Annotated in this window: 49 protein-coding genes (1 of these 49 running past the window's edge); 33 read left to right on the top strand and 16 right to left on the bottom strand. The window is 31.8% G+C overall.

Annotated elements, in window-relative coordinates; all coding sequences use genetic code 11:
- From EAH69_RS08540 to EAH69_RS08525, 3 genes are all read left to right on the top strand, one after another.
- On the top strand, positions 1-734 hold the 3' portion of the coding sequence (locus EAH69_RS08540) for a TolC family protein (RefSeq protein ID WP_121934778.1). Its footprint begins 580 nt before the window's first position; 734 of the gene's 1314 nt are visible here — the last part of the coding sequence; its start codon lies off the left edge, out of view; it ends in the stop codon at positions 732-734.
- Positions 735-1035: 301 nt separating this feature from the next.
- Complete coding sequence (tsaB, locus tag EAH69_RS08530; protein ID WP_121934776.1) at positions 1036-1710, top strand: tRNA (adenosine(37)-N6)-threonylcarbamoyltransferase complex dimerization subunit type 1 TsaB; 675 nt, start codon at positions 1036-1038, stop codon at positions 1708-1710.
- A gap of 1 nt (position 1711) precedes the next feature.
- Positions 1712-2101 carry a DUF423 domain-containing protein gene (locus EAH69_RS08525; protein WP_121934775.1) on the top strand — a complete coding sequence of 130 codons (390 nt, stop codon included), beginning with the start codon at positions 1712-1714 and terminating at the stop codon, positions 2099-2101.
- Positions 2102-2171: 70 nt separating this feature from the next.
- On the opposite strand, the gene EAH69_RS08520 is transcribed toward EAH69_RS08525, so the two are convergent.
- Both EAH69_RS08520 and EAH69_RS08515 read right to left on the bottom strand, forming a co-directional pair.
- On the bottom strand, positions 2172-2672 hold the full coding sequence (locus tag EAH69_RS08520) for a hypothetical protein (protein ID WP_121934774.1): 501 nt from the start codon (positions 2670-2672) through the stop codon (positions 2172-2174).
- Positions 2673-2854: 182 nt separating this feature from the next.
- Complete coding sequence (locus EAH69_RS08515; RefSeq protein WP_121934773.1) at positions 2855-3514, bottom strand: YceI family protein; 660 nt, start codon at positions 3512-3514, stop codon at positions 2855-2857.
- 141 nt (positions 3515-3655) lie between these two features.
- Here EAH69_RS08515 and EAH69_RS08510 point away from each other — a divergent pair, with 141 nt between their 5' ends.
- Positions 3656-4642 (top strand): ABC transporter ATP-binding protein, encoded by a 987-nt coding sequence (locus tag EAH69_RS08510; protein ID WP_121934772.1) that lies wholly within the window; start codon positions 3656-3658, stop codon positions 4640-4642.
- 34 nt (positions 4643-4676) lie between these two features.
- Here EAH69_RS08510 and EAH69_RS08505 read toward each other — a convergent pair whose 3' ends face one another.
- Genes EAH69_RS08505 through EAH69_RS08495 form a run of 3 tightly spaced genes read right to left on the bottom strand, consistent with a single transcriptional unit; the run spans position 4677 to position 7513 of the window.
- A complete protein-coding gene (locus EAH69_RS08505; RefSeq protein ID WP_121934771.1) occupies positions 4677-5453 on the bottom strand; it encodes an alpha/beta fold hydrolase in 777 nt (258 codons plus the stop codon).
- 1 nt (position 5454) lies between these two features.
- Positions 5455-6183, bottom strand: coding sequence for a pyridoxine 5'-phosphate synthase (locus EAH69_RS08500; RefSeq protein WP_121934770.1), 729 nt, complete (start codon positions 6181-6183; stop codon positions 5455-5457).
- Between the two features lie 4 nt (positions 6184-6187).
- Complete coding sequence (locus tag EAH69_RS08495; RefSeq protein WP_230466757.1) at positions 6188-7513, bottom strand: mechanosensitive ion channel family protein; 1326 nt, start codon at positions 7511-7513, stop codon at positions 6188-6190.
- Positions 7514-7541: 28 nt separating this feature from the next.
- On the opposite strand from EAH69_RS08495, the gene EAH69_RS08490 reads away from it, so the two are divergent.
- From EAH69_RS08490 to EAH69_RS08465, 6 genes are all read left to right on the top strand, one after another.
- A complete protein-coding gene (locus EAH69_RS08490; RefSeq protein WP_121934768.1) occupies positions 7542-8030 on the top strand; it encodes a DUF456 domain-containing protein in 489 nt (162 codons plus the stop codon).
- Positions 8031-8169: 139 nt separating this feature from the next.
- Positions 8170-8634, top strand: coding sequence for a ribosome assembly cofactor RimP (gene rimP / locus EAH69_RS08485; protein ID WP_121934767.1), 465 nt, complete (start codon positions 8170-8172; stop codon positions 8632-8634).
- Between the two features lie 15 nt (positions 8635-8649).
- On the top strand, positions 8650-9885 hold the full coding sequence (gene nusA / locus EAH69_RS08480) for a transcription termination factor NusA (protein ID WP_121934766.1): 1236 nt from the start codon (positions 8650-8652) through the stop codon (positions 9883-9885).
- Between the two features lie 60 nt (positions 9886-9945).
- On the top strand, positions 9946-13023 hold the full coding sequence (gene infB / locus EAH69_RS08475; RefSeq protein ID WP_121934765.1) for a translation initiation factor IF-2: 3078 nt from the start codon (positions 9946-9948) through the stop codon (positions 13021-13023).
- A 165-nt stretch (positions 13024-13188) separates the two neighbouring features.
- Positions 13189-13926: a GLPGLI family protein gene (locus EAH69_RS08470; RefSeq protein WP_121934764.1), complete on the top strand. Its 738-nt coding sequence runs from the start codon at positions 13189-13191 to the stop codon at positions 13924-13926.
- Positions 13927-13936: 10 nt separating this feature from the next.
- Entirely contained in the window at positions 13937-16564 is a 2628-nt protein-coding gene (locus tag EAH69_RS08465; protein ID WP_121934763.1) for a TonB-dependent receptor, read from the top strand.
- 70 nt (positions 16565-16634) lie between these two features.
- Here the strand turns inward: EAH69_RS08465 and ygiD are convergent, their stop codons facing one another.
- The gene (gene ygiD, locus EAH69_RS08460) at positions 16635-17468 is read right to left on the bottom strand and encodes a 4,5-DOPA-extradiol-dioxygenase (RefSeq protein WP_121934817.1); all 834 of its coding nucleotides are present in this window, start codon (positions 17466-17468) and stop codon (positions 16635-16637) included.
- Between the two features lie 327 nt (positions 17469-17795).
- Here ygiD and EAH69_RS08455 point away from each other — a divergent pair, with 327 nt between their 5' ends.
- Positions 17796-19757 carry a GEVED domain-containing protein gene (locus EAH69_RS08455; protein ID WP_230466756.1) on the top strand — a complete coding sequence of 654 codons (1962 nt, stop codon included), beginning with the start codon at positions 17796-17798 and terminating at the stop codon, positions 19755-19757.
- A gap of 52 nt (positions 19758-19809) precedes the next feature.
- Here the strand turns inward: EAH69_RS08455 and EAH69_RS08450 are convergent, their stop codons facing one another.
- Together EAH69_RS08450 and EAH69_RS08445 are read right to left on the bottom strand one after the other, a co-directional pair.
- Complete coding sequence (locus tag EAH69_RS08450; RefSeq protein WP_121934761.1) at positions 19810-20091, bottom strand: GNAT family N-acetyltransferase; 282 nt, start codon at positions 20089-20091, stop codon at positions 19810-19812.
- 23 nt (positions 20092-20114) lie between these two features.
- A complete protein-coding gene (locus EAH69_RS08445; RefSeq protein WP_121934760.1) occupies positions 20115-20990 on the bottom strand; it encodes a pirin family protein in 876 nt (291 codons plus the stop codon).
- Between the two features lie 411 nt (positions 20991-21401).
- Here EAH69_RS08445 and EAH69_RS14125 point away from each other — a divergent pair, with 411 nt between their 5' ends.
- Positions 21402-21560, top strand: a complete 159-nt coding sequence (locus EAH69_RS14125; protein ID WP_121934759.1) for an IS3 family transposase — start codon at positions 21402-21404, stop codon at positions 21558-21560.
- Positions 21561-21612: 52 nt separating this feature from the next.
- On the opposite strand, the gene EAH69_RS08435 is transcribed toward EAH69_RS14125, so the two are convergent.
- The 5 genes from EAH69_RS08435 to hutH all read right to left on the bottom strand — a co-directional run bounded on the left by EAH69_RS08435 (position 21613) and on the right by hutH (position 26819).
- Positions 21613-21984, bottom strand: coding sequence for a hypothetical protein (locus EAH69_RS08435; protein ID WP_121934758.1), 372 nt, complete (start codon positions 21982-21984; stop codon positions 21613-21615).
- A gap of 2 nt (positions 21985-21986) precedes the next feature.
- Entirely contained in the window at positions 21987-23966 is a 1980-nt protein-coding gene (locus tag EAH69_RS08430) for a urocanate hydratase (protein ID WP_121934757.1), read from the bottom strand.
- Positions 23967-24297: 331 nt separating this feature from the next.
- Positions 24298-24669, bottom strand: a complete 372-nt coding sequence (locus tag EAH69_RS08425; protein WP_121934756.1) for a ribosomal maturation YjgA family protein — start codon at positions 24667-24669, stop codon at positions 24298-24300.
- Between the two features lie 261 nt (positions 24670-24930).
- On the bottom strand, positions 24931-25281 hold the full coding sequence (locus EAH69_RS08420; protein WP_121934755.1) for a hypothetical protein: 351 nt from the start codon (positions 25279-25281) through the stop codon (positions 24931-24933).
- Between the two features lie 29 nt (positions 25282-25310).
- Positions 25311-26819, bottom strand: coding sequence for a histidine ammonia-lyase (gene hutH, locus EAH69_RS08415; RefSeq protein WP_121934754.1), 1509 nt, complete (start codon positions 26817-26819; stop codon positions 25311-25313).
- A gap of 137 nt (positions 26820-26956) precedes the next feature.
- On the opposite strand from hutH, the gene folE reads away from it, so the two are divergent.
- The 8 genes from folE to EAH69_RS08375 all read left to right on the top strand — a co-directional run bounded on the left by folE (position 26957) and on the right by EAH69_RS08375 (position 38706).
- Positions 26957-27634 (top strand): GTP cyclohydrolase I FolE, encoded by a 678-nt coding sequence (gene folE / locus EAH69_RS08410; RefSeq protein WP_121934753.1) that lies wholly within the window; start codon positions 26957-26959, stop codon positions 27632-27634.
- An 18-nt stretch (positions 27635-27652) separates the two neighbouring features.
- Positions 27653-29128: a cysteine--tRNA ligase gene (cysS, locus tag EAH69_RS08405; RefSeq protein ID WP_121934752.1), complete on the top strand. Its 1476-nt coding sequence runs from the start codon at positions 27653-27655 to the stop codon at positions 29126-29128.
- Between the two features lie 164 nt (positions 29129-29292).
- On the top strand, positions 29293-32349 hold the full coding sequence (locus EAH69_RS08400; protein WP_121934751.1) for a SusC/RagA family TonB-linked outer membrane protein: 3057 nt from the start codon (positions 29293-29295) through the stop codon (positions 32347-32349).
- Positions 32350-32370: 21 nt separating this feature from the next.
- A complete protein-coding gene (locus EAH69_RS08395; protein WP_121934816.1) occupies positions 32371-33831 on the top strand; it encodes a RagB/SusD family nutrient uptake outer membrane protein in 1461 nt (486 codons plus the stop codon).
- 100 nt (positions 33832-33931) lie between these two features.
- Positions 33932-35887 carry a putative porin gene (locus EAH69_RS08390; protein ID WP_121934750.1) on the top strand — a complete coding sequence of 652 codons (1956 nt, stop codon included), beginning with the start codon at positions 33932-33934 and terminating at the stop codon, positions 35885-35887.
- A 195-nt stretch (positions 35888-36082) separates the two neighbouring features.
- Complete coding sequence (locus EAH69_RS08385) at positions 36083-37105, top strand: alpha/beta hydrolase (protein ID WP_121934749.1); 1023 nt, start codon at positions 36083-36085, stop codon at positions 37103-37105.
- A 153-nt stretch (positions 37106-37258) separates the two neighbouring features.
- A complete protein-coding gene (locus tag EAH69_RS08380; protein ID WP_121934748.1) occupies positions 37259-38323 on the top strand; it encodes a DUF2891 domain-containing protein in 1065 nt (354 codons plus the stop codon).
- Complete coding sequence (locus EAH69_RS08375) at positions 38323-38706, top strand: hypothetical protein (RefSeq protein ID WP_121934747.1); 384 nt, start codon at positions 38323-38325, stop codon at positions 38704-38706. Before EAH69_RS08380 ends, EAH69_RS08375 begins: the two co-directional genes overlap by 1 nt.
- 36 nt (positions 38707-38742) lie before the next feature.
- Here the strand turns inward: EAH69_RS08375 and EAH69_RS08370 are convergent, their stop codons facing one another.
- On the bottom strand, positions 38743-39921 hold the full coding sequence (locus EAH69_RS08370) for a DcaP family trimeric outer membrane transporter (RefSeq protein ID WP_121934746.1): 1179 nt from the start codon (positions 39919-39921) through the stop codon (positions 38743-38745).
- A 265-nt stretch (positions 39922-40186) separates the two neighbouring features.
- Positions 40187-41185: a tRNA dihydrouridine synthase DusB gene (gene dusB, locus EAH69_RS08365; RefSeq protein WP_121934745.1), complete on the bottom strand. Its 999-nt coding sequence runs from the start codon at positions 41183-41185 to the stop codon at positions 40187-40189.
- Between the two features lie 34 nt (positions 41186-41219).
- Between dusB and EAH69_RS08360 the strand changes: the two genes are divergently transcribed.
- The 8 genes from EAH69_RS08360 (at position 41220) to atpG (ending at position 46985) form a co-directional block, all read left to right on the top strand.
- Positions 41220-41435, top strand: coding sequence for an AtpZ/AtpI family protein (locus EAH69_RS08360; protein WP_121934744.1), 216 nt, complete (start codon positions 41220-41222; stop codon positions 41433-41435).
- Positions 41436-41437: 2 nt separating this feature from the next.
- Positions 41438-41818 carry a hypothetical protein gene (locus EAH69_RS08355; RefSeq protein WP_121934743.1) on the top strand — a complete coding sequence of 127 codons (381 nt, stop codon included), beginning with the start codon at positions 41438-41440 and terminating at the stop codon, positions 41816-41818.
- Between the two features lie 78 nt (positions 41819-41896).
- Positions 41897-43027, top strand: a complete 1131-nt coding sequence (gene atpB, locus EAH69_RS08350; RefSeq protein ID WP_121934742.1) for a F0F1 ATP synthase subunit A — start codon at positions 41897-41899, stop codon at positions 43025-43027.
- 69 nt (positions 43028-43096) lie between these two features.
- Positions 43097-43306 (top strand): ATP synthase F0 subunit C, encoded by a 210-nt coding sequence (atpE, locus tag EAH69_RS08345; RefSeq protein WP_121934815.1) that lies wholly within the window; start codon positions 43097-43099, stop codon positions 43304-43306.
- Positions 43307-43403: 97 nt separating this feature from the next.
- Positions 43404-43898 (top strand): F0F1 ATP synthase subunit B, encoded by a 495-nt coding sequence (locus EAH69_RS08340; protein WP_121934741.1) that lies wholly within the window; start codon positions 43404-43406, stop codon positions 43896-43898.
- Positions 43899-43900: 2 nt separating this feature from the next.
- Entirely contained in the window at positions 43901-44461 is a 561-nt protein-coding gene (atpH, locus tag EAH69_RS08335; protein WP_121934740.1) for an ATP synthase F1 subunit delta, read from the top strand.
- A gap of 11 nt (positions 44462-44472) precedes the next feature.
- Positions 44473-46047, top strand: coding sequence for a F0F1 ATP synthase subunit alpha (gene atpA, locus EAH69_RS08330; protein ID WP_121934739.1), 1575 nt, complete (start codon positions 44473-44475; stop codon positions 46045-46047).
- A 71-nt stretch (positions 46048-46118) separates the two neighbouring features.
- Entirely contained in the window at positions 46119-46985 is an 867-nt protein-coding gene (gene atpG, locus EAH69_RS08325) for an ATP synthase F1 subunit gamma (RefSeq protein WP_121934738.1), read from the top strand.
- 149 nt (positions 46986-47134) lie between these two features.
- On the opposite strand, the gene glyA is transcribed toward atpG, so the two are convergent.
- Positions 47135-48409, bottom strand: a complete 1275-nt coding sequence (gene glyA, locus EAH69_RS08320; protein ID WP_121934737.1) for a serine hydroxymethyltransferase — start codon at positions 48407-48409, stop codon at positions 47135-47137.
- 546 nt (positions 48410-48955) lie between these two features.
- On the opposite strand from glyA, the gene EAH69_RS08315 reads away from it, so the two are divergent.
- The 5 genes from EAH69_RS08315 to EAH69_RS08295 all read left to right on the top strand — a co-directional run bounded on the left by EAH69_RS08315 (position 48956) and on the right by EAH69_RS08295 (position 57326).
- Positions 48956-50014: an anhydro-N-acetylmuramic acid kinase gene (locus tag EAH69_RS08315; protein ID WP_230466755.1), complete on the top strand. Its 1059-nt coding sequence runs from the start codon at positions 48956-48958 to the stop codon at positions 50012-50014.
- 138 nt (positions 50015-50152) lie between these two features.
- A complete protein-coding gene (nhaA, locus tag EAH69_RS08310; RefSeq protein ID WP_121934735.1) occupies positions 50153-51310 on the top strand; it encodes a Na+/H+ antiporter NhaA in 1158 nt (385 codons plus the stop codon).
- Positions 51311-51407: 97 nt separating this feature from the next.
- A complete protein-coding gene (locus EAH69_RS08305; protein WP_121934734.1) occupies positions 51408-52628 on the top strand; it encodes a bifunctional folylpolyglutamate synthase/dihydrofolate synthase in 1221 nt (406 codons plus the stop codon).
- Positions 52629-52866: 238 nt separating this feature from the next.
- Positions 52867-53613 (top strand): hypothetical protein, encoded by a 747-nt coding sequence (locus tag EAH69_RS08300; protein WP_121934733.1) that lies wholly within the window; start codon positions 52867-52869, stop codon positions 53611-53613.
- A gap of 35 nt (positions 53614-53648) precedes the next feature.
- Complete coding sequence (locus tag EAH69_RS08295) at positions 53649-57326, top strand: hypothetical protein (RefSeq protein WP_121934732.1); 3678 nt, start codon at positions 53649-53651, stop codon at positions 57324-57326.
- Positions 57327-57671 lie beyond the last annotated feature (345 nt).

Below are 57671 nucleotides of genomic sequence, written 5' to 3'. Positions count from 1 at the left end.
CCGATGCACAAATAGAGATAGATCGTGCATTGTTTAATTTAGCAATGTTATTGCAATTACAAGATTACAGAGATTTTAATGTAGAAAATGTAACCTTACCAAACTCAATTCAGAATGAATTATATAATTTAGAAGAGGTACTTCAAACAGCTTATGAATCTCAGCCTGCGGTTAAATTAGCTGAGAAAAATATTGAATCAGCTAAAAAAGCAACCGAAATCTCTGAAACTTACCTAAAACCTCGTGTTACAGGAAATTATAGTTTAGGAACTAATTACATGGATTATTTTAATAAAGGTCTTAATCAGCAAGCGTGGTTAAGCCAATGGAGAGAAAATGTAGTTAATGTAATTGGAGTTGGAGTTTCATTTCCGATTTGGAATCAATATTCAAATAGAATCAATATTCAGAAATCATTAATCAACGAAGATATTGCTCAGAATACTTTACAGCGAGAAAAGCAAACCGTTTTGCAAAATGTACAATCTGCGTATTTTGAAGTTAATTCTTCTTTTGCATCATTTGAATCTGCTCGTGAAGCAGTTCGTTATGCCGAAATTTCTTTCGATTTTGCTGATAAGTCGTACAAAGCAGGTGTTATTAACTTGTATGATTTTAATCGATCAAGAAATGATTTAATGGTTGCTAAATCACAAATGCTACAAGCAAAATATAATTATATCTTTAAACAAAAAGTATTGGATTTCTACGCAGGAAAACCAATTACATTGTAATAATAATTTAACATTAAATATGAAATATCTATCACTTATTTTAGGAATCTTATTCCTAATTAGTTTTGGTTATACATTTTTTGAAAATTCTGAAACAAAAGAATTTTTGTCGTTTACTGTTGATATTTGGATGTATCAACTAATTTATTTTTTAATAGCGATAAGTCAATTTTACTTTTTTTATAAGAGAAGTAATGAGCAAAAAAAAAATATTGAAATCTAATTATATTTAATACTTTTTTGATACTAAGTCTTTCATAATTCAGAAAAGACATCAAATATTTTGAATTATCTTTGTGGCATGGCAACGATTTTAAATTTAGAAACTTCAACAAAAAATTGTTCAGTTTCGATTGCTAAAGATGATGAGCTTCTTTGTTTAGTAGAAGAGGCGGATGAGGGTTATGCACATGGTGAAAAATTGCATCAATTTATTGATTGGTGTGCCGAAGGTGCTGGTGTTAGTTTAAAAGATTTAGACGCAATTTGTGTATCTAAAGGACCTGGTTCATATACCGGATTACGTATTGGTGTTTCTTCTGCAAAAGGATTAGCATACGGATTAGATATCAAATTACTATCTATAAATTCATTAGATATTTTAGTACAATCGCAAATTAATCAAGGATATGATTTAATTATTCCGATGATTGATGCACGTCGTATGGAAGTGTATACAGCGTTGTATGATGGTGAAGGAAATCCTTTAACAGAAACAGAAGCAAAGGTGATTGATGAAACTTCTTTTGAAGATTTAAAAGGAAAGAAAATTGTTTTTGTAGGTGATGGTGCAGAAAAATGTAAAGAAGTTTTAGCACATTTGGATGCGACTTTTGTTCAGATTTTTCCATCAGCAAAATATATGGGACAAGTAGCGAATACAAAATTTAATACGAATGATTTTGAAGATGTCGCTTACTTTGAACCTTTTTACCTGAAAAATTTTATTGCTTTAAAAAAGAAAACAGATAAATAGAATGAAAAATATAGTTTTAACAATTGCTGCATTCTACGGAATGACTGCGGTTATTTTAGGTGCTTTTGGTGCACACGCTTTCAAAAAGATTTTACATGTAGATAAATTAGCAAGTTTTGAAGTTGGTGTTCGTTACCAAATGTATCATGCAATTGCTTTATTAGCTATCGGATTCTTTTTAAATTTTAATACAGGAATCGAGCGTTCAGCAGCATGGTGTATAATTGCCGGAACTTTCATTTTTTCTGTAAGTATTTACTTTTTGTCGTTTGCAGATTACTGGGGAGCTAACTTAAAATTCTTAGGCCCAATTACGCCATTAGGAGGTTTATTGATGGTTGCAGGATGGGGAATGTTAGTTTACCATTTTTCTAAAATGAAATTCAGTTAAGAATTCAATTTTAATAGATATAAAAAAAGCTCGATTCAATGAATCGAGCTTTTTATTTGTTCTATGATGATTAATCGTAATCTTCTTCTTTAAATTCAAATTCTTCGAAAGTACAATTAATTTCAAACGGAATATCATCAGAAGTTTCTTCAGTAAAATCTTGAACTTGTCCCTTCCAATTAAGAGATAAAACACCTTTTTCGTTGATAGAAAAAGTTAATTTATTACCTACAACTTCGTAATCTTCTTCAGATACATTAAGACTAGTGTAGTAAACTTCGTGTAATTCCCCATCTTCGTCTTCCTCTTCAGCAAATCCGTAAGGAATTTCGATAGTTTTACCGTTTAATTCTTCTGCAGATTCAACATCTAAAGGAAAGTCATCAATAAATAAAGATAACTGAGGGAACTCATTTTGTATTGAATCGTCTTCAACATGCTCTAATTCATCTGTTGAATGGATTTCAATTAAAAGTACTTGCTTATCTCCTTGATAAACGACCTTACAAAGGCTTTTTTCGATTTTGTAATTAAATGTTTCTTCTGGATGGAAGAATTTAATTGTTTTCATTGGTTTATTTCTGTAAATAATTTTATACTACGAATATAATTAAGATGAATTAAATTTCATAAAAAAATTATCAACTAATTTAGATTTTAATTAATTGACTATTAATTCTTGAAATAAAAAAAAGCTACCTCTTTGTAGAAGTAGCTTTTATATTAAGATATAATTTATTTTTTTAAAACAAATTATTGAGCTTTTGCAGTTAAATCAACTTGTAATAAAACTTCATCTTTGATGATAGATCCACCACCACCAGCGAAAGTGATTCCGAAATCTTTACGGTTGATACCAAATTCTTCAGATTTTACTGTAACTACATTACCTTCTACAGTAACGTTTGCTTTAAAAGTTACGTTTTTAGGAGTTCCACGGAATTCGAAGTTTCCAGAAATTTCTGAATTGTAATCTCCTCCTTCAATTGCTTTAACACCTGTAATTTCAAAAGAAGCAGTTGGGTATTTTTCAACATCTAAGAAATCAGCAGCTTTTAAGTGACCGTCTAATTTTGCTTTAGTTTCAGGATCTGAGTCTAAATCTTTAGATTCGAAAGTTGTAAAATCAGCAACAAATTTACCTGATTCTAATACTCCATTATTTACAGTAGCTGTACCTTCTTTTAATTTAACAATTCCCCAGTGTCCTTCTTCTGGTTTGTTGATATCGTCAAATGTTTTTCCACCTTTCCAGTTAACTGTAGATGTTGAGTCTGCAATGTAAGTTACAGCTCCTTCAGAAGCAGTAGCAGATTCTTGAGCTTCAGTAGCATTTACAGTTTCAGTATTTCCTCCACAAGAAGTTAACGCAACTGCAGAAATCATCGCAAGGCTTAAAAATAATTTTTTCATATGTCTTTAATTTATTTGAAAACGAAATTATAAGTTTTGATTGGTCTTTACATTGATGTATATCAATACTAATTATAAATTTTTTGTTAAATTTAATAAATCTAAATTAATTCATCAAATTTGTACAATAAATAGGACCTAATGTTATCAATCCAAAACCTAGATTTTAGCTATAATTCAGCCCAACAAAAAGCCATTGATTCTATTTCTTTTGATGTAAATAAAGGAGAAGTAATAAGTATTATTGGAGAAAGTGGAAGTGGAAAATCAACACTTTTACGATTAATATACGGTTTAGAAGATTTTACACAAGGAGAAATTTCTTGGAATGATGTAAAACTAAAAGGACCAGCTTTTAATATTTTGCCAGGTCATAAAATGATGAAACACGTGGCGCAAGATTATGAATTGTTAGATTTTGTAACGGTAGGCGAAAACGTGGGTAAATTTTTAAGCAATTTTGATTTAGATCATAAACAAAAACAAATAGACGAAGCATTACGCGTCGTTGAGATGCTTGATTTAAAGGATCAGTTTCCTAATAAATTAAGTGGAGGTCAGCGTCAGCGAGTTTCTATTGCAAGAGCTTTGGCTCAGAAACCAGAAGTATTATTGTTAGATGAACCTTTTTCAAACTTAGATCAATCATTAAAGTTAACAATCAGAGAAAAGTTAATAGATTGGTGTAAAGCAAATCAAATTACTGTGATTTTTACAACTCACGATTTGCAAGATGCCTTTTACACATCAGATCGTATTTTAGTCTTACAAAAAGGTAGAAAATTGCAATACGACGAGGTAGAAAAGGTTCGTGAAAAACCATATAATAGTTACGTAGCAAAGTTATTTGGTTACGTTAATTTGTTAGATGTTGGTAAATATAATAAGCTAAAATTAAGCGATATTGATATGTTTAATTATTATCAATTAGTTTATCCAGATGAAGTTTGGATACATGTTGATGGTGATTATTACGGAGAAGTTATCGATTCTAAATTTCAAGGTAGAGATTACTTAATTCGTTTCAAGCATGATGAATCTAATTTTGTTGCTTATTTTCCATTTATCTTGAATAAAGGTGCGAAAATTAAATTTTCTATACCAAATAACAGAATTGTAAAAGCATAAATAAAACGAGCAAATAGCTCGTTTTATTGTTTTATTATTTTTCTAAAAATGTTAGAATAGCTTCAATAAAATCTTTCGGATTTTCAGCATGTAGCCAATGTCCTGCATTTGCAATTGCAACAACTTCTGCTTTCGGAAAACGTTGTTTGATGATAAATTCATCTTCTTGCAAGATGTAATTTGATTTTGCTCCTTTTAAAAATAGAGTTGGTCCATCAAAAATTCCATTCAATAAATCTTTACCTACTAAATCTTCGTAATGATTTTGTAAAACAGGAAGATTAAAACGGAAATCATAACCTCCATTTTCAGCATGGTAAACATTTTTCAATAAAAATTGACGCACACCAGCTTCAGGAATATATTGGCTTAATGTTTCTTCCACATCTTTACGAGATGTTACCGTAGAAAAATCAACAGAACATAAGGCTTTAAAAATTGCATTATGATGAGGTTGATACGCTTTAGGAGCCATATCAGCAACAATTAAATGATCAACTTTATCTGGATAAGTCATTGCAAAGTCCATCACAACTCGTCCGCCTAAAGAATGTCCTAAAATATGAGCTTTTTCAATTTGATGGAAATCCATGTAACGTGCAACATCTTCTACCATTTCAGCGATTGTAGCATCATCTGAATGAAAACTACGCCCATGATTTCTTAAATCAATTAAATGTGTCGTGTATATTTCTCCGAACTGACGACCATGTGTATTCCAATTGTCTAATTGTCCAAACAATCCATGGAAAACAAGTAGGTGTTTTTCTCCAGTTCCGATTATTTTACTATGTAAAATTGGTTGTTCCATTTTATTTTAAGTTAGCAACTTCAATTTTTCTTAAATAAGATTGAATAGTATTTTCTAATCCCATATATAAAGCTTCAGAAATTAAAGCATGTCCAATTGAAACTTCAGCAATCTGTGGAATTTGCTCAATAAAATACTGAATGTTATCTAAACTTAAATCGTGTCCTGCATTTACTGCTAATCCATTTTCTATAGCTAATAAAGCAGTTTCTTTGTAAGGTTTAATTGCGTCTAAATTTCCTAAACCATATTGTGTAGCAAATTCTTCAGTGTATAATTCGATACGATCTGCACCAGTTTTTGCAGCAGCTTCAACCAATGCTGGATTTGGATCTAAAAAGATTGAAGTACGAATTCCAGCTTCTTTAAAAGTTTTGATGACATCCGTTAAATAATCTTGGTATTTAATCGTGTCCCAACCCGAGTTTGAAGTGATTGCATCATCAGCATCTGGAACCAAAGTAACTTGTTCTGGTTTGCTTGCTAAAACCAATTCCATAAAACTATCGATTGGTTTCCCTTCGATGTTAAATTCAGTTGTAACAACTGGTTTTAAATCGTAAACGTCTTGGTAACGAATGTGGCGTTCATCTGGACGTGGGTGAATTGTAATTCCTTGTCCACCGAATTCTTGTATTTTTATTGCAGCTTCAACTAAATTTGGTGTATTTCCACCACGTGCATTACGAATCGTTGCAATTTTATTTATGTTAACACTAAGTTTTGTCATTATCTTAATTTGTTTGTTTAATATCTGTCGCAGAAATAGACTGCATAACTTGTAAATCAAATTTTCTACAAGCGGTTAATAAATGATCGAAAATATCAGATTGTATTCTTTCAAATTCAAAGTTAGTTGAAGATTTTGCAAAACATGCAATTTCTAACGGCATTCCTTCCATTGATACAGGAAGCTGACGGATGATAATTGGATCGTATTTAGAAACTGTTTGTATGTTTTTTAAATAACTTTCTACATAGATTCTAAAAACACCAATATTAGTTAATTGTAATCCGTTAATATCTAAATTAGAATTTTCAATTCCTTTGTTGTGCGAATTAATTTCTTCACGTTTTTTAATGATATAATCTTTGATTAAATCATAAGTTTCAAAAGTATCTAACATTTCGTTGGAGCAGAATTTAAATGAATTTACATTAAAAGCAATAGCACGTTTAATTTGTCTTGTTCCACTTGCCATCATCGGCATGTGATTGGTTACTTGAGAGGTAACGACATCAACAGTTGGAATCGTAGCAATTGTTTTATCAAATTTTTCGATTCTCACTAAATTAATATTGATTTCTCGTACAATACCTTCAACATTTCCTTTTGATAATGTAACCCAATCGCCAACCTTTATAATACGTGAATAGGCAATTTGTAAACCAGAGACAAACCCGAAAATAGCATCACGAAATATTAATAAGACGGCGGCAGTCATTGCTCCTAATACCGTAATTATGGTTGAAGATTCAACTTTGAAAAGAATCATAATTCCAGAAATGATGGCAAAGAATGAAACAACAAATTTCATCATTTGACCAAAAGTTCTTACGCCGACAGTTGTATAACTATCATCTTCATTGTATAAATCGATAACAGAATTTATTATTCGGAAAATTAATATTGCAAATACGATTAATAATATTAATTCTGTCATTCGTTGTATAACGTATAGAATTGGACCATCATCTTTAAATAACAGCACATTCATACTCGATGCAAAAGTTAACGGTATTAAATGAATGATAGAAGAGAAACATTTATTTCTGTATGCAATTTCTAACCACTTAATTTTTGTTTTCTGTGCTAATCTTTTGATTAATGGTAATAATAATATACGAAATGTATAATCAATCAAACATAAAATCCCAATCCAAGTGGTAAGTTCAAAGAAATTAAAAAGATTTTCAGACATGTCAATTTGTAACTTATCATTGAAGTAAATTTTAACGCTTTCTGAAAATTCTTGATAAAATGATTTATGTTCTTCTTGTTGAGCCATTATGATATTATAAACTAAAATTTTAGTAATACAAAGGTACATTTTGTACATTAGTGTAAAGTTAAAATAATTTATAAATATGGACGATTCTATAATTAACCTGATTTCGGGACTTTTAATCCTTTTAGGATTTGTTGGTGTTGTATTGCCAGCAATTCCGGGAGCACCTTTAGCACTAATTGGATTATTAATTTTTAAACTATTTAGTGGGGATTGTGGTTTCGGTTGGGAAGTAGTAATTATTGCCGGAATTTTTGTAGCTATTGGTTCTGTCCTGGATTATATTTTGCCAGTGGCTTTAACCAAGAAATTTGGCGGAACTAAATACGGAGTCTGGGGATCGATTATAGGATTAATCGTCGGTTTGTTTTTTCCTCCAGTTGGTTTTATTATAGGACCTTTTGTTGGAGCTTTCGCAGGAGAATTAGCCTTTGCATCAAAAGATGTAAACGGAGCTTTGAAATCAGCATTTGGCTCATTCGTTGGTTTTTTAGTTACAACAGGATACGATTTAATCTTGTGTTTAATTCTATTTGGGATACTTATTTACGATATTTTTATCAACTAAAAAACATTGATTCTCAAATATTTTATTTAATATAAATAGGATTCAATTAGGGATTTCAAAAAATAATTTCTAAATTTGCATAGAATTTTAGAGAAACTAAATGGAGGAGGGCTGGTTATAGCTCTCTTTTTCGTTGTATATGGATTCAGACAAAGTAAAACAATTAGTAGAAGAAGCAATCGCTGCAAATCCAGCATTGTTTTTAATCGACTGGAAAATTTCTCCAGACGATAAAATATCAATTCTTGTGGATGGTGATGAAGGTCTACCAATCGAAGAAATTGTAAGAATTAGCCGCTTTATAGAAAACAATCTTGATAGAGAAGAATGTGATTTTGTATTAGAGGTATCTTCTCCAGGTGTTGGAACTCCATTAGTTTTACCACGTCAATATAAGAAAAACATCGGAAGAACTTTAGAAGCAACTTTAAACGACGAAACTAAATTAGAAGGTGAAATCGTAGCTGCTGATGAGGAAGGTGTTACCTTATGGTGGGAAACTCGTGAGCCAAAAGCTTTGGGGAAAGGAAAAGTAACTGTAGAAAAAGAAGAAAAAGTAAATTACACTGAGATCAAAAAAGCGATCATCAAAGTAACCTTTTAAAAAAATAGATGTAAAATGGACAATCTTGCATTAATCGAATCTTTCGTAGATTTCAAAGACGAAAAAAGTATCGATCGTATTACACTTATGAAGATCTTAGAAGAAACTCTTCAAAGTGTATTAAGAAAAAAATACGGTTCTGATGATAACTTCGATATTATTGTAAATCCTGATAAAGGAGATTTAGAGATTTGGCACAACCGTATCGTTGTTGCTGATGGTTTCTCTGAAGATGATGCATTAGAAATCGAATTAGCTGAAGCTCGTTTAATTGAGCCAGATTTCGAAATCGGTGAAGAAGTATCAGAAAGAATTCCAATCGAATCTTTAGGACGTCGCGCAATTTTAACTTTACGCCAAACTTTAGTGGCTAAAGTAATGGAGCACGATAACTCTAACTTATACGAGAAATTCAAAGGAATTATCGGAGAAATTGTAACAGGAGAAATTCACCATATCCGTCATAAACATGTGATTATTATGGATGAAGAGCAAAACGAAATGATTTTACCAAAAGAGAATCAAATCCCTTCAGATTTCTTCCGTAAAGGTGAAACTTTACGTGCAATCGTAGATGATGTTAAATTAAGAGGATCTAAACCTCAAATTATTTTATCTCGTACTTCTCCAAAATTCTTAGAGAAATTATTCGAGCAAGAAATTCCAGAAATTTACGACGGATTAATTACAATCAAAAATGTAGTTCGTATCCCAGGAGATAAAGCAAAAGTAGCAGTAGAATCTTACGACGATCGTATTGATCCAGTAGGAGCATGTGTTGGTATGAAAGGATCTCGTATCCACTCAATTGTACGTGAATTACGTAACGAAAATATCGACGTAATTAACTACACTAATAACATGAGCTTATTTATTACTCGTGCTTTAAACCCAGCGAAAATTTCAAACATCGAAATTAACGAAGAAGAAAACAAAGCTTTAGTTCACGTTGCTGCAGATGAAGTTTCAAAAGCAATTGGTAAAGGAGGTTATAACGTACGTTTAGCTTCTAAATTAGTTGGAATGGAAATTGATATTTTCAGAGAAGGTGCACAAGATGAAGATGTAGAGTTAACTGAATTCGTAGATGAGATCGACGATTGGGTTATCGAAGCATTCAAAGCAATTGGATTAGATACTGCGAAGAGTATTTTAGAGCAAGATGTTGACGATTTAGTAAAACGTACAGACCTTGAAGAGGAGACAATTCAAGACGTTATCAACATCTTAAAATCAGAGTTTGAAGATTAATTGTCTTTAAATCATAAACTATTCGTAAATTTGCAAACATTATAAAAAAGATTAGCATATATGTCGGAAACAACCAGATTAAGTAAAGTATTAAAGGAGTTAAACATATCTATAGATCGTGCTGTTGATTTTTTAGAAGGTAAGGGGACTACTGTAGAAAGATCGCCTAACTCAAAAATTGATATGCCTACTTATGATATTTTAGTTAATGAGTTCCGTTCAGATGCTAAACAAAAGCAAGCTTCCGGAGAAATAGTCATTAACAAATTATCAGAGATAAAAGCTGCTGAAAAGAAAGAAGCTGAAGCGAAAGCAGAAGCTGCTAAACCTAAAGTAGTTGAAACGACTAAAGTAGTATTAGGAGGACCTAAAACAATTGGTAAAATTGATTTAGATGCGACTAAGCCTGCAAAAAAGGAAGAAAAAATTGTTGAGAAACAAGAAGTGAAGAATATCGAGGCAGAAGCTCCTAAAACTCAACCTGTGAAGGAAGAGTCTAAAAAAGAAGTTGAAGCTCCAAAACAAGAGGAGAATACACATCCAAAAGTTATTGGTAAAATCGATTTAGATAAATTAAATAATACAGGTAAAACTAAGAAAGAGGAAACTCCTAAACCTAAAAAAGAGGTAAAGGAGAAACCTGCTGCCGCAGCACCAAAGGCCGAAGTGAAGAAAGAAAAGCCGAAACAAGAAGCAGTGGTTAGTACACCTGAAGTAAAATCGGAAGCGAAGCCTGAAGTGAAGAAAGAAGAAAAAGAAGTAGCAGCAGAACAACCTCAGAAGATTGAGACTGTATATACTAAATTAGATGGACCAAACTTTACAGGAGCTAAAATCGACTTATCAAAGTTCGAGAAAGCACCTAAAAAAGATGATAAAAAAGGTTCAAACAATCCAGCAGATAAAAAGAAGCGTAAACGTATTCAAAAAGGTGTTAAACCTGAAGATGTAAAATCTACAGATAACAACAATAACCGTCAAGGTGGACAAGGTCAAGGAAACCGTCAAGGTGGACAAGGACAAGGAAACCGTCAAGGTGGACAAGGTCAAGTACAAAACCGTCAAGGTGGTCAAGGACAAGGAAACCGTCAAGGTGGTCAAGGTGGAAACCGTCCAGGAGGACAAGGTGGAAACCGTCCAGGAGGACAAGGTGGAAATCGTCCAGGAGGACAAGGTGGAAACCGTTTTGGTAACAACCGCCCAGGACAAGGACACCGCGCACCACAAGCTGAATTAAGCGACGAGGATGTTAAAAAACAAATTAAAGATACTTTAGATAAGTTAACTTCTAAAGGTCAAAATAAGAAATCTGCTAAACACAGAAAAGATAAACGTAATGAACGTCGTTTCCAAGCCGAAATGGAGCAAGAAGCGATGGACAAAGACAAAACGTTACAAGTAACAGAATTCGTTACAGTTAATGAATTAGCTTCATTAATGGATGTTTCTGTTATGGACGTTATCTCTGCATGTATGTCTTTAGGTATCATGGTAACAATGAACCAACGTTTAGAAGCAGATACAATTCAATTAGTAGCGGATGATTTCGGTTTCGAAGTTCAATTTGCATCAGCAGAGGCAGATAACGAAGAAGAAGAAATTGTTGATAACGAAGAAGATTTACAAGAAAGAGCTCCAATCGTTACGGTGATGGGACACGTAGATCACGGTAAAACTTCGTTATTAGATTATGTTCGTAAAGCGAATGTAATTGCAGGAGAATCTGGAGGTATTACACAGCACATTGGTGCATACAACGTTACTTTAGCTAACGGAAAACGTGTAGCATTCTTAGATACACCAGGTCACGAGGCCTTTACAGCGATGCGTGCTCGTGGTGCTCAGGTAACAGATATTGCAATTATTGTGATTGCAGCGGATGACCAGATCATGCCACAAACACGTGAGGCAATTTCTCACGCGCAAGCAGCTGGAGTTCCTATGGTTTTCGCTATCAACAAAATTGATAGACCTGCAGCTAATCCAGAAAAAGTAAAAGAGCAATTAGCTCAGATGAACTTATTAGTTGAGGATTGGGGTGGTACTTACCAATCTCAAGAAATCTCTGCTAAATCTGGTTTAGGAGTTGATGAATTATTAGACAAAGTTTTATTAGAAGCTGAAGTTTTAGAATTAAAAGCTAATCCAAACCGTAAAGCTTTAGGTACAGTAGTTGAGGCAGCATTAGATAAAGGACGTGGTTACGTTTCTACAATGATTGTTCAAAACGGTACTTTAGAAGTAGGAGATTATATCTTAGCAGGATCTAACCACGGTAAAGTTCGTGCAATGTTAGATGAGCGTGGTAACCAAGTGAAAAAAGCTGGACCATCAACTCCTGTTACAATCTTAGGTTTAGATGGTGCACCTACAGCTGGTGACAAGTTTAAAGTTTACGAAGACGAGCGTGAAGCAAAACAAATTGCATCTCGTAGAGAGCAGTTACAACGTGAGCAAACGATCCGTACACAGAAACACATCACATTAGACGAGATTGGTCGTCGTTTAGCTTTAGGAGATTTCAAACAGTTAAATATTATCTTAAAAGGAGATGTGGATGGTTCAGTAGAAGCATTAACAGACTCTTTACAGAAATTATCTACAGACGAAATCATTGTTAATATCTTACATAAAGGTGTTGGACAGATTACAGAATCTGATGTATTATTAGCTTCTGCTTCTGATGCAGTTATCTTAGGATTTAACGTTCGTCCTGGAACTAACGCTCGTGATTTAGCGGAAAGAGAAGAAATCGAAATCCGTGCTTACTCTATCATCTATGATGCAATTAACGACATCAAAGAAGCGATGGAAGGTATGTTATCACCAGAGTTAAAAGAGCAAGTTACAGGTAATATCGAAATCCGTGAAACTTTCAAAGTAACTAAAGTTGGTACTATTGCAGGTTGTATGGTATTAGATGGTAAAGTTTACAGAACTTCTAAAATTCGTATTATCCGTGATGGTGTTGTAGTTCACGAAGGTGAATTAGCTTCATTAAAACGTTTCAAAGACGATGTGAAAGAAGTTTCTAAAGGATACGAATGTGGTTTAAATATTAAAAACTACAACGATATTCAAATCAACGATATCATCGAAGCTTACGAAACTATCGAGGTTAAAAAGAAATTAAAATAATTTCAAACTATAAATATTAAAGGCGATTCTTAATTGAATCGTCTTTTTTTTTGGTTTGTTAATTTGAAAAGGGAGTTAATATATTATGTCTTTATTTAATAAAATAATTGTTTATTTGTTTATTTATTTATTTGAAATATTAATTAACATTTTAAAAATTAAAAGATGAAGAAAATCTTATCTATTTTCTTTATTACTGTTGCAACTACTCTGTTTTCACAGAGTAGTCTTAGTATTAAATATAATTATGAATATAATTGGAAAAATGCACCCAATTATACAATACCTTCTCTATTAAAAATGGGTGATGATAAATCTTTATTTATTATAGATCATAGTAAAAATGGATTTAATGATGACGAACTAGAAGCTAATAATATTATACAAGTAAAGTTAAAAAATAATTTTGTGGCATATTATAAAGACTATAATAAAGATTCGATCTACTATGATAATACAATCATTTTTAAACATTTTCCTACAAAAGATCCTATTCAAATTTTTAAATGGGAGTTAACGAAGCAAACAAAAACTATTTTAGGTTTCAATTGTCAGCGAGCTGTAATGAGGCATTACGGACGAACGTATCATGCCTTTTTTACGACAGAACTAGGTTTTACACATGGTGGACCTTGGAAATTTGACGGCTTACCAGGTGTAATTTTAGAAGTTTATTCCTTGGATAATGAATTTAAAATTACTGCGACAGAAATCCAGTTAAAGAACGAAGACATAACAATTGATAATCCGTATAAGGAAACCAAAAAGTTTATCGATTTTAAAGAATACCAAAGACTTTATCAAAAAAATTATAAAGAAAGTAATAAAACAGAAATTGATACTGAAGGAAATACTAGTGTTCGGTCAGTTTCTAAATGTCAAATAGAATGTTTGGTAGATTAAAAAATGATCATTGAGAAATCTTATAATTTTAGTTCTCATTTTTACAGGGAATTTTATACAAGCGCAGATTGTAAAAGGAATTATAACAGATGAAGGGAATAAACCACTTTCATCTGTTTCTGTTTTGGCAAAAAATCAAAGAACGCAGATTATAGAAAAATTCACGACAACTAAAGGAAATGGAGAATTTATAATCAATTTATCTGAAGCAAGTGACACCATTTTACTAGAAGTTTATAAATTAGGTTATGAGAAAGAATTTAAAACAATTTATAAATCAGAATTAGTAGAAAACCAAAAGACAGATTTTATTCTAATAAAAAGCAATATTCAATTACAAGAAGTTTTTATCAAGAATACAAGACCATTTACCGTAAAAGACGATACGGTAAATTACAATGTAAATCATTACAAAAGCGATTTGGATAAAAACATAGAAGATGTTTTACGGAAAATGCCAGGTATAAAAGTAGAAGAGGACGGAACAATTAAATATAAAAATAAACCAATCGAAAAACTTTTATTAGATGGAGACGATTTGTTCGGAAGTCAATATACAAATGGTTCTAAGAATATTTCGCCCGAAATTATAGATCAAGTTCAAGCGATAGAAAATTTTGAGGAAAATCCATTGCTAAAAAATGTAAAACATACCGATCAAGTAGCTTTAAATCTTAAACTGAAAAAAGGAATGGCAGATTTTTCTGCAAATTTTGATTTGTCTGGAGGAATTGAAAATCGTTTACAAACGAAAGCAAACGGATTAACGGTTTCTAATGCAATTAAAAATTTCACGACTATTTCGTTTAATAATACAGGTTTTAACGAAACGCCTTACGATTATTTTTCAGGAAATAGTGATGTCGCAAGTTCTAAAATTAGCGAAGAATTAGCTGCAAAGGCTATTAACGAAACATCTTTTAGTAGTGATGTCGGAACGCAACGCGCTAATCAAAATGAATATTGGTACGGAAATACAAATACTATTTTTAAATTTTCGAAAGCGACAAATCTTCGATTAAATTTTACAGCTTTAGACGATCGTTTGCAATACGAAACATCAAATAATACAACTTACAATTTTAGTGGAGATAGTATAATTAATCTTTCGGAAAGAAATAAAGTGGTTAAAAAACCCACACTTTATGATTTAAATTTGAAATTGACGTGGAAAAATAAGAACAGATCAATGATCGAAAATGATTTGATTTATCGTTTTGAAAAATCTGCAACGGATAATTTTTATGATTCGAATTACAGAAATCAATTCAACAGTAAATTGGTTTCGAAGAATAAATATTTCCGCAATCATTTTTTATACACAGAGAAAATCAACACGAAAAATAGTTTACAATTGTATACGCAATTTTCGGTGAATGATAAACCTCAAAATTTTAGTTTATCGCCTGGATTTGATTACTTAGGTTTAAATAATTTGGTTTCAACTTCGGATCAATTAAGTTCGTTCTCGAAATATTTCACCAATTTCGGGTTTAATTTTTATGGAAGAAATAAGTTAGGAAAGTATGAAATTAATGCCAATCAAAGTATTATTCAGAATAAATTAGAATCAAAATTAAGTCAAGATCAAGAAGATTTAGGAAATGATTTTAGAAACGATTTAGATTATAAAATTTTAAATAGTACGATAGAAGGGAAGTATAGTTTTGTGTTTGGAAAATTAACTTGGATTAATCATTTAAAACTGAAAAATTATTGGTTAAATGCTAATCAAGAAAAATTAAATCGTTCGGTTTTTAATCCGAAAATTAATTTGGTTTACCGTTTTGATATGCAAAATAACATAAAATTAAATTTTATTTCGGATCAAAATTTACCACAAGAAAATAATTTATTTCAAAATTATATATTAACAAATCATCGTACGCTTAAAAGAAATTCGACAGCTTTCGACTTTCAGAAATATAATAATGTAAGTTTAGATTTTTCAAGCCAAAGTGCATATCGACAATTTTCTTGGATGTTGACTGGATATTATCAAACGAATCAGAATAATATTTTCTCGACGATTTTAATTGAAAATGATGTAACAAAAATTGTAAGTTATTTATTAGATACTAAAAACGAATCGTTTGGTTTTTCTACGACTGTCGAAAAATATTATTATCCTTTACGAACTAATTTTAGATTAAGAGCAAGTTATAATTGGATGAATTATCAAAATCAAGTTAATAATTCAGACCTAAGAACAAATATCAATCAAAGTTATTCGATTAACTTTTTTATGAAGTCGGCTTTTAATTTTCCAATCAATTTCGAGAATAATTTTAACTTTCAGTACAATCAAAACAAGACAGAAGGTTTAACCCAAAAGTTCGATTTTTCGTCGTTTAATAACTCAGCAAAATTAATAATAAAACCTTCAAAATCGATTTTCTTTAATGTAACATGGGATTTTTATCAACCAAATTTAGACTCAAATAGTAAATATCATTTCTTGGATACGTATATGTTTTTTAAACCCCAAAAAGAAAATTATACCTTGTATTTAAGAGGAGCGAATTTATTAAACAATAAATCGTTTGATGTTAAAAATATTAGTGATTATTATAGTAATTTATCCAATTATTCTTTAAATCAACGCTATATTTTGTTGGGAATAAATTTTAAATTATAAAAACGAAAAAAAGTCGAATAGATAATTCTATTCGACTTTATAGTTAACACCAATTAATGGATTAAAAGAATCATATATTCTTTCCGATATAAACAGACGTCATCGATAAAGAACCAGCAACTGGTTCGTCGTTGAAGAATGATATTTCGTCATCTTTTCCTTCTAAAGCTAAAGCGTACAATAAAGGTAAATAATGTTCGGGTGTTGGTATTGCTAATTGAAAAGCTTGCCCTTGATCAAAAGGATTCATTAAAGGTTTGTGATTACGATCTATAATTGCTTTTTTAATGGTTTCGTTAGCTTCAATTGCCCAATCGAATCCGAATACATCATTGATACGATTCCAAGCAACAGCGCGTAAATTGTGGACAATATTTCCACTACCAATAATTAAGACACCTTTTTTACGTAATGCTTTTAATTCTTGAGCCAATTGATAATGTTGTTCAGGAGTTCGTCTATAATCTAAACTAAATTCCACAATCGGAATATTTGCATCAGGATACATGTGTTTAATAACTGTCCAAGCACCATGATCTAATCCCCATTCTATATCTAGTCCAACTTCTGCTGATTTAATAATCTGTTTGATTTCTTTTGCTAAATCTGGATTTCCAGGAGCAGGATATTGTACATCATGTAAAGCTTGTGGAAAACCTCCAAAATCATGAATGGTAGGAGGACTAGTCATCGCTGTAACAAAAGTGCCTTTCGTTTCCCAATGCGCAGAAATACATACTATAGCTTTTGGTGTAGGAATCTTTTTTACGATATCCCTAAAACCAGTTACAAATTGATTTTCTTCTAAAGCAATCATAGGACTTCCATGTCCTAAAAATAAAATAGGCATTTCTTCAGTTTCACTTAAAGTCTCTGTAAATTTTCCTAATTCTTGAAGGCTCATGGCGCTTCCTATTAATGGGGCTACTGCTAACAATTTTAAAAAGTTTTTTCTATCCACATCTCAAAGTTATAAAATTCGATATATCTATACATTAACAAATGATAATAAAGTGTTTTGTAGATATAATTGTAGTTAGTTTAAAACTTAGTATCGAAATGTTATAATTTAAATAATTGTAATTCAATAATTAAGTCTTTTAATTATCAGCATTTGAATAAGATTTATTAATTAAAAATAAAGACTTTAAAGATTCGTGAAATTTGAAATATGAAGTCAAAAAATATTAAGTTTTTATTAAGTTATTTGAAATTTATAATTAGTGAACATATGATTAACAAATTAAAACTTACTCTATTATTTACTTTATTAGTTTCTGCTCTTTTTGGGCAAGAACAACAAATTGAATTTAGACCTTTTGGAGTTCCAGGAACTGCAGTAAAAGGAATTCAAAATAATGGAAATGCATTACTAGCAACTTTTACTTATGATTACGTTTCGAATATGATGGTTCCTAAACCAGCAGAAATTAATACCTATGCTTATATGAATGAAGCAGGTGATATTGTAGGGACTAAAATTATTGATGGTTTAACCCATCCAATATATAAATTAGCAAATTCTGAAGTATGGATTACAATACCAGTTTTTGAAAGTTTTGTAGCAAGTGATGTCACAACAGTATATAAAATTAGCGAGAATGGGAGATATATCTCTGGACAAATGCAAGCAAAGCCATTTGTTTACGATATTCAAACACAAACTTTAACTAATCTTTTGCCACAAGGGTATACTTATGGAGCAGGTTACAGTGTAAATAATTCTGGTAAAACAGTTGGTTGGGTTGATGCAAATACAAATGGAACTTTTCGTGAATTAGCAGTTTATCAAGTTGGTCAATCTTTAGAAAAAATCTTAACAGATCTTGCGGTTCCTGTTAATAACCATATTTGGCATATCACTGATGAAGGAACTTTAGTAGGAGATGTTGCATTAAAACCATATATATATAATTTAAATACGAATGAATATAAAGTATTTAATTTACCAGCTGGATATAGAACCGGAGCTTTTGTTTATTCTTCAAACGGGATCACTGTAGGTTATGCACAAAATAATGTAATGGATCGTGATGCAATTATTTATCATGAATCTTTTGGAGATCAACCTCGTTTATTAAAAGAAATATTGATAGAAGAAGGTATTACTATAGATATACCTGGTGGTCGATTAGGAGGTGCGAATAGTGTTTCTGAAAATGGAAATTTTATTGGAGGTAACGAAAGTGGCAATGCAAATATAGCTCCAGGTTGGATTATTAATTTAAATGGTTACTTTGATGAAATAGGTTGTATTGTTGAAGTACCAGCTGATATTGAGTATCAAACAGAAGTTGGTCAAAATTCTGCTGTAATTACTTATGATGTAACTACAAATTGTGAAGGAGCCACTTTACAATTAGTAGAAGGATTTGAATCTGGTGCTGAATTTCCATTAGGAATCACTACTGTAAAATATAATTCAGTTGATGCAGAAGGAAATATTTTAGCTACAGGAACATTTAAAGTAAATGTAAAGGATGCATATTGTACTCCAAGATTTTCAGTACAAGTTGAGCCGATTACTAATGTAACTTTTGGTACAATTAATAATACAACTTCAGCAGATTTAACTTCAGCAGAAAGTGAGTATTTTTTAAATATGTCAACAGATATCGCTCAAAATGGATCTTATGAAATTACAGTTGCTGGAAATACAAATGGACCAGAAAATGGAAGTGAGTTTGTAGTTTTCTTTGATTTTAATCAAGACGGTACTTTTGATTCAGATACAGAAGGTTTTTATATTGGATCAATTTCAAATTCAACTGGTGTAGATGGAAAAACAGTTTCAAATACAATCACAATACCAGAAAATGCATTACTAGGTGAAACAAGAATGCGCGTAATGAAGGTTTATAGAATTGTTCCTGAAGATGCTTGTTCATTAACATATGCATACGGACAAAGTGAAAATTATAAGGTAAATATAACTGCACCTTTAGCTGTAACAGATGTTGTAAATTCTTCAGTAAAAGTTTACCCAAATCCAGTGAAAGATATTTTAAAAATAGAAACAGCAAAAGAGATTATATCAATTAAAGTTTTAAATACATTAAGTCAACAAGTTGGAGGATTTAAAGTAGATAAAACAAATTCTGAAGTTAATTTTTCAGGATTATCAAAAGGAGTTTATTTCATTCAGATAGTAACTTCTGATGAAACAATTATTAAAAAAGTTATTAAGAAATAATTTTTGTGTCAATTATTAAAAAAAGGTCTAGTGAAAACTAGACCTTTTATTTTTACATTAATACATCTCTAAAATCAGCGTTTTTATCAAACTGCGCTTTCGCAAAAGGACATAAAGGCATTACTTTTATATTATCAGCACGTAACCAAGCAATAATATTTTCTAAGATTTGTTTACCAATTCCTTGACCTTTGTAATTTTCATTTACATGAGTATGATCAATAATAATTTTATCACTTCCAGCCCAAGTATAGTTCATTGCACCAGCTTCTGTTGTTCCATCCATTAATTGTACAGAACCTCTTTTTCCATCATCAGTTTTTACAAACTCCATAGTATCTTAAATTTTAATTTCTATTAATCCTCTAAAGTACCAAATTTACCATCATTGTAATCATTGAAAGCTTCACGAATTTCTTCTTGCGTATTCATCACAAATGGGCCGTAAGATGCAATTGGTTCATTTAAAGGTTCACCACTCAAAATTAATACCACAGTGTTATCTTCAGTTGCTTCAATTGTAAAATCTTCACCTTGATTTGTAAATAACACTAAATGATCCGTAGCAACTAAAGTTTCACCATTAATTTTAGCTTCACCTTCGATGATTAATGCAACAGTATTATAGTTTGCATGAAAATTAAACTCAGCTTTTCCACCTAAATTCAATTTAGCGTTTTGCATATGTATTGGAGAAAAAGTACTTGCGCTACCTTGTGTTCCTTTGTAATTTCCTGCTATAACTTCTACGAAACCATTTTCGACTTCAACTGTTGGAATATTTTTATGTTCGATTGCCTGATATTTAGGCGCACTCATTTTGTCTTTTGCTGGTAAGTTTACCCAAAGCTGAACCATTTGAAAGATTCCACCTTTTTTGTAAAATTCTTCAGCGTGATATTCTTTGTGTAAAACACCAGAAGCAGCCGTCATCCATTGTACATCACCTTGGTGAATTGTTCCACCTCCACCAGCACTGTCGTGATGAGATACACTTCCTTCATATGCGATAGTTACAGTTTCGAAACCACGATGCGGATGTACACCAACTCCTTTCGGAATATCTGTAGCAGGAAAATTAAATTTCGAATTATAATCTAACATAATAAATGGATCCATTCTACGCATACTAAGATTTCCAAAACTTGGTATAAAGTTGTGCACTCTAAATCCATCTCCTACAAAATGTGGTTCTCTTGGTGCAATTACTGCTTCTATATTTTTTGTGTTCATATCTATTGTATTTGTATTAATAAACTATTGTTCTTTATTTCTTTTACAAAGTTATGATGATGAGCTTTGATGTAAATTGATGTAGGTTAAGAAGTTGTATTTGAATTAATTGATGTAGATCAATGGAGGGTTGTATCCTTTATATGAGAAGCTGAAATGAATTCAGCTTGACCTTTCTGTCACTTCGAGTGATTTTCGTTTCGAAGAAAAACAAAGATTTTTACTGAAACAATGAATTTAAAAAAAATGGCATCTAAATCTATGACGTTAATAAAATAAATCGAATGGAGTATAAGAATGAATTAGTGAGCAAATGCGAATCATTTAATTCATTCACGAAATAAGATTTGTTTTTAGTCTAATAGATTTGAAGCCTTGACTTTTTTGTTTCGTTTTTGTGTCAAGACAAAAATGAAAATAGAATTATTTTACTTGAAAAAAAATGATTCAATTGAACAACTTAAAAAAGAAATTAAACAATATATTTACTATTATAACAACGAAAGAATTAAATCGAATTTAAACAAAATGAGCCCGATTGAATATCGAACTCATTTTTATAATAATTAATTTTTGTGTCCAAACTTTTGGGTGCAGTCTAAATTGAAGTGTGGTTTTTATTTTATAATTCAGATTTTATTGTTCCATCAGGATGAAATGTTTTTCCATCACATTCCCATTCATGAGAAATTATCGTATCTTTTTTATGAATATTGAAAGTTAATTTACCTTTTCGTTTGATGATGGTATCACCAATATTGATCTCGTTTCTATAAATAGCCCACCAACGATTTTGTTCATTACATTCACATTTTTTTTGTGTAAAAGGATCTATACCTTCCATAGCTAAATTCCCTCTTGTTCCCCAATATTTTTTTTCAACTAAAAGAAAACATTCACTTTCACTATAAAAATCGACAAAAGCATTACAATTAGGTTTTTGATTACACGAAAAGATTAATAATAGAAAAGGTATTACAATTAATTTCTTCATTTTTATAATAATTCTTCATTCACAATATTCGGTAAAGTTACCTTTAATAAAGGTTCTTCCTCCATTGCGCGTTTGATGGCAAAGATAGCTTCTTCGTTTCTTGCCCATGATCTGCGAGCAATTCCGTTATTCACATCCCAATGTAACATTGATTTTAAGCGTTGTTCAGCATCCGAAGATCCATCTAATAACATTCCGAATCCTCCGTTGATTACTTCGCCCCAACCAACGCCGCCACCATTGTGAATAGAAACCCAAGTTGCACCACGAAAACTATCGCCAATTACATTATGAATTGCCATATCTGCCGTAAATTTTGATCCGTCATAAATATTAGACGTTTCACGGAAAGGAGAATCCGTTCCCGAAACATCGTGATGATCTCGACCTAAAACAACTGGTCCGATTTCACCTTTTGCAATGGCATCATTAAAAGCTTTCGCAATTTTAATTCGTCCTTCTGCATCTGCGTATAAAATACGAGCTTGCGAACCAACCACTAATTTGTTTTCTTGCGCACCTTTAATCCAAGTGATATTATCCTGCATTTGCTGCTGAATTTCTTTTGGAGAATGTTGCATAATTTCTTCTAAAACTTGACAAGCTATTTCATCCGTTTTTTGTAAATCTTCTGGTTTTCCAGATGTACATACCCAACGGAATGGTCCAAAGCCATAATCGAAACACATTGGTCCCATTATATCTTGTACATACGAAGGGTATTTGAAATCGATGCCGTTTTCTGCCATAACATCAGCTCCAGCACGAGAAGCTTCCAATAAAAAGGCATTTCCGTAATCAAAGAAATACGTTCCTTTTGCTGTATGTTTATTGATAGCTGCGGCATGACGACGCAATGTTTCCTGAACTTTTTCTTTGAACAATTCTGGATTTTCAGCCATCATTTGATTTGCATCTTCGAAAGATAATCCGACTGGATAATAACCTCCAGCCCAAGGATTATGCAAAGAAGTTTGGTCTGAACCTAAATCAATGTAAACATTTTCTTGGTCAAATTTTTCCCAAACATCAACAATATTTCCATCATAAGCGATAGATACAACCTCTTTATCTGCTTTTGCTTTTTGAACACGAGCGACTAATTCATCCAAGTCTGAAATTACTTCGTCTACCCAACCTTGTTCGTGACGTTTCCAAGTTGCAGCCGGATTTACTTCTGCTGTTACTGAAACAACACCAGCAATATTTCCGGCTTTTGGTTGTGCACCAGACATTCCACCCAAACCAGCAGTCACAAATAATTTACCAGCAGTTCCTTTATCATCAATCTTACGAGAACCATTTAAAACTGTGATTGTTGTACCATGAACGATTCCTTGTGGACCAATGTACATGTAACTTCCTGCAGTCATTTGCCCGTATTGAGAAACACCTAAAGCATTCATTTTTTCCCAATCATCTGGTTTAGAGTAATTAGGAATTACCATTCCGTTTGTAACGACAACTCTTGGTGCATTTTTGTGAGATGGAAATAAACCCATCGGATGTCCAGAATACATCACCAAAGTTTGCTCGTCTGTCATTTCAGACAAATACTTCATTGCTAATAAATATTGCGCCCAATTTTGGAAAACAGCTCCATTCCCACCGTAAGTAATTAATTCATCAGGATGTTGAGCAACGGCAGGATCCAAATTATTCTGAATCATTAACATGATTGCTTTTGCTTGTTCCGAATTTCCAGGATAATCTGTAATTGGACGAGCATAAATTTCATAATCTGGTTTTAAACGGTACATATATATGCGACCGTATTTCTCCAATTCTTCCTTGAATTCAGGAATTAATTCGGCATGATGTTGAGGTTCGAAATAACGTAAAGCATTTTTAAGCGCTAATTTTTTCTCATCTTCTGATAAGATTTCTTTGCGTTTTGGCGCGTGACTTACGTTTTCATTATATATTTTTTTCGGTGGTAAAACCGATGGTATTCCTTGTTTAATTTGTTCTTGAAATGTCATTTTTTTGTGTTGTTTTTTTAAGTTGTACTTTAAACGTAATATGTTTTACGATTTCTTGTCATTCTGAGTTCATCGATGAATCTTTAAATACTGATGTGAAGCTGAAATAAATTCAGCTTGACAAGTTTTGTAAGTGATTATGAACTCGTTTCAGGATCGCATCATATTTTAAATAAACAAAATAATCCTATGATTAATATTATTGTGTAACTTCCAAATAATCTCACTTTAAAATATGAATCCTCTATTTTATTTTTCCAGAATTGATTTTTATACATTCCTATAATTCCAATAATTATTAGAATGATTGCCAATAATAAATAGTTGTAATTCATATCCTCTTCAAATCTCTATCAATAAAAAATAGAACTATAAATCCGATGAAATAACAGATTAAATCTATCCAAGAAAAAGATGTTCCGATAATTATTCTTGCAGCTTTGTTATTTCCTAAACCTATCAATTCTACAAATTTGAAATACTGTAAAATTTCGACCAAAAAAGAAAAAATCAATGTAAAAATTGCAATATAGATCGCCTTTGTTTTGATAAATGCTTTGATGAAATAGTAAATCAAAATCACCACTAAAATATCACCAACAAAAGGACGAATAATTTGATCTTTGATATACAACGCAATAAAAACTTCGATTAAGAATATTATTAAAGCAATGATGAATGATTTTTTATCGAATTGGAACATAGTTTTCTAAAGTGTTTTATTCTAAGATTATGTCATTCTGAGCTTATCGATGAATCTTTAAATACTGATGTGAAGCTGAAATAAATTCAGCTTGACAATTTTGTATGTCATTCTGAATTGGAACATAGTTTTCTAAAGTGTTTTATTCTAAGATTATTTCATTCTGAGCTTATCGATGAATCTTTAAATACTGATGTGAAGCTGAAATAAATTCAGCTTGACAAGTTTTGTAAGTGATTATGAACTCGTTTCAGGATCGCATCAATTAGTAATAATTTTAAAATAATCAATTATGAATAACCCGAAACTGCTTGTTAATGACATTAATCCTACTAAATAGTAAATAAAATTTAGAAAAGTAGTAGGTTGAATCATCTTGAATTTTATCAACAGTAAAATCAAACCAATATTTAATATAATACTACTTCCTATTAAAGAAATTAATATTAAAATGAAATGTTGATTTTCAAATAAATCATATGATAAAAAAAACAATGCAATCGATATTAAGCTTGTAATAAATAAAAAATAGCCTGCCTTATCTTTTTGAGTGTTTTCTTTATTGAAACCAGGAGCTAAAAAAAATTCTAAAATAGCTTCAATTATATCCATAATATTTCATTCTGAGCTTGTCTAAGAATTTAAAAATTCATAATTAATTCCTGAAAAGAATCCGTTTGCAACAAGTCGATAATATTATTGATATCATCACCAATCAAACGATCATCCTCTAATTTCGGACAAACCGAACGAACTTTAGAGAAAACTTCTTCTAAATAAGGACTTGTTTGTTTTGGTCTTCTAAATTCTAAACCTTGACAAGCATACATGATTTCAATGGCTAAAATTCGTTCCAAATTATCTAAAACTTGATTGAATTTTCGTCCCGAAATACTTCCCATCGAAACATGATCTTCTTGTCCTAATGAAGTTGGAATACTATCTGCAGAAGCAGGGAAACATAATGTTTTATTTTCTGTACATAAAGCCGCTGAAGTATATTGTGGAATCATAAATCCAGAATTCAACCCAGAACTTTCTGTTAATAACTTTGGTAATCCGTATTTTCCTTCGATTAATAAATATTGACGACGATCTGAAATATTTCCTAATTCAGAAGCTGCAACTGTTGCGTAATCTAAAGCCATTGCTAAAGGTTGTCCATGGAAATTTCCACCAGAAATAGCTTCTTCATCTGAGATTACGATTGGATTATCTGTAACCGAGTTTAATTCGATTTCTGCTAATTCTTGTAAATGGAAAAAGGCGTTGCGTGAAGCACCGTGTACTTGTGGAATACAACGTAAAGAATACGGATCTTGTACGCGTCCACAATCTGTGTGTGAATAGGCGATTCCGGAACCTTCTAATAATTTTCGCATGCGTTCTGCCACTAAAACAGTTCCTTTGAATGCACGTATTTGATGTAATTCTGCTTTGAAAGGACTTGGCGATCCTTCGTAAGCTTCTAAAGATAATGCGCCAACAACATCAGCTAAATTCAATAAATATTCGAATTTCTTTAAACCGTGTAAAGCGTGAGATAAGATGAATTGTGTTCCGTTTATTAATCCTAAACCTTCTTTTGCAGATAAGTTTAATGGTTGTAGATTATGTTTTGCTAAAGCTTCTTTTGTTGAAATAATTTGGTCACCATCCCAAACTTTTCCTTCACCAATTAAAGGTAAAAACAAGTGAGATAATGGAGCCAAGTCTCCGGAAGCACCAACAGATCCTTTTTCTGGAACAGCAGGAATAATATCTTTCTCTACCATTAAGAGGATGCGTTCAACAACTTCTAACGTTACACCCGAAAATCCTTTCGATAAAGCATGAGCTTTCGCTAATAACATCGTTTTTGAGATTTCTTTTTTGATTGGATTTCCAACACCAACAGCATGGCTAATTAATAAATTGTGTTGTAATTGTCGCGTTTCTTCTTCTGATATTTTTGTATCACATAAAGGTCCAAAACCTGTATTAATTCCGTAAACTGTTTGCCCTGAAGCTACAATTTTAGCGACGTTTTCCTTTGATTTCAGAATTTGAGATTTACTTTCTTCTGATAAGTTTGCTTTCTTTATTCCAGCTTGTATTGCTTTAAAATCCTCAAAAGATATAAAGTCGATTCCTAGAGTTTTTGTATTCATTATTGGTTGTTTGCTTAATATCAAAGATAAACTTTTCTCGGATTGTTTAAAATATACTATTGAATAAGAGTGAATAATTGATAATTGATAAGGTTTTATCTCATCAACTTTTATAAATTTGCTAAAATTTTAAAGTAATGTGTGATAAACATCTTCATGACGAAATAGGAGACGACCACATGTCAGCTAACTTAGAGACGCCTTTAAGAGATGATGCATTTGAGTTGTCAGCAGAAGAAAAAGTAGCAATGATTGAAGCGGATTTCCGTCATATCATGGAAACTTTAGGTTTAGATTTAACAGATGATAGTTTGAAAGGAACTCCAAAACGTGTAGCGAAAATGTTCGTGAAAGAGATTTTTGGAGGGTTATTACCAGAGCGTAAGCCAGGAATGTCAACTTTCGAAAATAAATATAACTATAACGAAATGTTGGTAGAAAAGGATATCGTAGTTTACTCGACTTGCGAACACCATTTCTTACCAATCGTTGGACGAGCTCATGTTGGTTACATTTCTAAAGGAAAAGTAATTGGATTATCTAAAATGAATCGTATTGTAGAATATTATGCAAAACGTCCACAAGTACAAGAGCGTTTAACAATGCAAATTGTTAAAGCGATGCAAGATGCTTTAGGAACTGATGATGTTGCATGTATTATTGATGCGAAACACTTATGTGTTAACTCTCGTGGTATTAAAGATATCGAATCAAGTACGGTAACTGCAGAATACGGAGGAGCATTTAAAGATAATGAGCAATTAAGAAAAGAATTCATCGCATACATTGGGATGAAAACTACGTTCAACGTTTAAGAAAATAATTCCTTTAAAATGGTAAAAGAAAATCAATTAAAATTACATAATTCCTTAACAGGACAAAAAGAAACATTTGAGCCTATTAATTTAAATAATGTAGGAATGTATGTTTGTGGTCCTACTGTTTACAGCAATGTTCACTTGGGAAATGTACGTACATTTATGTCTTTTGATATGATTTACCGTTACCTAAAATTTTTAGGTTACAAAGTACGTTACGTTCGTAATATTACAGATGCTGGGCATTTAACAGATGACGGAAATGTAGAGAATGATCGTTTTGTGAAACAATCTAAATTGGAGAAATTAGAACCAATGGAAATTGTACAAAAGTACACAGTTGATTTTCATAAAGTTTTAGAAAAATTCAATTTATTACCTCCGACAATCGAGCCTACAGCAACAGGTCATATTTTAGAGCAAATTGCTTTAGCTGAAAAATTAATTGACTTAGGATTAGCTTATGAAGTGAACGGGTCAGTTTATTTTGATGTAGAAGCTTACAATAAAAAAGGACTAAATTATGGGGAATTAAGTAACCGTAACATCGACGAATTAATCAATAACACGAGAGATTTAGATGGTCAAGGTGAAAAGAAAAACCCAGTAGATTTTGCACTTTGGAAAAGCGCATCACCAGCTCATATTATGCGTTGGGCTTCACCTTGGGGCGAAGGATTTCCGGGTTGGCACTTAGAATGTACTGTAATGAGTACGAAATATTTAGGTGATTTTTTCGATATTCATGGTGGAGGAATGGATTTAAAATTTCCTCATCACGAATGTGAAATTGCTCAAGCCAAAGGATGTAATGGTCACGATCCTGTAAAATATTGGATGCATGCAAATATGTTGACGATGAATGGTCAACGTATGAGTAAATCAACAGGGAATTATATCTTACCAATGCAATTAGTTAATGGTGAAAATGATTTCTTCGAAAAAGCATTTCATCCAAGTGTAGTTCGTTTTTGTTTCTTACAAGCGCACTACCGTAGCGTGTTAGATATTTCGAACGAAGCTATGTTAGCTTCAGAGAAAGGGTATAACCGTTTAATGGAAGCTATTAAAATTGTAGATGATTTAGCAACATCAGCTTCATCTTCTGTAAATATCCAAGAATGGGTCGATAAATTATACACAGCAATGGATGATGATTTTAATACTCCAATTTTAATCGCTCATTTATTTGATGGTGTTAAGATGATTAACTCAATCAAAGATGGTTCAGAATCGATTACAGTATCAGATTTAGAAGTATTAGCAACAACTATTAAAGGTTTTGTTTTTGAAGTATTAGGTTTACAAGCCGGTGAAGAAGGCAATGCGAATACAGAAAAATTAGATGGTGTAGTTAAAATGTTAATTGATATGCGTGTTCAGGCAAGAACAGATAAAAACTGGGCATTGTCTGACCAAATTCGTGATCAATTAGCTGCTTTAGGTATCCAATTGAAGGATGGTAAAGACGGAACAACTTATACGTTCTAAATTAAATATATAGTATTGATAATTAGTTAAAAGCGCCTTAAAAGGGCGCTTTTTTTATTGATTTGTTAAAATTTTAAGATTTCATTCTGATTTTTTAACCTATCATTTGTTGTTTTCGTTAATTTATTACATATTTGTTATAATTAGCACTAAAAAATTAACAAATGAGGAAAAGTATTACGTCTTTAGGCGTATTATCGTTATTCCTAATGGGAGGTCTTGCCTATGCGCAAGTTTCTGGAGTTGTAAAAGACTCTAGTGGCTTACCATTAGAAGAAGCTGAGGTTGTTTTAGACAGAACTGGAGCTTCAGTATTAACAGATGCAAATGGGGCTTTCACGATCGATGCAAATATTGGTGATACGTTAAGAATCATTGATATCAATGGAGAAGAGCGTACAATTAAAGTAGCTTCTAATAGAATTGGAGATATAAAATTAGCACCATCAAAAGCTGATGAGATTAGTTTATCAACAGTAAATCTTGTAGGTGGTGTAAAAATGGATGCATCACAAAAAGTTGGAGCTTATGATATCATCAAAAAGGAAGATTTCGAATTAGCACCTACAGCATCTATTGATGAGGTTTTAAATGGTCGTGTGGCTGGTTTAGTATTCTCAACAAACTCTGGAGATCCAGGATCAACAAATATTATTACTATTCGTGGGGTAGGTTCCATCATTGGAACAACTAATCCACTTTATGTTATTGATGGTGTTGTAGTTGGTAAAGGTTCTGATAATGCTGGTTTAATGGAATCATGGAATCCATTAGCGTCTATTGATCCTAATATGATTGAAGATGTTACAGTATTAAAAGATGCTTCTGCAACAGCATTATATGGAGCGCGTGGAGCGAATGGTGTAATCGTTATTAAAACGAAAAAAGGTAAATATGGAGCTAAGACTAGATTCAATCTATCTACAGATATGGCGATTCAGGACATTGCATTTGATGAGCAAAACTGGATGAATGCTAATCAATATATCCAATGGGGTGGTTTAGCTTATTTCAATACAGGAAACTACGTTAGTAGAGATGCTGCTGAACAAGCTTTCAGAACTTACCTAAATTACGATGGAGTTACAGATACAGATTGGCAAGGTGCTGTAATGAGAAACACAGCTTCTGTAAGAACGTATAATTTTTCTGCTTCAGGAGGTAGTGAAAATACCTCTTTCCGTATTGGTGGATCATTCTACGAGAATAAACCATTAGTATTAAATTCTAATTTTGAACGTTTAAGTGTTAATTCGGCTTTAGAGCATAAAATTGAAGATAAATTCAATTTTGGAATGAACTTAAACTTTACAAATGTTGAAAGAACATCTGTCAATGATGGTGGAGCTTTCCGTAATCCTTGGTTACAATCTTGGGCTATCGCACCAACAAGACCAATCTACAATGAAGATGGATCTTATAATCAAACAGGTCTAGGACCAGGTAATGATAATTTCAACCCGGTAGCTTTACAAAATACTGATTTCTTAGAAGGAACAATCCAAACTTATTTAGGATCTGTTCACGGAGAATGGCAATTTGCTAAAGATTTCTACTTTTATACATTATTTGGAGCTCAATACCAAAGTTTATCTGAGAAAAACTATTGGGGACCAGATATGGGAGATGGTATGAACATTGGAGGTTATGTTAACAAAGCAAATACAGGAGTATTTGACTGGAACTGGCAAAACTCTGTTTCTTACCGTAAATTATTTAAAGATGTTCACGATGTTCAGGCATGGGCAGGGGTAGAATACCAAGAGCATAAGTACAACAGAAATAGTGCTTATGTTACTGAATTATCAGAGCCAAGACCATATTTATCATATGGTACTGTTAGGAACTTTACAGGAGATGCTTTCTATAAATGGACTCAAATCTCTTATTTCTCACGTGCAAATTATACATACAATAATAAAGTAACACTTTCTGCTCAGTTAAGAAGAGATTCTAATTCTACATTAGGTATTAATGATAAATCTGGAGTTTTCTGGTCAGTTGGAGCTAACTATAATATTTTAAAAGAATCTTTTGCGCCTAAATTCTTATCTACTTTTACTGTTAGAGCAAATTATGGTGAAATCGGGAATATTCCATACGCGGATAACTGGGGTGATCAATATAGAGCATATTCAATATCTAGTTTAGGATTATACGGAGATAGTACTTCTTCTGAATTTATCAATACAGCTGGTGATCCTGATTTAAAATGGGAGGTGTCGAAACAATGGAATGTTGGTGCGGATTTAGGAGTTTTTGATAATAAATTAGTATTTGGTGTTGATGTATATAATAAGAAAACAGTAGATGCAATATACTCAGGGCTAATACCATTACAAAATGGATCTCCAACATCTTACTTAACAAATATTGGAGAAATTTCCAACAAAGGGGTTGAGATGACATTAAATGCTCGTCCAATCAACAAAGATTTCAGATGGAATGTGTATGGAAACTTCTCATATAATAAAAATACACTTGAAAAGTTAACAGAAGATCCAGATCAAATTATTACGGGGTCAGGTAACGGTATTAGAGCGTTAGGAGTAGGTCACGAAATTGGTGAGTACTATACTTACACTTGGGCAGGAGTAGACCGTGAGACAGGAGCTGGTTTATATTATACTGATGGAACAAGAACGACTACGACAACAGATAAAGGACAAGCAGAGCGTGTTTGGCAAGGTGTATCTCCTTTTCCTAAATATACAGCAGGTTTAAAGAATGAATTCTCTTATAAAGGATTCTCTTTAAGTGTATTCTTTACGGGGCAGTTCGAGTATGCTGTACATAACATGTGGCAAAATTACGTGTTAGGTGATGGTACTTCTGTAAACTATAATCAAACTACAGATGCATTGTACAATTCTTGGACTCCTGATAACAAGGATGCTAAAAATCCAATTCAGATTGCAGGTAATACATCTCAATCGCAATTATTATCTTCTCGTTGGATGAGAGATGGAGATCATATCCGTTTAAAAGAAGCAAAAATTGCATACTCTTTCGGTGATAAATTTAAACAGCAGACCGGTATTCATAACTTAACAATATATGCAAAAGGTGTAAACTTATGGTTATACACGTTTGATGAGGATTTAACTTTTGACCCAGAAGCAAACTCAAATGCTTACGGTGGATGGGCTGGTAAAGGTCTATATGATTATACTTCACCAATTATGAAGTCAATTTCATTAGGTATTTCAGTAGATTTCTAATTGTCGATTAAAATTATTATTATGAAAGGAAAGAATTTATTTAAAATAGCCTTATTGGCATTAGTTCCGCTATTTTATTCATGTGACGAAGAGAGATTGGATGAAAGACCGCTAATCGGAGATATCTTTGATGCAAATAATGGAATGAAAAATGAAGAGCAAATGGAGCGTTTCGTTATCGGAGCGTATTCTGGACTAGCTTCAGGTACTAACTTTGGTGCTAATATTCTAATTTATGGAGATGTTATTTCTGATAACATTTTCGTATCAACTACTAACGATGGATATTTCTTAACTGAGAATTCATTATCATGGATTGGAGATAGTGGATTTGGGCAATATTCAGCTTTATATACAGTAATTCAGCGTGCTAATTTTGTTATTAATGATACGAATTTAGAAGAAACTGAAAATGTAAAAAAATTGAAAGGAGAAGCTAAAATAATAAGAGGTTTAGCTTACTTTTATTTAGTTCAATTGTTTTCACCAAATCCTACATCAGGTATTAATCAAGAGTATGGTGTGCCATTAAAATTAGAATTGTATACAGACCCAATGGCAACTGTTGGTAGATCGACGGTTGATGAAGTATATGCTCAAATTGTAAAAGATTTAGAGGAAGGTGGAGTTGAAATTGGAAATTTAAACAGAGGTTCTAAAACATATTTATCACCTACAGCGGCTAAGTTTATCTTATCTAAAGTGTTATTAACAAGAGGGAGATCTGAAGATTATAGTAGAGCTGCTTCTTTAGCAAATGAAGTGTTGACTTCATCTCCTGCTAATTTCTCAAGAATTCAATCTGATCAATTATACGATTACTTTACAGCAACTGACGTAGCGAAATCAGAAGAGCAAAATGAAACAATTTGGGAAATTGAACAAACTCAAATTAATAATTTAGGTGTAAACTCTCATATTAGTGCATTTTATTCTAATACTGGAGCACACAGGAGTATGTTAGCAAGACAATCTTTTTACAATACTTTTGAAACTAGTGATGTCAGAAGAGCATTATTCAATACATCAGGAACACCAGCTTCTGATGATCCTAAAGGAGTTTGGCTAAGAAAATGGCCTCGTAATACAACTTTGAATAATGTAACTAGCAATTATACAATGAACGTTAAGGTGTTCCGTATGACAGAGGCTTTATTTGTACAAATGGAAGCAATGGCAAAATCAGGACAACAAGGTCAAGCTGTCGCTTTATTAAATGAATTTACTGCCTCTAGAGGAAGTACAATTACTTATAATGAAGGAAACGTACTACAAGGTATTTTAGAAGAGAAGAAAAAAGAGTTTATCGGTGAAGGTCACAGATTTTTTGACTTAAAACGTAATAACTTACCTATTAACAAAGGTACAAACTGTGGTGGAGCTCGTTGTGATGTTGATGCGAATGATAAAATTTTCGTATTACCAATTCCTAGAACTGAAAGAGATTTAGTTCCAGAGATTAAACAATACCCAGGTTGGTAATCAATATTCAAAAAATTATATAATTTTTAACCCACTCCATGCGAGTGGGTTTTTTGTTCTCTCAGATTTTAGATTACTTTTGTAACGTTATAACAATCTTATGAAGAAGTATTTTTTCATTACATTATTCGGAATCAGTTTTTATTCGTTTGCACAAGTAAACGATTCATTAGTTGAATCTCGAATAGTGAAGCCCTTAAAAGGAAATTCAACAAACGATTCTATTCAAATTTTCAAAACTAAAATTGATGATTATAAGTTTTGGACAGAAAATTCTAAACAATCAATTGTTGATACAACTTTATCAATAAAAAATTATTACAATCAAAATTTCATCAAACAAGATTTATTCGGTAAAATGATATTTCCGAATAGTGGATCTGTAGTGATGGATTTAGAAGTGCAAGACAAACCATTTGTAATTTCTATGCTTCCTTTCGGGAAGAAATACAATTACTATGGTGTGAATGATGTGCGTTATTTTGATGTAAAAACACCTTATACAGAATTTATTTACGAAGCTGGAGTAAAGGAAGGGAATTTCTTATCTACCACTTTTTCCCATAACTTAAATTCTCGATTTAATTATACATTTCATTATCGTGGTTTAAACTCTGAAGGTCGTTTCAGAAGAGAAGGAAATAAAAACAATAGTTTAGTTTTCTCATCTAACTACAAATCCAAGAATGAACGATTAACAATTCAAGGACATTTTGCTTCGCAGAAATTAGATACGCAAGAGAATGGAGGTGTAGAGGATATCAACGATTTTATTTATCAAGATGATCGTCGTTTAACTAACGTACGAAATATTAAGATGAATTTACAGAATTCGCGTTCTGAATTTGATTCACGTCGTGTACATATGACAGGAGTTTATGGAATATTAAAACGTATTAACGCCTCGGATTCCTCTGTTTATCATCCAATTCAATTAAAAAATACTTTATCATACGAAAAGCAAAAAATGCGTTTCGAACAAGGTATTGCGGAGTTTTATACATCTCCTGTGATTGGGAACGATACGCGTGATAAAAAATATGCAACTAATTTTAGTAATACAACAACTGCTGGTTTTCAGTGGACGAATCGTTTAAAAGCTGAAGCCGGAATTAAATTTCAAAATGTAAAAGTTGGTGTTGATGATGTGTTAGTAAATACGAATCCAGAAATTGAATTTAATCCTATTCGAAAAGATTGGTCTGAAAGTTTGTTTGGAGCAGTTGCTAAAATTGATTTCGATTGGAATGAGAAGTTACGACTTCGTGCGAATGGAGAATTATTGCAAGGAAGCAATTACGATGGTTTATACAATGTAGATGCAGCTCTGGATATTCAACCAATCGAAGGATATACATTAACTGCTGGTATTTTAGCACAATCTAATATTCCGTCTTTAAATTTAATGTACAACCAAAGTTATTTTGCAGATTTTAATTATTTTAATCAATTTAATAAAGAGAATACGCAAAAAATATATGGAGTTTTAAATTTAGAAAAATTAAATACAACAGTAGAGGCTGCTGCTTATAATATAGATAATTACGTTTATACGAATGCAGAATATTTGCCTACACAATTAAATGATAACATCAATTACTTTAAATTGAAATTGACGAATCATTTTACGTTTGCTAAAAATTTCAATTTAGTATCTACAGTACAATATCAAAATGTAACCAAAAACGAAGAGTTTATGCCGTTGCCAGATTTGATTTTACGCGAAACATTCTATTGGCAAGGTAAAGTTTTTGATGGAAAAGGAGAATTACAAGCAGGTTTAAGTGGTTACTATTTTACAGGATATAATGCTTTTCAATATTTTCCTGTAACGAACGAATTGATGATGCAAAACGGAGATCAAATTCAAGAAATTGGAGATTTTCCAATTATTGATGCATTTATCAATTTTAAAGTTCAAAACATGAGATTCTATATCCGTGGTGAACATTTAAACTCGATGTTCTCTAAAGAGCCTCAATATTTTTCTGCTCCGGGTGTACCTTACCGAGCATTCAAATTCCAGTTAGGTTTAAAGTGGAATATCTTTACATAATAAATCATGTCATTCCGATTTCGTCGAGGAATCTCAAATAAATAAAAAAACGACTTCTGATGAGGTCGTTTTTTTATTTACAGTCATTCTTAACTTGTTTCAGCTTGACAATTTATGTCTGATGACGTCGTTTTTATGCTTAAAATCATTCTTTAGATTAATTCTAAATAATTATTTTTGATTAAAATCAACACAATGAAAAAACTACTTTATTTATTCATCCTATTTATAAATCAAATAACTTTCGCTCAAGAAAAATTACCCTTTGGTGAAATTCAAAAAATCCAATCAAAAGTTTTGGGTACTGAACGTGAGATTTGGATTAATCTTCCCGAATCATATTCAAATCCAAAAATTCAAAAAGTAAATTATCCCGTAATTTATGTATTAGATGCCGAAGATAATTTCACATTTGTGTCAAGTGTTGTCAATAAGTTTCAAAAAGGGCATTACCAGGAAATGCCAGAATCTATTGTAATCGGAATTACGAATAAAAATGGAGATCGCACCAAAGATTTTACACATCTTAACGATAAAAAATTTCTTGAATTTATCCAAACTGAATTATTCCCATTTGTAGAAAATTATTACCGAGTTTTGGATTATAAATTTTTGATAGGTCATTCATTAGGTGGTTATTTTGCTTTAAAAACGTTATACAATTATCCTGAAACTTTTAATGCGTATGTAGCACACGACCCAAGTATTTGGTTTAATGATTTTGAATTAATAAAGTTATATCAAAATGCTAAATCGAATGATTTTAAGAAAAGATTTTTGATAATTACGCAAGTTGGAGAAAGTCAAAATGTAGGACATTTACAAGATCATTATGGAGGCATTAAAACTGTTCATTCATTAATAAGTGAATCGAATAATCAAACAATTAGCTATAATTATCGTCAATATGCAGACGAAGAACACGGTTCGGTTCCAATGATTGGAAACATAGATTTTATCCGTTGGATGTACGATGGTTATAGAATCAATATTAAAGATGTTCCAAATCAACCCGATTTAATTGAAGATTCGTTTAAAGCATTTTCATCGAAGATAAATTTCACTTTTCAACCACAAGAAACATATATCCATTTAGTAGCAAATTATTTAGTTAAACAAAAGAAATTTGATTTAGCCAAGAAGTATTTTGAATATAATGTGAATAATTTTCCACAAAGTCAGCAAGCAAAAGAAGCGCTTGAAAATTTCAAAGATTAAAATTTTCTCGAAACTCAATAATTCTATTTTAACAAAATAATAATGTCATTCCGAGCCTGCGAGGAATCTTTCAGTAAGATTGATAGATGGTGAAAAGCTGAATTAAATTTAACTTGACAGAATAAATTGATTAGTTTTATAAAAACAATCTTCATGAAACGATTTTTAATCCTATCAACTATAATTTCTTCAACTGCTTTTGCACAAGAGTTAAAAGTAGAACAAGCTCAAAAGATTTTCGATTTACCAACGCATTGTATCACGATAGAATATCCAAATAAATTAGGAAATGTATTGGGAAGTGATACTGATTTGAAAAAGCCAAAACAATTACGTCCTATATTTTATGGATGTTTTGACTGGCATTCTTCGGTACATGGCTTTTGGTCGATCGTAAAATTGATGAAAGATTTTCCTGAATTGGATAAAAATAGAGAAGTAAGAAATCAATTAAATGAGTTGATTACTGCTGAAAATGCAGCGGTAGAAAAAGCATTTTTCGAGGATAAAAACAATCGCAATTTTGAACGAACTTATGGATGGGCGTGGTTACTTCAATTACAAATGGAATTGAATAATTGGCAAGATCCAGATGCACAACGTTGGGCAAAAAATCTAAAACCGTTAAGTGATTTGATTGTTGAAAAGTACAAAGGTTATTTACCAAAATTGGTTTATCCAGTTCGTACCGGAACACATGATAACACAGCTTTTGGTTTGAGTTTGGCAATAGAATATGCACGTTCAGTTAATGATAAAGCGTTTGAAGAAGTGATTGTAACTCATGCAAATCGTTTGTATGGAAAAGATACAAAATGTAACATTGCTTTCGAGCCAAGTGGTTCCGATTTTTTATCTGCTTGTTTAGAAGAAGCATTGATTATGTCAAAAATTCAACAAAAAGAGGATTATAAAGAATGGTTAAAAGATTTTTTACCTCAATTATTTAAAAAGAATTTTGAATTGAATCCTGGAATAGTTTCAGATCGTACAGATGGTCATTTGGTGCACTTAGATGGACTAAATTTTAGTCGTGCAACAGCTTTGTATCAAATTGCTGATAAATTACCTGAACTAAATTATTTAAATCAATGGGCAGATCATCATTTTAATTATTCTTTCAATAATATCTCAAATGATGATTATATGGGAAGCCATTGGTTGGGAACTTTTGCATTGTATGCGCTGAAAACGAAACAAGAATTAAAAGCGAAATAATGTTTAAAGATCAAGAAGGAAATTATAAATTGAAAGTCGCTTTCGATTATGATGATACATTAACAGATGATGTTTTATTTCAATTAGCAAAACGTTTGATCTGTAAAGGTCACGATGTTTGGATTATGACTGTTCGTACCAGTAACGAACAATATTTGGAACATTGCAAACGAATGAATCTGGAACCAAAAGTAGAAGGAAGAAACGAAGATTTATTGAAAGATGCTAAAGAATTAGGAATCGAAGAGAAAATCATTTTTACGGATGGTGAAGATAAATTGGAATTTTATCAAGAACATCAATTTGATTTATTGTTTGATGATGATGCCGATTGGCATACGAATCCAATCTGTGAAGCAGGAGGAATCGGAATTCATTTATAAAATAAAAACCATCTCAAACGAGATGGTTTTTCTATTTTAGAAACTAAATACTGCCGAAAATTGTAGTCTCGCAGATTCTGTTTTATTAGATAATTGGTGTCGATCTACAACACCGTAAGTTAAATCAAAACCAGTTCTGAAATAATTTGTAGGTTGATAAACAGTGTTAATTCCGATGTGCTGAACTTTCTTTAGGATTCCTTCGGTTGCGTATTTTTCTTTTCCTAAAAAAGAACCACTATAAAACGCTACAGAGCTCCACTTTTGGTTCCACCAATGTTCGTAAGCTAAAACTGTGCTAAAGAAATTTAATTTCTTTAATCTATTTTGATTGTTAGTATCAGGAACGGCGTCGTAACCTTCTTCATTAAAAGAAATCACATTTGTAGCTGTACCGTTACCTGCAGCGGCAATCAGTTTGAAATTACTTAATTTATCTACATATAAAACAGAAGATGCATGAACTCCAATTCCTAATGTCGTATTTACTTCAAGTTCTTCTTCCGTATTATTGCGTTTTTGATAACTAATAGGGCTTAAGAAAGCAGCTGTTCTTATGTACGATTTTTCTCCATATTTATACGCACCAACAAGATTAGGAAGTAAGTTTTGCTTTTTCCAACCTAATTCATTCTCTGGTAAAGTAATACTTGGTGTGTTTGGATCTTCTAATGCGATCGAAAATTGATTTTTTGAATTGATTTCTTTCGTGTATCGGATTTGCATTTTACGAGTATATAATGCAGCATTAGGTCCATTAAAATCTAATAAATTAGCCCAAGTATCAAGGTCATTTACATTACTCCAGTCTTGTCCAATCATCCAATTTTTATAGGTAATAAAAAGTTTTCTAAGACGCGGTTCTGTTTTGTTATTTGGTCCAATAAAGTCGATCTGTACAAATCCTCTAATACCTGTTTCGTTATTGGTAATACCAAGACCTAATTGGGACTGACGCATGGTGAAATACGAATAGTATTCGGTTTTGTTAGATTCCATGTAAGTAGGAAAATAGCCGTCGATATAATCTAATTTTTTATTATCGAAGATGACATCAGCTTGTATAAATCCAGAAAAATCTAACTCCCAAGGTTTTGTTGGTTCTTGATCTATTGTTTTTTTAGTTTGTGGTATAGAATCAATTATTATTTCAAGATTTTGAGCTCGAGTAATTACTGATATACATATGAACAAATATAAAAAGATGCTTTTCATGAATAAATTTATTGTGATAAATTTTTCACGATAATAAGATCTAATTAAAGCTAATATTGTAGGGTGGGGGTTGAAAGTACAAATAAATATTTTTAATTTAATATTCTGTATATAAGATAATTGTAAAATTATATACTGTTATCAAACTTTTTAATACTTGCCTTTTTTAGTGATTAAAATATTCTATTTTTAAACTTGATTTTATGATAAAAAAAAACCACTATCGAAAAGATAGTGGTTTTGATATGTTATTAAATTTTAAAGCTTAAATATTATTTGATAAAGTAGGAATAAATTCTTCTTCTATTTCTTTAAATGTAGCTTCAATATCAATTAAATTATCTTGCGTCACTAATTTTGTGCGATAAGGTTTAAAGTTTGGAATTCCTTTAAAGTAATTCGTATAATGCATACGAGTTTCTAAAATTCCTGTACGTTCACCTTTCCATTCAACAGCCCATAGTAAATGGTTTTTAGCTGCTCTCAAACGTTCGAATATAGTTGGTTCTGGTAATAATTCACCAGTTTCTCGGTAATGTTTAATCTGATTAAATATCCAAGGATAACCAATTGCTGCTCTACCAATCATTACGCCATCTACACCATATTTCTCTTTATATTCAACGGCTTTTTGTGGTGAATCAATATCTCCATTTCCGAAAATCGGAATCTCAATATTTGGATTTGCTTTTACTCTTGCAATGTGCGACCAATCCGAATGACCTTTGTACATCTGCGCACGCGTACGCCCGTGTATCGCTAATGCTTTGATTCCTGTATCTTGTAAACGTTGAGCAACTTCATCAATATTAATAGAATCATGATCCCAACCTAAACGAGTTTTAACTGTAACAGGTAAATGCGTACTTTCAACTACCGATTTAGTTAATTTAACCATTAAATCAATGTCTTTTAATACTCCAGCACCAGCACCTTTACATACTACTTTTTTTACAGGACAACCAAAGTTAATATCTACTAAATCTGGTTCAACAGTTTCCACAATTTTAGCAGACATTGCCATTGCTTCTTCATCACCACCAAAAATTTGTATACCGATAGGTCTTTCATAATCGAAAATATCTAACTTCATACGACTCTTTATCGCGTCACGGATTAATCCTTCAGACGAGATAAATTCAGTATACATCAAATCTGCGCCATGTTCCTTACATAAACGACGGAATGGCGGATCACTTACATCCTCCATAGGTGCAAGTAATAAAGGGAAGTCTGGTAACTCTATGTTTCCTATCTTTACCACAGTAAATAATTTTTTGCAAAATTACGTAATAATTATGAAACAAGAGCCTAAGACAAAAAACGTAAACAATTTCTTGAAATTTTCGGGAATGGGAATTCAAATGGCATTAACGATTGCTATCTTTGCCGGAATTGGGTATTGGTTAGACGGAAAAATGGAAACAAAACAACCTTATTGGACGGCAGCAATGTCTTTAATAGGTGTATTTGGTGGAATTTTTTCTGTAATTAGACAGTTACCAAAAGAATAAATATGGGAAAAGAATTTTTAAAATTAGCATTAATATATATAGTATTAGTGATTGTTGTAGGTGCAACTCATTTTGGAGTAGTTTCTTCGATGAATTTGAGCGAAAATCCGCCAATAGTGTATAAAATTTATATTATTTTAGGATTAATTACGTTTATGATATTACAAGTTGGATTCTTGGTAAAAGTTAAAAGTTCAGATTTTGTAGGATTTACTTTTATGGGAGGTATGGTAGCTAAGATGGGAATTGTTTTAGCCCTGATTGTTGTAAATGAACAAATTAAATCAAATGTTTTACATTTGGTATTGGCATATTTTGTAATTTTGCTCATCGAAGTTTTAATCTTTCTAAGCCTAATTAAATTAGAGTTAAAAAAGATTTAATGATTTTTAGCATTACGTTTTGGTAAGTGGTTAATTTACTATAATTTTGCACGCAATTTAGATACAAAGGAATTATACATGAAATTTTCAGCGTTATTAACGTTTTTAATGTTATTTACATTTGGATTCGCAAATGCGGCTTCAACTGTGACTGATGCAAAGACGTTCAGTGAATTAGTACAGAAAGAAAAAGATGCGAAAGCAGAGGAAATGGCTCAAGTGAAAGCTGGTGAAAAAACTTTCAATCCTGTACCAACTATTATGCACCACATTGGTGATGCACACGAGTGGCACTTATGGGGAGAAGGAGACAACAGTGTTTCTATTCCATTGCCAATTATTTTATGGGATGATAACGGATTAAATGTTTTCATGTCATCTAAATTCCACCACGGAGAAGATATCGTAGAAAGTAACGGAAATCACTACGTTCTTTTTCACGAAAAAGTTTACAAAACTGATGCTAACGGAGCAATTTCTTTCGACGAGGCTGGACATTTAGCAAACGAGAAACCATTAGATTTCTCAATTACAAAAAACGTAGCATCTATGTTATTATCTTTTGTAATCTTAATTTTAGTATTCTCAGCTGTAGCATCTAACTACAAGAAAGGAAATTTAGTACCTAAAGGTATTGCAGGTTTTATCGAGCCGATTATTATCTTTATTCGTGACGAAGTTGCGGTTCCAAACATTGGAGAGAAAAAATACGCGAAATACATGCCGTATTTATTAACATTATTCTTCTTTATTTGGATTAATAACTTATTAGGGTTATTACCAGGAGCAGCAAACGTTACAGGTAACATCGCAGTAACATTCGTTTTAGCATTAATCGCGTTAATCGTAATTAATGTATCAGGAAACAAAGAGTACTGGGGACACATGTTATGGATGCCAGGTGTACCAGTTCCAGTAAAAATCTTATTAGCTCCAATCGAGTTAATCGGAATTATTACTAAACCATTCGCCTTAATGATCCGTTTATTCGCGAACATTACTGCAGGTCACATCATCATCTTATCGTTAATCTCGTTAATCTTTATCTTCCAAACAGAGTTTATGGCAGGTGGTTCTTTACCATTAGCATTATTCATCTACTGTTTAGAGTTATTAGTAGCAGTATTACAAGCATTCGTATTTACAATGTTAGTAGCATTATTCATCGGTACTGCAACAGCAGAGCACGATCACCACGATGCACACTAATTAAATACAAAATAGAACAAATAAGTATAAAATAATTTTTTAATATATCTAAATCATATTATTATGGCAATTTCAGGAAGTATTGCAGCTTTAGGAGCTGGATTAGCAGTATTAGGAGTAGGTTTCGGAATCGGTAAAATCGGTTCTTCAGCTATGGAAGGTATCGCTCGTCAGCCAGAAGCAGCTTCAAAAATTCAAACAGCTATGATTATCGCTGCAGCCTTAATCGAGGGTGCTGGTTTATTCGGAATCGTAGTTGCGTTATTAGGTAACGGATAAGAATTGAATAGAATTTAGCTTCTGTAACGGTTGGTTATAGAAGCTAATTCTTATTAAAAAATTAACTAGAATTAAAAATATCAAATAAAACATACAAATGGATTTAATAACTCCTTCGGTTGGTCTGATTTTTTGGACAGCGATTGTTTTTATCATCTTATTAGTAATCTTAAGATCTGTAGCGTGGAAACCAATTTTATCTGCAGTTACTGAGAGAGAGAAATCTATCGAAGATGCTTTAAATGCAGCTAAGAAAGCAGAAGAAAAATTAGTAGCTTTAAACGCAGAAAACGAAAGATTAATCAAAGAAGCTAAAATTGAGCGTGATGCGATTTTAAAAGAAGCTCGTGAAATGAAAGACAAAATCGTTAACGAAGCAAAATCTACTGCTCAAGTTGAAGCTGACCGTTTAATCGAATCTGCTAAAACTGCTATTTCTAATGAAAAAGCTGCAGCAATGGCTGATATCAAAAACCAAGTAGGTCAATTATCAATTGAAATTGCTGAAAAAATCTTAACTAAAGAATTAGCTGACAAACCAGCACAAGAATCTTTAGTAAACCAAGTTATTGATCAAGTTAAATTCAACTAATCATGGCAGGATTCAGAGCAGCAAATAGATATGCAAAAGGTTTGATGCAATACGCTTTAGATGCGAATCAAACTGACCTTGTCTATGCTGAGATGAATGAAGTGATTAACGTAATTAAAAAGAGTGATGATTTAAGAATTTTCTTAAACTCTCCAATTTTAGACGTTAAAACGAAAGAAACAACTTTAGCACAAATTTTTGCTAGTTTCTCTCCAACTTCTCAAAAATTCATTTCATTAGTTGTAAAACAAGGAAGAGAAAACATCTTATCAAAAATCGCTGAACAATTTATCACGATTTACGATATTATGAATAACATCGTAACAGCAGAAATTACTTCAGCTGTTGAGTTGGATCAATCAACAATCGATAAAATTGTAGCTAAAGCGAAAGAAGGTTTAGATGCAAATGCACAAGTTAAGGTAGTAAACAAAATTGACGCTTCATTAATTGGAGGTTTCGTTTTAAAAGTAGGAAATACACAAGTAGATTCTTCAATCAAGACTCAATTAGCTACACTTAAAAAAGAATTTTTAAATAACGATTACATTCCTAAATATTAAATATTTCAAAGATGCCAGAAATAAATCCAGCTGAAGTTTCAGCTATTTTAAAACAACAACTTTCTAGCTTCGATTCAGCAGTTGAATTAGCAGAGGTTGGAACCGTTCTAAGTGTTGGGGATGGTATTGCTCGCGTATACGGATTAGATAATGCACAATACGGTGAGTTAGTAGAATTCTCTAATGGTTTAGAGGGTATGGTACAAAACTTAGAAGAAGATAATGTAGGTATTGTACTTTTCGGAACGTCTACAGGAATCAAAGAAGGTGATACTGTAAAACGTACTAACAAAATTGCTTCTATCAATGTTGGTGAAGGAATGTTAGGACGTGTTGTAGATATGTTAGGAAATCCTATCGATGGTAAAGGTCCAATCGAAGGTCAATTATATGAAATGCCAATCGAGCGTAAAGCTCCAGGGGTTATCTACCGTCAACCAGTAAACGAGCCGTTACAAACAGGTATCGTTTCTATTGATGCGATGATTCCAGTTGGTCGTGGTCAACGTGAGTTAATCATTGGTGACCGTCAAACAGGTAAAACTTCTGTTGCTTTAGATGCGATTTTAAATCAAAAAGAATTCTACGATAGAGGTGAAACTGTATTCTGTATTTATGTAGCAGTAGGACAAAAAGGATCTACAGTTGCTGCAATCCAGAAAACATTACAAGATCACGGTGCTGATAAATATACAGTAGTAGTTGCTGCTAATGCATCTGATCCTGCTCCAATGCAAGTATATGCTCCAATGGCAGGTGCTGCAATTGGTGAGTTCTTCCGTGACTCTGGTCGTCCAGCGTTAATTGTTTATGATGATTTATCTAAACAAGCGGTTGCTTACCGTGAGGTGTCTTTATTATTACGTCGTCCTCCAGGACGTGAGGCGTACCCAGGTGACGTTTTCTACTTACACTCTCGTTTATTAGAGCGTGCTGCGAAAATCATCGCTGACGATACTATCGCGTCTCAAATGAATGATTTACCAGAATCAATGAAGTCTATCGTTAAAGGTGGTGGTTCTTTAACTGCTTTACCAATTATCGAAACTCAAGCTGGTGACGTTTCTGCTTATATCCCAACTAACGTAATTTCGATTACTGATGGACAGATTTTCTTAGAGTCTGATTTATTCAACTCAGGTGTTCGTCCAGCGATCAACGTAGGTATCTCTGTATCTCGTGTTGGTGGTTCTGCACAAACTAAACCAATGAAAAAGGTTTCTGGAACTTTAAAATTAGACCAAGCTCAATACCGTGAGTTAGAAGCGTTCGCTAAGTTCTCTTCTGATTTAGATGCTGCTACTATGGCTGTTATCGGAAAAGGTGTTCGTAACGTTGAAATCTTAAAGCAAGGAGTTAACTCTCCAATGCCAGTAGAGGAGCAAGTTGCTGTAATTTTCGCAGGAACAAACGGTTTATTGAAAAATGTACCAACAAACCAAGTGAAAGAGTGGCAAGTTGATTTCGTTGAATTAATGAGAAACAAATACGCTGACACTTTAGAAGCTATCCGTAAAGGTAAATGGGACGATGCTATCATCGCTACATTAAACCAAGTGATTGCAGATACAACAGCTAAATATTAATAATATCTAATATAAACTGGGAACTTCGGTTCCTGGTTTATACTATATAATCCTTCAAGTTATAAAGTTATATGGCAAATTTAAAAGAAATCCGTGGTAGAATTACTTCTGTAGGATCAACAATGCAGATTACGAGTGCTATGAAAATGGTATCGGCTGCTAAATTGAATCGTGCACAAGAATCTATTGTTCAACTACGTCCATATGCAAATAAATTACGCGAATTATTACAAAATGTAAGTTCTACTTTAGATGCAGGTGTAGGAGGAGCTTTAACAGAACAACGCGAGGTTAATAATGTACTTTTAGTAGCTATTAACTCTAACCGTGGTTTATGTGGAGGATATAATTCTAGTATTATTAAGAAAGTTAACGCTTTATTAGAAGGTGAATTAGCAGGTAAAAATGTTGAGTTAATTACAATTGGTAAGAAAGCTTACGAATCGTTTAAAAACTCTCAAACAATTGCTGCTAACGAATCTGCTTTATGGGATAACTTAAACTTTGATGATGTTGCTAAGATTGCTGAAGATTTAACAAACCAATTTAAGGAAGGTAAATATGATCAAATTCGTATCGTTTACAACCAATTCCAAAATGCGGCTGTTCAAATCGTACAAGACGAGCAATTTTTACCAGTAGTATTAGAGCAAGGAACTGAAGAAGTTGCTGCTGAATTAGATTACATTTTCGCTCCTTCGAAAGAAGAAATCTTAAATGATTTAATTCCTCAGACTTTAAAAACGCAATTATACAAAGCTGTTTTAGACGCTAACGCTTCTGAACACGGTGCACGTATGACTGCAATGCATAAAGCTACTGATAATGCAAGCGAGTTACAAAGAGCTTTAAAAATTCAATACAACAAAGCTCGTCAAGCTGCTATTACAAACGAAATCTTAGAGATCGTTGGTGGTGCAGAAGCATTAAATTCATAAGATTAGAATATAATATTCAACATATTTATGAAAAGCAACTTCAAATAGAAGTTGCTTTTTTTATTGATTAAAATCTCAATTATTATATAAACAAAAAGTCCTAAACATTGTTCAGGACTTTTATATATAAACTAAAATTTAGTATCTAATTAATTCATTTGAAATAATGGACGATCAGCCATAAAGTCGTTTACTTTATCAGCAACCGTTTCAATAATTTCTTCATTGTCGATATTCATTAAAACTTCGTCAATTAAATCAGCAACAGTTTGCATATCACCTTCAACTAATCCACGAGTAGTTACAGCAGCAGTTCCTAAACGGATACCAGAAGTAACGAATGGAGATTTATCATCAAAAGGAACCATGTTTTTGTTACATGTAATTTCAGCTAAAACTAAAGCATTTTCTGCTTGTTTACCAGAAATTCCTTTGTTACGTAAGTCAATTAACATACAGTGGTTATCTGTACCTCCAGAAACGATATCGTATCCTTTAGCCACTAACGCTTCAGCTAACGCTTTAGAGTTTTTAACAACTTGGATAATGTATTCCATGTATCCATCCGATAATGCTTCTTCGAAAGCAACAGCTTTTGCTCCAATTACGTGCTCTAATGGTCCACCTTGTGTTCCTGGGAAAACAGCAGCGTTTAAGATTTGAGACATCATTTTTACTTCACCTTTTGGTGTTTTAGCTCCCCATGGATTTTCAAAATCTTTCCCCATCATAATAACTCCACCACGTGGTCCACGTAAAGTTTTGTGCGTTGTTGTAGTTACAATATGACAGTGAGGCATTGGATCATTTAAGATTCCACGAGCGATTAATCCAGCTGGGTGAGAAACGTCTGCTAATAATAAAGCACCAACTTCGTCAGCAACTTCACGGAATTTAGCATAATCAATATCTCTTGAATAAGCAGAGGCACCACAAATAATTAATTGAGGTTTTTCAGCTCTTGCAGTTTCAGCCATTGCTTCGTAATCGATACGACCAGTTTCTTTATCTACACCATAGAAAGAAGTTTGGTATGTCATTCCTGAAAAGTTTACTGGAGATCCGTGTGTTAAGTGACCACCATGAGATAAATCAAATCCTAAGATTTTATCACCAGGTTTTAAACATGCTAAATAAACTGCAGCATTCGCTTGAGAACCAGAGTGTGGTTGTACGTTTGCATACTCTGCATTAAATAAAGCTTTAATTCTATCAATTGCGATAGTTTCAATTTGATCAACTACTTCACAACCTCCGTAATATCTTTTTCCTGGGTAACCCTCAGCATATTTATTTGTTAAAACAGAACCCATTGCACGCATTACATTTTCAGAAACAAAGTTTTCAGATGCGATTAATTCAATTCCATTTAATTGTCTTTCTTTTTCGTCTTCAATTAAGTCGAAGATAATGTCTTGAGCCATTTTTGTTTTGTTTGTAAATTATTTCATCAAAGATAATATTTTCTTATCGCTTTTAAAATGAAGTTTTTTACAACTTTTTAAAATCTTTTTGGGGCGTTCCCTTCGGTCGGGCTTTCCGTTCCAATCTTTTGTTTTTTTTGATGGATTAGTTAAATAATCATTCAAAAAAAGCAAAAGGATTTCCACTACAATCCCTAACGCATTTCATAATTAGAATTTTGAAAAGACTTCTCCACTTAATTTTCTTATTCTATCGAATCGAAAATTGCTCGAAGTGACAGAGATTATTTTTTATTTTTAAAAATTAATAATAATAGAAAATGTCATTCTGAACGTAATGCATGTGAAGTGAAGAATCTAAAAATAATTATGTTTGTTTTACTGAATTCATTTCAGGATCTCATTAAATAGTGAGAAGCTGAAACAAGTTTAGCTTGACGAATAGAAATTGTCATTCTGAGCTTATCTAAGAATCCAATACTTGATTAGAATATCTTCTAATTATCAAATTCACACATTACCGAATTATCTCATTAAATTTACCTCATGGAAAATTCTACTTTTTGCATCGGATTAATGTCCGGAACTTCTTTAGACGGTTTAGATATTTGCTACGTTCGTTTTGATTCGGATACCGAATTTGAAATTCTTCAAGCCGAAACAATTGATTATTCTCTTAAATTAAAAAATCAACTAAAAAATGCCTACGAAATTTCAGCGATGGAATTATGCGAATTAGATGTCCATTTTGGTTATTATTTAGGTGAACAAGTCAAATTATTTATGGAAAAATATCAAATTCAGAAAGTAGATTTTGTAGCCTCTCACGGACAAACAATTTTTCATCAACCAAATAAAAACTTCACTTTACAAATTGGTAACGGCGCTGCGATTTCTTCACATTGCAATCAAAAAGTAATTTGTGATTTCCGAACGCAAGATGTTGTTTTAGGTGGACAAGGTGCGCCTTTGGTACCGATTGGCGACGAATTATTATTTAATCAATTTGATGCGTGTTTAAACTTAGGGGGATTTTCTAATATTTCGATGAATCGAGAAGGTAAACGTATAGCTTTTGATATTTGTCCTATTAATATTGTACTGAATCATTACGCCAATCAATTAGGTTTTGATTATGATAAAGGCGGTTTATTAGCTTCAAAAGGAGCAATTAATGAAGATTTAGTTTCGGAACTGAATGATTTAGAGTTTTATAGTAAGGATTTTCCAAAATCTTTAGGTTTTGAATGGATAGAAACAGAGTTTTTAACAATTGTTGAAAAATATGATTTATCCATTGAAAATAAGATGATTAGCTGCTTGGAACATATGTTGATTCAGTTAAGTAATTGCTTTAAAAAATACGATATCAACAACGTGTTAATAACTGGAGGTGGAACTAAAAATGATTTATTAATCAATAGATTAAGAGAAAAAATAGCTACAAAAATCATCATTCCAAATGAAAATCTTATCGATTTTAAAGAAGCATTAATCTTTGCATTTTTAGGTTATAGAAAGTTTAATAACCAAATCAATTGTTTAGCTTCAGTGACGGGAGCAAGTAAAGATCATTCGTCCGGAATAATTTATGATGTGATTTAAAATCTTTAAAATTCAGAAATTTATTTTATTCAGTCATTTTTTATATTAAAACAATAAAATCGGGGCTTTTCCTCAATACTAATTTGGTTTAGAAATTTTAAGTTCAGTACATTTACGGAAATATCAATTTTATTTAAGATGGTTTCAAAACTGTTTCAAAAATTCCTTCATGGCCAAACTTCAGGAGGAATTCTACTTATTATCTGTACTATTTTATCATTACTTATAGCCAATTCCGTATTAGCAGATTCTTACCAACATTTTTGGCATTTAGATTTATTCGGACATTCGTTAGCACATTGGATTAACGATGGTTTAATGGCGATTTTCTTCTTCTTAATTGGATTAGAATTAAAACGTGAAATGTTAGTTGGTGAATTATCTGATGTTAAAAAAGCTATTTTACCAATTTTTGCAGCAGTAGGTGGAATGTTAGTTCCGGCCGGAATCTTTGCTGCATTAAATTACGGAACTGATACGATAAATGGATTCGGAATCCCAATGGCAACAGATATTGCATTCGCAGTGGCTGTAATCACAATGTTAGGAAAACGTGTACCAATGTCGTTGAAAGTATTTTTAACTGCTTTAGCTGTAATCGACGATTTAGGGGCAATTATCGTAATCGCATTATTTTATCCCAATCCAGAATTACCTTTTGATTTGACTCAATTCGGAATTGCAATGGGAATTTTTATAGCTTTAATCGGGTTAAATAAATTAAAAGTTAAATCTATCATTCCTTATATTATTGGTGGAATCGCAGTTTGGTGGTTTATGCTTCATTCTGGAATTCACGCTACAATTGCTGGTGTTTTAGTCGCATTTACAATTCCTTTTAATAAAGATCAAACAAAATCTTTATGCGCAAAAGTAGAACACGCTTTACATTTACCAGTTGCATTTATCATTTTACCATTGTTTGCCTTAGCAAATACAGCAATCACAATTGATGGTGGAGGATTCTCTCATTTTAGTTTTCCTTTAGCTGCCGGTATTTTCTTTGGATTAGTTGTTGGTAAACCAATTGGAGTAACTTTAGCATCTTATATTGCCGTGAAATTAGGTTTGTGTGAATTGCCAACGGCCGTTAATTTTAAACGTGTTTTTGGAGCAGGTTTATTAGCCGGAATTGGTTTTACAATGTCAATTTTCGTATCGATGTTAGCTTTTAAAGATCCACAATATGTAAATGAAGCAAAACTAATGATTTTAGTAGCGTCTGTTGTAGCAGCGATATCAGGATTCTTTTATCTGAAAATGACTTTAACAACAAGACAAGATTTTTCAGATTAATTAAATATTAATAATAACAAGTAAGTCGGTTTTTTCTTCGGAAGAAATCGACTTTTTATTTTAGGTCTAATTATCTTTGTTCAAATTTTAGCATCAAATGAGAACGTATCAAGAAACTATCGATTGGTTATTTTCAAACTTACCAATGTTCCAACGTGTAGGAGCTTCAGCAATGAAAAAAGATTTGACAAATATTTCAGAATTATGTGAATATTTAGGAAATCCACAAGAAAGATTTAAAACAATTCATATCGCTGGAACCAATGGAAAAGGTAGTACTTCTCATATGTTTGCTTCAATTTTACATGAAGCGGGTTATAAAGTTGGTTTAACAACTTCGCCACATTTAAAAGATTTTCGTGAGCGTATTCGTATGAATGGTGCAATGTGCGAAGAAGAATTTGTGATCGATTTTGTCGCAAAACATGAACAAAAAATTTTAGAACAAGGCGCGTCTTTTTTTGAGATTGCAATTGCAATGTCTTTCGAATATTTTGCGCAACAGAAAGTAGATATTGCGGTTATCGAAACTGGTCTTGGAGGTCGTTTAGATTCTACGAATATTATTTTACCAGAACTTTCTGTCATTACAAATATTGCTTTAGAACATACACAATTTTTGGGAGATACATTAGAATTAATCGCTTTCGAAAAAGGTGGAATCATCAAACCTAATACTCCAGTTGTGATTGGTGAAACGACTTCGGAAACGAAAAAAGTTTTTACAGATTTAGCAACTGAAAGAAATTCTAAAATTATTTTCGCTGAAGAAAAATTCTTTCAAGATTTACCTTCAGATTTAATCGGATCATATCAAATAAAAAATCGTCGTACAGTTTTAACAGCTGTTGAACAACTAATTGCGCAAGGTTGGGAAATATCTTCTGAAAATATTTCAAACGGATTATTGAATGTTGTAAAAAATACAAATCTAAGAGGACGTTGGGATATTTTAGATCAGAATCCTTTAATTGTTGCAGATACAGCGCATAATCCGCATGGCTTATTAGAAATAGCGAAACAAATTAACGAACAATCATATAATAATTTGCATTTAGTATTAGGATTCGTAAATGATAAAGATGTAAAAGAAAGTTTATCTTTTTTCCCTAAAATGGCAACGTATTATTTTTGCGAACCTGATGTTCCGCGTAAACTTCCGATTGATGAACTAAGAAATGTTGTTCCGACAGATTTAAAAAATGTACATTATTTCGATTCTGTTGCTAAAGCTTTAATAGCTGCTAAAGAATCTGCTCAAGAAAATGATATGATATATACTGGAGGAAGTACTTTTGTTGTTGCAGAAGTGATATAATTTATATTATTAATGAATAAATATATTATAGATTTATTTTATAGTATTAAAATAGGATATTTAAGTCTTGTTATAAAGGCTTAAAACATATATGAATATCCGTTTCCAATAATTTTGTTCGGTAAAATATTATTTTTCATTCAGTTAAAGGATCATAAAAACTTTGTTTTTTATACAATAAGGGTATTTATTCGATTTTTTTAAATTTTCTTTACTTTAGTTTAATTAACAGGTTTTTATGAAAAAATATTTACTAGGTATAGCGATAGCTATGTCAAGCGCTAGCGTATTTGCTCAGGTTGGTATTGGTACCGATACACCTCAAGCAGCATTAGATATTATTGGACAAGGTGATGATAACAATGTTATTGATGGGGTTATTGCGCCTCGTATTACTGGAATTCAATTAAGAGCAAAAAATGACTTATATACAACTGCTCAAAATGGTGCAATTGTATATGTCACTGAAGCGGATTCTGCTCCTGCTGGAAAAACTGTTAAAGTTACTTCTCCAGGATATTTTTATTATTCTCACCCAGAAGGAGATAATATTGAAGGAATTTGGGAACGTATGGATTCATCGTCTAAATTCTTTTATATGCCCTCTGTAGCATTGCCAACAAGAATTGATGATGCTAGAATTACAGATGGGAATAATACTAATTTTACTGTAACTCAAGGTGATCAAACGATATTTACTGTAGACTTATATAATATTTTTAAAGAGCAATTTTTAAAACCCGTAGCATCTTCAGCATTATCAAGTTCTGAAATTCAAAATTTAGACTGTAATGTAAATCCAAGTAAAGGACTATGTGGTTTCGTTTCTTCAAGTGATAAGTATGAATATTATGTAACTTTTATAGATGAATTATTATTTTCAAACACATCAATTTCTCCTGATGGAATTTTGAGTTATCAAGTAGATCCAAATAAAATTATTAGAAATGGTTCTTTTATGAATATTGTTTTAAAGGTTAAGTAAATCATAATCTATTTATAATCTTTTAAACAAATTATATGAAAAATTTATATAGAAAGATAGCATTCGTTATTGTATTTGTACTTATTCAAATACAATTGCTTGCGTATATTAAAGACTCAAGGTTTATACAAGATATTATAGCTAATAAGAATATTTTTCAAGATGAACAATTGCTTTTAAATTTTGATAATGCAATATGGGGCGTTAATTCTAATCAATTTAATGTTATTGCGAATGATAAATTTATTGATAGTAATGGAATCGAATATCCAATTACATTAGGAGCCAATGGTAACGCAACTATACAAAAAATTGGAAGCTGGCCATCGGGGTTTAATCTAGATGAAAATACAGGTATAATTTCGGTTGATAATAGTGTTAATGAAAGACCTATTAGCGGTTTAAATTATAGAGTTTGTGTTGGTCAACTGTGTAAAGAGTCTTCTTTATTATATCAGCAGATTAATGACGTAATACAAGTTACTAAGACAATAACTAGTACTGCATCAGATATAATAAACGGAAAAGATTTAGAATATGAAATTAGGATTGTTAATAGTAATAATTCTGCTAAAAGTGTCTCTTTTGAAGAAGCTTTAGCTGCTTCCACAACAAATACTATATTAACTAAAAATCAAATTGAATTTGTTAGTTGGGTTTTTAATAATCCTTCTACTCATCCAAGTACATTATTAAGTGTTGATAATATAACTAATAAATTAAAAGGAGATTTTATTATTAACGCAAATAGTGAGATTGTAATTAAAGTAAAAGCAAATTTAAAAGCAATTATCGTACCTTCAATTAATTCTATTACAAATGTAAATACGCTCGACAATTCTGATAATTATTTAGTGAACAATGAGAATGTTTTGTTATATATAGATGTAATTCAATACAATAAAGATTTGGCTATTACATCTCGTATTCAAGATCCGAATTCAACACAACCAGGTAATCGAATAACAATTCGCGTAACAAATGTTGGAAAAGAGACTATTATAGCTGGAGTTAATTCAAATAATAAAATTGTTGTTGAATTAGATTTTGACGCAACTTCAGATAATGTATACAATATGATTTTAGGAGATTTTACTTATGATGGTCCTTCTTTACCAACAACTTTAGGTAACAGAAAGTTTATCTTAAACAATAATGTTAATTTAGCTCCAGGAGAGTACAAAGAATTTTCATTTACAAAAGATAATTTTTCTAACGCAGGAACTAATCAAGAGCGAACACATACTTTTACATTAAAGTACACTCCTGATCAAAATTCTACAAATAATACTTCTATACTAACTCATCGAAATGCACCACAACCAGGTAAAATTTCTTTTGAACAAAATTCTGATGTATTAAGTAAATATGTATGTTATAATGGAAGTTTTAAAATGTATAATCGAACTTCTGCAACATCTGAAATCACTGCAGCAAATGTTGACTATAAATATCAATTTAGTAACGATGGTGGATTAACATGGCAATTTATAAAAGGATATTCAGCAACTAATAATAATAAAACAATAATAGATGTATCTATTCCAAAGCCAGATGGCGATAATAGTACTGATATAGTGCATGACAAAGATCAATATAATACTATTGAATTTATTAATGTAACTTCCGATTTCTTAATTCGTAGATATTCTTTTAATGCAGGCCAACCAAACCTTTATTCATGGACAGAGCCAATTGAAGTTAAAGTTGAACAGAATACAATTCAATTTGCGAATGGTGTAAATTCGTTTTCTATTGTTAAAGGTACTCCTTTTTATTTACCACAAGTAACAACTACTTATAAATCAGATTTAAAATATTTTAGAATTAATCCTGATTCGGGTGACCTTACAGAGATTACAGATACTCAATCTCCAATAAGTTTAACTTTACCTGAAGGAGTAGAATCTAAAACATATGAGTTTTTAGTTCAAGCGACAACAACGAATACAGGAGGTAATAACAATTCTAATATTTCTTCAGCATTAGGTTGCGAAACTTTAGAAATTTTTAAAGTAATTGTTTACGACCCAACGAAATGTAATATATATACTAAAAGAACATTTGCAACACATGTTAAGTCTTGGACTTCAGGATTAAGCGGTGTTGCCAATCCAGAACAAGCTATACCTCAGGATTACAATGGAGAAATTCATGTAAATAGAGCTAACGCTGCAACACTTACTGGTGGAGTAGTATTATTAGGTATAGGTACTGTTGGGGTTGATTTATATTTTACAGATGAATCAGGAAATTTATTAAATCTAAAAAATAAAAAAGTAGTAATTAAATTAGGAGAACAATACTCCGGTTTAAAAGTTGCAGGAGGGCTTTCTGTTAGAGCAATTAAAACAGATAGAACTCTAAATAATTTATCTGTAGCTCCTAATTTAGTTGGCGCAACTAAAGGTGTTAAAGGAGGTGTTTTAGATGCTTTAAAAGGTGATAATGTATTCGAATATTCTTTTATTCCAGCAACTACTTCTGGCACTCCAGAAGAATTTAATGGTGTACGTATACAATTAGGTTCTTTAATCGGAGTAGCAGATTTAGCATCAGTATTTTATGCTTATATTGAAGAGGAAGATACAATTACAAATAATGACGATTATTGTACTTTAATTAATTCTGATATTATTGTGTCACCACCTTCATCGTTACAATATCCAGACAATCAACGTGATGTTGATGCATCTTACGTTAAGTCAGGGTCTGATAAAATTGAAAATCAGAATATTAAATTAAATAGATCGGCAGAAGATGCATATTGGGGAAATTATTCTGAGGTGTTAAATGTTGCATCTTCTTTATCATCTGTTGTTTTTCCGTATTATTCTATAGACGATGATTATGATAGCTATACGTTATTTAATGCGACAGCAGGAGTGTTAAATATGCAATTTTTAAGAGCTAAATTAAGACAAGCAGCACGTCCCGGGGATCAAGTTCAGATAACATTAGCTTATCCGAATATTAATGTTCTTAATTTGAACTTACTTCAATTAGGAAATTTTAAAATTGTTTATTATAATAAAGGAGCAAAAGTAGGGGAAGAGCTTTTAGAAAAATTTAGAGTTTTAGATATTGGATTATTTAATTTTAAGGATAAACGAAGAGCAGTTTTATCTCGACCAGTTAATTTTATATATGATGAAGTCGAGTTACAACAGTTTAATACAGTTTCTGTAAATTTAGGTGATGGTATTCATATCCACGATATTAGAATTAACCCATTGTTAGCATTTAGTACTCAACAAGATCCTAAAGATGTAACCGAAATATGTGCAGCAGAACCTATAATTATAGAGAAACCAGATTTTTGCACGACTTATAGGCTTTCATTAGCTCGAGTAAGCAAATTTGGAACAGAAAATTATAAGAAAGAAGATGGTTCAGATCTTTTAGATTATAAAGGACGAAAAATTTATCCTATAGAAGAAATCGTAGATTTAACTCCAGAAGAATTAACGAGTTTTGGTATTGATTCAACCGTATTTAATAGTATAGATTTAGATAACGAATTGAAAGCTTATTTTAATTTAGAATTATCACAATTATTTACTGGAGAATTATATGACGGTAAAATGTTAATTAAATTACAAGCAGTAAGGAAAGGGTGTGATTATGGAGAGCCTCAGTATTTAAGAGTCGACTTTAATAATTGTAATCAAGGTATTATTAATCCTGTAATTATGAATTCAGCGAAATACTAAACATATTTTCATATATAAAGCGGTTAAGTTATTCTTAACCGCTTTTTTATTTAGTAAATAATCATCTAAATATGAAAAACAAAATTGATATTTCTAATAAGAATTTTGATAATTCTTATCTAAATAATGATATATTATTAAGATAAGAAAAAATATTTCACCCAACCTCAGTCAGTTAACTCTTAAATGTAAAATAATTGTAAATTCGATTTGGAAGGCTAAAAAAAGTTACCCTATATTTGCACTCTCAATACGAAAGCCGAGTAGTATTGAAAATTGAAGTAGCAAAGAAGTAGTAAAAAATAAAAACTTCAAAATTTATTCAAATTTAATTTTGCAGTTTAA

The sequence above is a fragment of the Faecalibacter macacae genome (assembly GCF_003687725.1).
In the GTDB taxonomy this organism is placed as follows: domain Bacteria; phylum Bacteroidota; class Bacteroidia; order Flavobacteriales; family Weeksellaceae; genus Empedobacter; species Empedobacter macacae.
Note: the sequence above shows the minus strand (reverse complement) of the source record. Positions and strands in the feature narration are given on the sequence as shown.

What these genes read in the sequence shown, in the direction of transcription:
- infB (WP_121934765.1), top strand. Translation starts at nt 9,946, where the DNA reads ATGTCGGAAACAACCAGATTAAGTAAAGTATTAAAGGAGTTAAACATA.
- glyA (WP_121934737.1), bottom strand. Translation starts at nt 48,409, where the DNA reads ATGGCTCAAGACATTATCTTCGACTTAATTGAAGACGAAAAAGAAAGA.
- nhaA (WP_121934735.1), top strand. Translation starts at nt 50,153, where the DNA reads ATGGTTTCAAAACTGTTTCAAAAATTCCTTCATGGCCAAACTTCAGGA.
- EAH69_RS14125 (WP_121934759.1), top strand. Translation starts at nt 21,402, where the DNA reads ATGAAAATAGAATTATTTTACTTGAAAAAAAATGATTCAATTGAACAA.
- EAH69_RS08380 (WP_121934748.1), top strand. Translation starts at nt 37,259, where the DNA reads ATGAAACGATTTTTAATCCTATCAACTATAATTTCTTCAACTGCTTTT.
- EAH69_RS08490 (WP_121934768.1), top strand. Translation starts at nt 7,542, where the DNA reads ATGGACGATTCTATAATTAACCTGATTTCGGGACTTTTAATCCTTTTA.
- EAH69_RS08400 (WP_121934751.1), top strand. Translation starts at nt 29,293, where the DNA reads ATGAGGAAAAGTATTACGTCTTTAGGCGTATTATCGTTATTCCTAATG.
- EAH69_RS08455 (WP_230466756.1), top strand. Translation starts at nt 17,796, where the DNA reads ATGATTAACAAATTAAAACTTACTCTATTATTTACTTTATTAGTTTCT.
- EAH69_RS08300 (WP_121934733.1), top strand. Translation starts at nt 52,867, where the DNA reads ATGAAAAAATATTTACTAGGTATAGCGATAGCTATGTCAAGCGCTAGC.
- ygiD (WP_121934817.1), bottom strand. Translation starts at nt 17,468, where the DNA reads ATGAGCCTTCAAGAATTAGGAAAATTTACAGAGACTTTAAGTGAAACT.
- EAH69_RS08520 (WP_121934774.1), bottom strand. Translation starts at nt 2,672, where the DNA reads ATGAAAACAATTAAATTCTTCCATCCAGAAGAAACATTTAATTACAAA.
- EAH69_RS08395 (WP_121934816.1), top strand. Translation starts at nt 32,371, where the DNA reads ATGAAAGGAAAGAATTTATTTAAAATAGCCTTATTGGCATTAGTTCCG.
- EAH69_RS08315 (WP_230466755.1), top strand. Translation starts at nt 48,956, where the DNA reads ATGGAAAATTCTACTTTTTGCATCGGATTAATGTCCGGAACTTCTTTA.
- EAH69_RS08470 (WP_121934764.1), top strand. Translation starts at nt 13,189, where the DNA reads ATGAAGAAAATCTTATCTATTTTCTTTATTACTGTTGCAACTACTCTG.
- EAH69_RS08515 (WP_121934773.1), bottom strand. Translation starts at nt 3,514, where the DNA reads ATGAAAAAATTATTTTTAAGCCTTGCGATGATTTCTGCAGTTGCGTTA.
- EAH69_RS08435 (WP_121934758.1), bottom strand. Translation starts at nt 21,984, where the DNA reads ATGAAGAAATTAATTGTAATACCTTTTCTATTATTAATCTTTTCGTGT.
- EAH69_RS08525 (WP_121934775.1), top strand. Translation starts at nt 1,712, where the DNA reads ATGAAAAATATAGTTTTAACAATTGCTGCATTCTACGGAATGACTGCG.
- EAH69_RS08385 (WP_121934749.1), top strand. Translation starts at nt 36,083, where the DNA reads ATGAAAAAACTACTTTATTTATTCATCCTATTTATAAATCAAATAACT.
- EAH69_RS08305 (WP_121934734.1), top strand. Translation starts at nt 51,408, where the DNA reads ATGAGAACGTATCAAGAAACTATCGATTGGTTATTTTCAAACTTACCA.
- nusA (WP_121934766.1), top strand. Translation starts at nt 8,650, where the DNA reads ATGGACAATCTTGCATTAATCGAATCTTTCGTAGATTTCAAAGACGAA.
- atpH (WP_121934740.1), top strand. Translation starts at nt 43,901, where the DNA reads ATGGCAGGATTCAGAGCAGCAAATAGATATGCAAAAGGTTTGATGCAA.
- hutH (WP_121934754.1), bottom strand. Translation starts at nt 26,819, where the DNA reads ATGAATACAAAAACTCTAGGAATCGACTTTATATCTTTTGAGGATTTT.
- EAH69_RS08500 (WP_121934770.1), bottom strand. Translation starts at nt 6,183, where the DNA reads ATGACAAAACTTAGTGTTAACATAAATAAAATTGCAACGATTCGTAAT.
- EAH69_RS08430 (WP_121934757.1), bottom strand. Translation starts at nt 23,966, where the DNA reads ATGACATTTCAAGAACAAATTAAACAAGGAATACCATCGGTTTTACCA.
- EAH69_RS08340 (WP_121934741.1), top strand. Translation starts at nt 43,404, where the DNA reads ATGGATTTAATAACTCCTTCGGTTGGTCTGATTTTTTGGACAGCGATT.
- EAH69_RS08370 (WP_121934746.1), bottom strand. Translation starts at nt 39,921, where the DNA reads ATGAAAAGCATCTTTTTATATTTGTTCATATGTATATCAGTAATTACT.
- EAH69_RS08355 (WP_121934743.1), top strand. Translation starts at nt 41,438, where the DNA reads ATGGGAAAAGAATTTTTAAAATTAGCATTAATATATATAGTATTAGTG.
- EAH69_RS08505 (WP_121934771.1), bottom strand. Translation starts at nt 5,453, where the DNA reads ATGGAACAACCAATTTTACATAGTAAAATAATCGGAACTGGAGAAAAA.
- cysS (WP_121934752.1), top strand. Translation starts at nt 27,653, where the DNA reads ATGGTAAAAGAAAATCAATTAAAATTACATAATTCCTTAACAGGACAA.
- EAH69_RS08510 (WP_121934772.1), top strand. Translation starts at nt 3,656, where the DNA reads ATGTTATCAATCCAAAACCTAGATTTTAGCTATAATTCAGCCCAACAA.
- EAH69_RS08295 (WP_121934732.1), top strand. Translation starts at nt 53,649, where the DNA reads ATGAAAAATTTATATAGAAAGATAGCATTCGTTATTGTATTTGTACTT.
- folE (WP_121934753.1), top strand. Translation starts at nt 26,957, where the DNA reads ATGTGTGATAAACATCTTCATGACGAAATAGGAGACGACCACATGTCA.
- atpG (WP_121934738.1), top strand. Translation starts at nt 46,119, where the DNA reads ATGGCAAATTTAAAAGAAATCCGTGGTAGAATTACTTCTGTAGGATCA.
- tsaB (WP_121934776.1), top strand. Translation starts at nt 1,036, where the DNA reads ATGGCAACGATTTTAAATTTAGAAACTTCAACAAAAAATTGTTCAGTT.
- EAH69_RS08375 (WP_121934747.1), top strand. Translation starts at nt 38,323, where the DNA reads ATGTTTAAAGATCAAGAAGGAAATTATAAATTGAAAGTCGCTTTCGAT.
- EAH69_RS08450 (WP_121934761.1), bottom strand. Translation starts at nt 20,091, where the DNA reads ATGGAGTTTGTAAAAACTGATGATGGAAAAAGAGGTTCTGTACAATTA.
- EAH69_RS08420 (WP_121934755.1), bottom strand. Translation starts at nt 25,281, where the DNA reads ATGGATATAATTGAAGCTATTTTAGAATTTTTTTTAGCTCCTGGTTTC.
- EAH69_RS08390 (WP_121934750.1), top strand. Translation starts at nt 33,932, where the DNA reads ATGAAGAAGTATTTTTTCATTACATTATTCGGAATCAGTTTTTATTCG.
- rimP (WP_121934767.1), top strand. Translation starts at nt 8,170, where the DNA reads ATGGATTCAGACAAAGTAAAACAATTAGTAGAAGAAGCAATCGCTGCA.
- EAH69_RS08495 (WP_230466757.1), bottom strand. Translation starts at nt 7,513, where the DNA reads ATGTACAAAATGTACCTTTGTATTACTAAAATTTTAGTTTATAATATC.
- atpA (WP_121934739.1), top strand. Translation starts at nt 44,473, where the DNA reads ATGCCAGAAATAAATCCAGCTGAAGTTTCAGCTATTTTAAAACAACAA.
- EAH69_RS08445 (WP_121934760.1), bottom strand. Translation starts at nt 20,990, where the DNA reads ATGAACACAAAAAATATAGAAGCAGTAATTGCACCAAGAGAACCACAT.
- EAH69_RS08360 (WP_121934744.1), top strand. Translation starts at nt 41,220, where the DNA reads ATGAAACAAGAGCCTAAGACAAAAAACGTAAACAATTTCTTGAAATTT.
- atpB (WP_121934742.1), top strand. Translation starts at nt 41,897, where the DNA reads ATGAAATTTTCAGCGTTATTAACGTTTTTAATGTTATTTACATTTGGA.
- EAH69_RS08425 (WP_121934756.1), bottom strand. Translation starts at nt 24,669, where the DNA reads ATGTTCCAATTCGATAAAAAATCATTCATCATTGCTTTAATAATATTC.